This window comes from Enterobacter sp. 6722112, assembly GCF_058661685.1.
Genome location: NZ_JBZWGR010000004.1, coordinates 1 through 55,081 on the forward strand (window position 1 = coordinate 1; position 55,081 = coordinate 55,081).

Consider the following 55,081-nt stretch of genomic DNA (forward strand, 5'->3'; position numbering starts at 1 on the left):
AGAGATTATTGCAGGATAAGCACAAAAAAGAGTGAATTGTTGTGATGAGTGGATTATTGCTGTAAATATCGCAATTCAAATTAATTATTAACAACAAAGCAATTTAACAGCGACCCCATCCGGGGTCACCTTAATTTTGCTCAGCGATGTTCAAACCGCACCACTGGTGTATCGGTAATTTCCATCTCCATTTCCCAGAGCGTTTTCATCACACCTTCAAGTGGATCACCGTTGCTGCGGTAGAAAGTGTTAAAAAGGGTTCCATCCGGATACCTGAACAACCTGAGTTCACCAAAGGATTCAGCACTGACCATAAGTGAAAATTTCTGTTCGGAATTGAGGACAAGGTAAATAAGACAGTTATTGATCCTGAAGGGCAGAGAGCGGCTACCTCTGGCCGATACATCAACATGTATGCTAAACGCGTCATGCCTTGCCGGCTGGTAGACCAGCTCCCTCAGTTCTTCGCTGAAGCGGGAACCATAGATCATCAGAATGTAGTTATTCTGATCAGCGGACCGTTGCGCGACTTCCATTAAGAGCGTTTCGAGATTATTGACCTCAATTGTTAATTTAGCCTGTGATTTCCACAGTTCATAATGCAGTCTGTGGAGAATATTTCTCTTCACTTCTGATACCGAAGGAAAATCTCCGTAGACATTCTGATTAAGATCTCTGGCAACATAATCTTTGGAAACACCAACAGGAATGTATCTCACCAGCCAGTTGCGATCACATTCTGAATTTTGAGTAAACGTGAAGTATTTAAGCAGAACATCTTCAGACAATGCCCCAGGAAGTTCGTTTGTAAGACGAGTATCAGTATTTCTGAGTCGCTCCTGGTCTACTTCAGCAGCAACGATATCTGCCGTTTTACTACGGTTGAAGACATCTATGTATTTATCCAGAACATCATTAAAGAACACCACATTCGTTGCATAATCCGCTTCTGAAATAATATAACCTTCATAAGGAACTGAAGGGTCTCGTTTCAGTCGTTCAAGAATAGAAATTATTCTGTCTTTACTGAAATAGGAAAACAACCTTCCCGCCAGGGCTTCATTAACGCGCTGCGTAACCTGTTCAGCTGGTCGCGCGAGCTTTATGGCCAGTAAGGAGAACGCTCCGTAGAGGCTGCCAATATCCTCATTTACTCCTGTATACACCCGCCCGGGAATGTAAGGCCTTTCATTATATGAGTTCATAACCTCAATGGTTTCGGATAACCCGCTGTACCAGCTTGTATTCGTATGCAGATTACAGTGCTCAATTCTCAGTATCATGTCAATGATATCGACAGAACATCTGAATGCAGGTGTCAGCGTGTCATGTGTATCTCTATCTTCATATAATTCAGACATAATGAGATGATTTACAAGATCGGCTAAGTCTATATTTTTTTGCGGTTCAAAATGAGCAATAAGATACCCTGCCATTAACAACCGCAAATCAGATAAGGCATTTGCAAACATAATGGACAAAGCCGCATCTTTTTTATACATGCTGCCCCTGAGTAACATATCCCACTGCGGTTCTGTCTCCTTCAGGGACAGATAATCCGGAGTCAGGAAGAAACTGTGCCAGCGGTACTCTTCCTCCCAGTACCGTGTAAACCGGTTCTGATTAAACCAGAGGCAGAGAACGTCGTGAGCATATCGCACGGAAGAGGCATTATCGGCAACCACTGACGGAATAAGAAGCCTGACGGTATTATGCAGATGATACATCAGGCGGCCAGTAGAATCTTCACTCCCGGGTTTGCCAGTGATCGTGGTCATACTCCAGCCTTCCCACAGTCCGATGAACTCGCGGATAAGGGCCTGGTGAGTCAGCTCCTGGCTGGCCGAGAGGGGGCCCCCCAGTCCCGCTTTCCAGTCGTTTAACACATGCCACACCCTGAAAAGCGAAAGTAAAAACTGTCTGAAATCGGTAAAACACGTGCTCTGTGTTTTTCTGTACACATGCAATGGAATGGCCATCGATTCACGGAAATATTCGCCTGAATATTCCGTTGATTTTACGGATTCACGAAAAAACTTTCTCAATTCATAATGGAATGAATCACTGAAAGTATGGCTAAAACCTGATTCTTTTACTTCATCCAGATAATTTTTATCAACCCCGTAATTGTAACTTCTTTTGATAGAGGTATAGGTATCTGTTAATCTTTCAATTCCTGCTCTGAAGACGCTAATATTTTTATCATTAAGTGCATCGTAAGCCTCACCAAAGAAATCAAAAGTAATATCATCCAGATCCCTTTTCTTCTCAGGGCGTCCTGTTATAATACAACGGATAAATAACCACCGCCACAATCCTGAAACAGGCTTGATATTTTTCAATGACATTAAAGTCAGTTCACCGGAACGAACACCAAAGGAGGGCAGAATGATAATTTCCGCATCCTGCCCATCTACCGCCTCTAGCCTTCTCAGCAGAAATAAAAATGGCCTTATATAAATGTCTGTAACAACATCACCTTTACTGACATTAGATTTAACATGAAGCATCTCGTTTTTCTCAGAGATTGAGTAAGGCAGTATTTTAATATTACCGAGGTAATTTTCACCTACGTTAGCCCCCGGGTAGCGCAGCCACGCCAGAATATATGCTTTTTGTATGTAGTCATCCACTATCTGAGACAAAAAAAACTTATTCAATAGTCGATCGCGCTTGCTCTCATCCAGGACATTCAGACTGGAGACGAAGAACCAGATAGACAGAATAATATTGAAAAGCATCCACACAAAAGCAGTAACGGCGAAAGCTGTATTAAGATATCTGTCACCAACAGATAACATCATACCGCCCACCACAATAAATGCGGCAAGTGACAGTCCACTCAGACCAGAAAACAAATATCCGGAATGAAGTTGATATGCTGACTGAATATGCATCCTTGCTGATTTTTTTTGAAACAGAACACTTATAAGGCCCACGACAAGTGGAAAAACGATACCGATAATAGTCAACTGGCTACCCAGTAAATTAGACATCCAACCTGAAAGCGTGGTAATGCCCTTAAAATGCTGCAGAGCGAAAGGTTGTAATACAGGGCGAAAATATTCGACCACGCAAACAGCCCCGAAGGCTGCGGACCAGAGGACCAGCATAGCCCGGCTGTAATGGGTGGTGCAGGCAATAAGTATTCTCTCCACCCGGTTCCAGCGAAGTTTTTTGTAATCCTGGTTCGACTTCAGGCTCCGTCGGAGTTCAGCTCTCACCTGCCATGAGACACTTTTAAGAAGTTTTCCAAACATAGATATCCTGCGTGTTCCATAAGAAATTTTATGAATAATAAGCGGTAGGGACCTTTTTTTCTCTGGAAAATGTCACCCGATGCCCTTCGTGCAAAGTTCGTCACCCTGTTATCCGATTTAGACAATTTTCGGATCTGCGCGGCGGGAATCCCTCAAGAGATATGATAATCAAACCAGACGCATAAAATCATACTGAGTGTGATATTTATCATTAACCAAATAATCATATCTGATATGATGTTTGTCACATAGGAACTAAATCATATAGAGTATGATTTTTAACATAACGGGACATCTTCAGACGGAGCGTGCAGGATGGATGAGAAAGAAGTGAATTTTTCACTCAGCTATGAACAGCTGGCCGCGACAACAACAGAGGTCATTGAAGCTATCAAAAAGCGCCAGGATCAGACGACGGCAGCGAAAATTTCCAGTGTGGAAGCTGTCATATTTCTGTGGTCTGAGCTTGCTAAAGCAGGGGCATCCGACTTCAGCCCGGTACAGGCTGACCTCCGTCGTTTTCAGGAACGTGTAGCCGGAATGAAAGAATGAATGGAACGGTAAAAAGCCGACGTCCGTCACCGCTGCAGCGGCGGGTGCTGATTGTGCTGGCCGCCCTCGATGCGAAACGTCCGGGGCCGGTGGCGACGCGGGATATCGAGCGGGTGCTGGAGCAGGGCGGGGACGCCCCGGTGTACGGGCCGAACCTGCGCGCCTCCTGCCGGCGCATGGAAGCTGCGGGCTGGCTGCGCACCCTGCGCGCCCCGAACCTGCAGCTGGCCGTCGAGCTGACGGAGGCCGGTCGCGGCATTGCAGAACCGCTCTTCCAGGCAGAACGCGAGGCTGAAACGGCACGACAACGGCTGACAGACGTCCGGCGTCTGCCGTTACGCCAGACGGCTGCCGGTGATGCGGTGGCGCTGCAGCTGGATGACGACCATTACACCATCAGGGAAGCGGCCTACGTGATCCGTCCGGACGGGTCCACCTGCCTGCAGCTGACGGATGCCGGCGGCATACGCCGGATAAAAGAGGGCGATCCCCTGCAGGTGGCCAGCTGGTATCAGACCTGTTTTGATGCAGGACTGCCGGTCACCATCCAGGTGAATGAGAGCCGGGACTGACCGACACCACATGCAAGGAATGAGAACAGAAGAATGAAATTAACAGAACCCAAACTGAATACGCTGATCGATAATCTGAATGCCCTGATTTGTGAGGACAGCCTGCTGACGCGCCAGGAGCGCGAGGATTTGGTCCGGGCCGTCGCCGCCATCGGTGCCATGAAAGCGCGCGTCAGTATGAAGAAGTCCAGCGTTCCGGCAGCGTCGAAACTAAAGGAAGAGAAACAGGAACGTGTGCCCGACCCACGTTTTCCGCATGCCGGCGAACCCTGGCGGGAAGAAGAGGGGACGATGCTGCTTGATGCCCTCGAATCCGTACCGGACGAAGAGGTGGGCGTTCATCTGTTCTGGCTGGCCGAAAAGCTGGGGCGTACCCCCTACAGTGTGGCCTGTAAAATAGCGGTTCTCCGGGACATGCCAGAAGAGTGGAAAGATCAGTACCGCAAGGTTTCGGATGATATCCGCAAGTCAGGCCTGAGCATCAGCGATTATGTTCAGCATAACGGGCTGAATTAACCGCTTTCCGTCCTGTTCTGTCGGTACACGGGGTTGTCTCATAGACAGATCTGAAGCGTACCACTTAAGATAAGCGACTTCTTCCCGGTGCTATTGCATAAATTACATGACCAGACAGGAATGGCTGTTATGCCTCAGACGCTGTACTTCCAGAGACACGCTTGAAAAAGTGATAGAAAAAAACAAATACGATCTGACCGACGACGAACTGGAACCCTTTAAGGAAGGTGCGAATAAGCAGATCATGTCTTCCCAAGCTGACTCGCTGATTAAAATTTCGCGGATCTGGGCCGATTTTTTTCCCGCAAACACATCGAATCAGCCTATTTAGGCTATTTTTTCCACCATTTCTGGCGTTATTTCCGGTTTTTACTGAGATCTCTCCCACTGACGTATCATTTGGTCCACCCGAAACAGGTTGGCCAGGGTGAATAACATCGCCAGTTGGTTATCGTTTTTCAGCAGCCCCTTGTATCTGGCTTTCACGAAGCCGAACTGCCGCTTGATGATGCGAAACGGGTGCTCCACCCTGGCATGGATGCTGGCTTTCATGTATTCGATGTTGATGGCCGTTTTGTTCTTGCGCGGATGCTGCTTCAAGGTTTTTACCTTGCCGGGACGCTCGGCGATCAGCCAGTCCACATCCACCTCGGCCAGCTCCTCGCGCTGTGGCGCTCCTTGGTAGCCGGCATCGGCTGAGACAAATTGCTCCTCTCCATGAAGCAGATTACCCAGCTGATTGAGGTCATGCTCGTTGGCCGCGGTGGTGACCAGGCTGTGGGTCAGGCCACTCTTGGCATCGACACCAATGTGGGCCTTCATGCCAAAGTGCCACTGATTGCCTTTCTTGGTCTGATGCATCTCCGGATCGCGTTGCTGCTCTTTGTTCTTGGTAGAGCTGGGTGCCTCAATGATGGTGGCATCCACCAAAGTGCCTTGGGTCATCATGACGCCTGCTTCGGCCAGCCAGCGATTGATGGTCTTGAACAATTGACGGGCCAGTTGATGCTGCTCGAGCAGGTGGCGGAAATTCATGATGGTGGTGCGATCCGGCAGGGCGCTATCCAGGGATAATCGGGCAAACAGGCGCATGGAGGCGATTTCGTACAGGGCATCTTCCATGGCACCGTCGCTCAGGTTGTACCAATGCTGCATGCAGTGAATACGCAGCATGGTCTCCAGCGGATAGGGCCGTCGGCCATTGCCCGCCTTGGGATAAAACGGCTCGATGACAGCGGTCATATTCTGCCATGGCAGAATATGCTCCATGCGGGAGAGGAAAATCTCTTTTCGGGTCTGACGGCGCTTAGTGCTGAATTCACTATCGGCGAAGGTGAGTTGATGGCTCATGATGTCCCTCTGGGATGCGCTCCGGATGAATATGATGATCTCATATCAGGAACTTGTTCGCACCTTCCCTAGCAGAGTAGTACTAGTGAGGCGATGAATACCGACAGTTAACGTGCATGTGACTTAAACGTCCGAAACCGGTCGGTTTCGTACACCACTTACAGCACATGTCCGAAACTTAGTGAAATTAATTTCGGACACACGTTATAATTCGGACATCCATTTCGTACGGAAAGTTTCCCATGTCACGTGTTTTTGCCTACTGCAGGGTCTCAACTCTGGAACAGACCACAGAAAACCAGCGTCGTGAAATTGAAGCGGCGGGTTTTGCCATCAGATCCCAACGACTTATTGAGGAGCATATCAGTGGCTCGGTTGCTGCCAGCGAACGCCCCGGATTTATCCGGTTGCTAGATCGCATGGAAAATGGGGATGTACTGATTGTCACCAAACTTGACCGTCTGGGTCGTAATGCGATGGATATCCGAAAAACAGTAGAGCAACTGGCGGCTTTAGATATTCGCGTTCATTGTCTCGCACTCGGAGGCGTTGACTTGACCAGTCCGGCCGGAAAAATGACTATGCAGGTAATTTCTGCTGTAGCGGAGTTTGAGCGGGATTTGCTGCTTGAGCGAACGTATTCAGGTATTGCGAGGGCAAAAGCGGCTGGAAAACGCTTCGGTCGCCCCCCCATCCTGAGCGAGGAACAAAAGCAAACAGTGACAGAGCGCCTAAATGCTGGCATCAGTATCAGTGCTATTGCCCGGGAATTTAATACCACCCGCCAGACTATCCTTCGGGTAAAGGCTGGATTGCTGCAAGAGTGAGCGGCTGGGAAGATTATAAAAAAAATCAAATGGTTATTATGAAATAAAACAGCCTGCTGGGTTCTTTTCCCCCTATTTTTTATAAAAGAGTAGACAAAAGAGGTTCGCGATATTAATCTACCAACTAGATGGTTGGTGCTGATTACACCAGCTATACCTTTTATCAAGAAATTACAGGAGCCATTATGTCTACTACCGTTAAACCTTCTGCAGACGCAGCTGCGATCCACAATACCCGTGAAGCAGTTCGCAGCCAGCCTGGCCTGGGTAACCTGACTTTCCAGATGAAAGCCCGTTCCAGCGGCGGATTAACCGTTCGCACAGAGACCGGCGCCACAATCCAGAACGGCGTTATCGATACCAGCCGTGTGGGGAAATTTTCTAATATCGGTGATGAACCCGCAGGTTTACTCGGCACCGATACCGGCATGAGCCCGACTGAATACATCATGCAGGCGCTGGCTGGCTGTTATACCGCCACCCTTACCATGATGGCTGCTGAAAAAGGGATCGACCTGGACGGTATCGAGCTGGATCTTAATTTCGATATCAACCTCAACGGCTTCCTTGGGCTGGACAGCAACGTGCGTAAAGGTGCGAAATCTATTCGCGTCGATGTTCACCTTACGAGCAAGACCGCCAGTCGCGAGGAGTTAGAAGCGCTGGTCAGCGAAATGCAAAAGAATTCGCCAATCCACGATACTCTGGCTAATCCGGTTGAAATGATTACACGCCTGGCGTGATGTCAGAGATGTAATGCTGCCATTCAGAATGCAGGATGGCAGTGACGTTCAGCTCTGCACGATACTGAGTCAGTGATACAACTTGCTACGGAAAAATAGCAACAATATAATCTATCAACTAGTAGATTATATGGAGTAATTATGACAACCATGACACGGGAACGGCTGCTCAGCGAAGCAGAACACCTGATGCGCGAAAAAGGGTATTCAGCATTCAGCTATGCTGATTTATCAAAAATAGTGGGTATCACCAAGGCCAGTATTCATCACCATTTCCCGACCAAAGATATTCTGGGTGAGCAGGTGGTAATACAGGCGTTCTCTGATACACAACGCGTATTTGAGCAGATAGAGGCGACTGAGAAAAGCGCGGAGAGAAGAATTGCGGCTTACATCGATATCTTCGCGCAAAGCCATAAAGCTTCGCTACTGCCACTGTGTTGTGCGTTGTCAGCAGAGACCGCCAATCTGCCTCAGGCAATTACTGTACAGACATCACTTTATTTCGATATGCAAATCGAGTGGCTCACAAAAGTCGTCAGGGCGGGCATGGAGTCAGGTGAGTTTTCATCCCATGCCGAACCATCAGATATTGCTTTGATGATCATTAATGTCTGTGAAGGCTCAAGCGTAGTGGCGCATGCAACGGCCAGACCCGAAGTCTTCGCCAACAGCCTTAAGTATATAAAACTGCTTCTTAATACCCCTCATTCAGGAGAATGACACTATGCTGGACTGGAACAACTATCGCTCAGAGTTAATGCAACGTTTAGGCGAGTTGGGCAAACTGACCCCCGAGACCATGAAAGGCGTGGTTGCCCTGGGCAACGCAGGTAACAAAACTGACCTTTTGGGCGCAAAAGTGCGTGAACTCATTGCCCTGGCGTGCGCAGTCACAACCCGCTGCGACGGCTGTATTGCTTTTCACGCCGACGCCGCTGTGAAAGCCGGTGCAACCGACGCTGAAATTGCTGAAGCGCTGGGCGTGGCGATTAACCTCAACGCTGGCGCGGCGGTCATTTATTCAGCCCGCACTCTGGATGCCGTCGGTCAGGCACGCGGTTAAGCATTAATAAATTCCACGTTAAAAGGGCATTACTGCCCTTTTTTTATGTCCGCAATAGCCTGAGCATATACCGATGCAGGTTTCACACCCGGTATGCGTTTAACTAATTGCCCTTCATGAAATATCAGCACAGACGGCAGCCCCCAGATCTCGTATTTGGTTGTCAGCACCGGCGCCTGATCTACATTGACTTTCCCCACCTGAATATCTCTATCGAGCCGGTCTGCAAACTGACTGAACATTTCTTCGCTGGCCTGACAGGGCGGACACCAGGGTGCAGAGAAACGTACCACCGATATTCCGTTGTACTGCTCTATCTGGCGGAAATTATCTTCGTTATAAGCTGTTAATGTACGCATGGTGATGACCTCGCAAAATGAGTGACAATTCAGAAATGGCTGCGTTATGACAAAAAAATACAACACAGCCATTGACCTACCTACTAGATGGTTGGTATATTGCCACCCATCAGATGTTTATGCAACTCCAGTGCGCGACGTCCAGTCGATGATACTGCCGGGCTGTGCAAATCCCTGCCGGGATACTCCTTTTTGTTTTTTGTGAGGTATACGATGAGTAAGCTTTTCACCCCCTACAATCTGTCTGGCCTGGCGTTAAAAAACCGTGTAGTCATGGCACCGATGACCCGCACCCGCACCATGAATGACGTGCCGGATGAGGTCGTGGCTTTGTACTATGCACAGCGTGCTTCTGCTGGCCTGCTCATCACCGAAGGGATGCCGGTTTCAGAAGAAGGCCGGGGTTACCTTTATACCCCTGGTATCTACAACGACGAACACGTCCAGGGCTGGCGTAAGGTGACACAAGCGGTTCACGCCAAAGGTGGCCGTATTTTCGCGCAGCTCTGGCACGTCGGCCGTATGTCTCACGTCTCTCTTCAGCCAGGCCACATAGCGCCGGTTTCAGCGGGCACCGTTCAGGCGGTCAATACCACCGTTTTTGCGCTGACCGAATCCGGAGAACCGGGCCCGGTTGTACCAAGCCAGCCACGCGCGCTGGAAACGCATGAAGTTAAACGCATCACTGCAGACTTCGTGCACTCCGCACGCCTGGCGATGGAAGCCGGCTTTGACGGCGTGGAAATCATGGCGGCAAACGGATTCATCTTTGACCAGTTCCTCAGTAGCGAACTGAACACCCGCACCGACGAATACGGCGGCTCGGTGGAAAATCGTCAGCGTTTCCTGCTGGAGACCATTGACGCCGTGGCGGAAGCCGTGGGTAACAGCCACGTTGCCGTGCGCCTGTCACCGTTCGGCCGCATTTATGACCTCGCGCCGTATGAAGGTGAAGAGCAAACCTGGTCAGCCATCACCGACGCGCTCGGTCAGCGGGAACTGGCCTACGTACACCTTTACTATCAGCCGGTGTACACCAAAGCGCCACTTCCGGAAGGCTTCCGCCGCCGTTTTCGCAACACGTTTAAAGGCACCATCATCGCTGCCGGCGGTTTTACCCGTGATATCGCAGAGCAGGCTCTGGAAGATGATGAGCTGGATCTGGTGGCATTTGGTGTGCCCTACATCGCTAACCCGGATCTGGTTGAAAGAATGCAAAACGGCTGGCCACTGGCAGAAAGTGACCGCGCCACCTACTACGGCGTCAGTGGTTCCCCGGAAAAAGGCTATACCGATTACCCGGTCTGGCAGGCGCAATAAATCCCATACGGTCGCGGTTCTCTGATAAGTGAGATCCGACCGCCCAACGTCTTTGAGGAATCATTATGCAAACGCTGAAACCCACCCTTACCATCGATATCTGGTCAGATTTGGTCTGCCCGTGGTGCTGGATTGCTAAAAAAAGATTTGAACAGGGTCTGAATCGCTTTGAATTTCGCGACCAGGTGGTGATCCGCCATCACAGCTACCGTCTGGCCGGTGGTACTCCCGCGATGCCTTTTAAGGATGCCATCGTTAAAAAGCTGGGCAGTCAGCATTCAGCGGAGCTGATGATGAATCAGGTGGGCACCGCCGGTAAATCTGAAGGTCTGATCTACAACTTCGACGGCATGATGTTTGGTGATACAGAAGATGCACACACCCTGCTGGTTGCCGCGCGTAAGGCCGGAATTGCGGACGCGGTGGAAGAACGTTTTTATCATGGCAGTATCACCGAAGGTCGCTCTCTCTTTGACCGTCAGCAGCTCGTTGCCATGGCCGTAGAAGCCGGTATGCCGAAAGCTGACGCTGAAGCCGCCCTGGAAAATGACGATTTTCGCGCCACCGTTTCCGACGATGAAGCCCACGCACAGTCTATTGGCCTCAGCGGCGTTCCGGTTTTTGTGATGAACGAAAAATATGCCATCAGCGGGGCTCAGGCAGCAGATAACTTTTTGAATGCCCTGCGTCAGGTCTGGGATGAACAGCAAACCGAATTTTCAGCCACTGCGGGTCAGACCTGCGGAACGGATGGCTGCAGTATTTAATCCGTCAACCGCCGGCAGTTTCACGCTGCCGGCAACGTCTTACCCACCAGTAATGGAGTCAGAAAATGAACACTTTTTTCAAAGGTAAAAAACTGCTCGTCGTCGGCGGTACCAGCGGCATGGGCCTGGCCGTGGCACGCATGGTACTGGAAGCGGGCGGCAGTGTCGTGCTGACCGGGAATAAAAAAGACAAAGCCGAAGCGGTGCAAAAAGAACTGAGCCCTCTGGGACCGGTTGCGGTCATCGCGGCGAACCTGATGACCGAAGAAGGTATGGAAACTATCCGTCAGGAAATTAATGCTCACCATCGCGATATCAGCCTGATGGTGAATGCCGCCGGTATCTTCATGCCCAAAGGATTTACCGAGCACAGCTTTGCCGATTATGACATGTATCTTTCGCTGAACCGAGCCACGTTCTTTATTACACAGGATGTCGTGAAGAACATGCTCGCCGCGAAGCTCGAAGGGTCTATCGTCAACGTCGGTTCGATTGGTGCTCAGGCTGCACTGGGTGACTCGCCGGCCTCGGCCTATTCAATGGCAAAGGCGGGTCTGCATGCCCTGACGCGTAATCTGGCGATTGAGCTGGCCAGCGCGGGTATTCGTGTCAACGCGGTGTCTCCCGGGATTGTTCATACGCCGATATACGAAGGCTTCATGGACAAAGCGGATATCGCAGATGCTATGAAGTCGCTGAACGATTTCCACCCGCTGGGACGCGTCGGAACTGCCGAAGATGTGGCAAACACTATTCTCTTCCTGTTGTCTGACAAAACCTCATGGGTGACGGGCGCTATCTGGGATGTCGATGCGGGCATCATGGCGGTCAGACGATAACCCCGTGACGCTGGCATAAGCCGCCCCTTAAGGGCGGCATTTTTTTGTCGCCAGACATGTCATCAGCAGGCTTCACTAAGAATATTCACGACCTGTTCATCCGTGCCTTTTGTGTTCCCGGCACAGGGTGTTATGCCGGGTTCTGACGACATCCTGACAGGACAAAACGGCCAGAGAGAAAGGAGTTATACACGATGAGGAGCCGGTAACGGAGAGTGATTCCCCTTTAAATAATCCGTGGATCACCATCGCAAACTGTACGGCACCAAAAAGTAACAGCGCACCTGCCCCGGTATCGAGATGGATATAGGCGACAGAGAAGAGCACTGCGTACACCATGAGGTAAAATTCGCTCAGCGGACGCCACAGCGATAATGTAGTTTTTGCGTGATAAAACAAGAAAGGTGACAGGACGAGTGCACCACTGGCCAGCCTGAGGCTGCTGAATGAAAGGGGATCAATGTGGCCTCCCTGCAGGGCCAGACGGCACAGAATAGAGTTTGCAGCAAACGCCAGCATTGCCAGGGATATTTTAAGAATGAGCGCGCAATTGGCCATTCAGTGAGACCTCATAAAATTCTTGTAAACTACCATCTAGTTGGTAGCATAGCGTAAGTGATCACCGAACAGGAAGCAATAATCAGCTTTCAAACTGGAAGGTGAGGACAGGCATTCGGAATGAATTCTGTTTCACATCCCCAGTAGAGGAAGGAAAACGCGTAATGCCAGATGCAGAGCAGAAGATTATTTTTCCCTGCGATCAAACATATGAAATCAGTTTAAGACCTGGAATATCCTATGAAAAAACTAAAATTTACGTTCAAAAATGCGGCTGGTGAAGAACTGGCCGGATTGCTTGAACTTCCTGAAAATCCTAAAGCGTTTGCGCTGTTAGCTCATTGTTTTACGTGTGGCAAAGACCTCAAAGGCGCGGCGCGTATTGCGCGGAAACTGAGGTAATGGTGCCAACTTACTGATTTAGTGTATGATGGTGTTTTTGAGGTGCTCCAGTGGCTTCTGTTTCTATCAGCTGTCCCTCCTGTTCAGCTACTGAAGGCGTGGTGCGTAACGGTAAAAGTACTGCCGGACATCAGCGCTATCTCTGCTCTCACTGCCGTAAAACATGGCAGCTACAGTTCACTTACACCGCTTCTCAACCCGGTACGCATCAGAAAATCATTGATATGGCCATGAATGGCGTCGGATGTCGCGCCAGTGCACGCATTATGGGCGTTGGCCTCAACACGATTTTACGTCACTTAAAAAACTCAGACCGCAGTCGGTAACCTCACGCATACAACCGGGCAGTGACGTCATTGTTTGCGCGGAAATGGACGAACAGTGGGGTTATGTCGGCGCTAAATCACGCCAGCGCTGGTTGTTTTACGCGTATGACAGGATACGGAGGACGGTTGTGGCGCACGTATTCGGTGAACGCACGTTGTCCACGCTGGAGCGTCTTCTGGGCCTGCTGTCGGCCTTTGAGGTCGTGGTATGGATGACGGATGGCTGGCCGCTTTATGAATCACGCCTGAAGGGAGAACTGCACGTTATCAGCAAGCGATATACGCAGCGCATTGAGCGGCATAACCTGAATCTGAGGCAACATCTGGCAAGGCTGGGCAGGAAGTCACTGTCGTTCTCAAAATCGGTGGAGCTGCATGACAAAGTCATCGGGCATTATCTGAACATAAAACACTATCAGTAAGTTGGAGTCATTACCGGCTTACCGAATGGAAGGGACTTCCCCTGATTATGCGCCTGATTAACTCTTGTGCAATCATGGGGTAAACACAACCCCGGAGGGATTCGTTATGACCATTACTACTGTCGGTATCGATCTTGCTAAAAATGTGTTCGCTGTTCATTGCGTTGACCAGAATGGCAAAACCGTTCTGGTTAAATCCAGAGTAACCCGCGCAGCTCTTCCCGGGCTGATTGCTGGTTTGCCGCCCTGTGTTATCGGGATGGAGGCGTGCTCCGGGGCTCATTACTGGGCAAGACTGTTTCGGCAGTATGGTCATGAGCCGCGTCTGATGGCCGCCAAATTTGTATCGCCTTACCGCATGGCTGGTAAATCAGGGAAAAATGATGCAGCTGATGCTCAGGCTATCTGCGAGGCGGTTCGTCGCCCACATATGCGGTTTGTGCCGGTTAAGGATGAGAGCCAGCAGGCAATGCAGTGTCTGCATCGTACCCGACAGGGTTTTATCGAAGAGAAAACAGCAACATATAATCGTCTCCGGGGGTTGATATCTGAATTCGGCGTTATCGCCCCACAAAGTACAGATGCCCTGCGCCACATAGTTTTTGAGCAGAAGAATTCTTTACCACTTCAGGTTCAGCAATGTGTTGATGATTTGCTGGAGCACGTTGCTCGCATTGAAGATAACATCGCTGAATATGACCGAATTTTGTCCCGCATGGCCAAAACAGATCATCGCAGTCAGCGGCTGATGGAATTGAAGGGCGTTGGCCCCACAACGGCCTGTGCGCTGGTCGCCAGTATCGGTAATGCACATGATTTTAAGAATGGGCGCCAGCTGGCAGCCTGGCTGGGACTGACACCATCGCAGTACAGCAGCGGCGGAAAGTCGAAGCTTGGCAGGATAACGAAAGCTGGCGATTCGTATCTGAGAACACTTCTGGTTCAGGGTGCCCGCTCGGTACTGATCGGGGCGGAGAAAAGGACTGATTTATTCAGTCGTTGGGTCTGCTCACTGGTCGAACGCAGAGGATACTGGCGCGCTGTTGTTGCCATCGCTGCCAAAAATGCAAGACTGTGCTGGGCATCATTGCATTACGGTGATGATTTCAGGTTGTACTCAGCCAGCTAAAGTACAAAGCTGTATGACCATCTGTTCTGCAACTCGTTGATGATAAAGGGTTAGACCCCGTGAGGTATATCTGCTTATTGTACAGGGCAAGTGTACCCGACTAACGAACTAGAGCCTCACGAGCGTCTTTCATCAGGGTCCGAATCGATGACGATTCATCATGACCGTTTATAGTACCGCAGTCTCTCCCCTTTATTTTTTTACTATAGTGCAGACAGAAACCGTAAACACCGGCGTTGACATGCCGGGGAAGCCCTTATAGTACAATAATTCTCTATATCCAAACTGACCCCTACTCGACCGGCACCGTACTTTACGGGCGGATTTGCCAGAATCAGTCAGGCAGCGCTTCGTGGCAGGTTTACAGCCGTCGCTAAACACCAGGGCGGTTTAACCGCCCTTTTCTTTACCCACAGAAAGCACACTATCACCATGTTCCCCTTCCCCACTACAGAAAACCTTATTCTATGGGCTTGCAGCGCCATCGCACTGTTTGCCGTTGTATTCTTCCGGCGTTCAGTACGCAACCGACGACACAAAAGGAAGCAGCAAAGTGCGCGGCGGGTGCTGGAGCGCATAAAGACGTTGCCGGGCTTCCCACAAAAAATTAACTACCTGAGGAAAATTGATCCTTTTGTGTTTGAAGAACTGTTGCTGGAAGGATTTGAAGCGCATGGCTTCAGAACCATCAGAAACAAACGCTATACCGGCGATGGAGGCATTGACGGCCAGGTAATAATAGGAAAATATCGCTATCTTATTCAGGCTAAACGCTATCGCGGCCATATTGCTTTACAGCACGTACAGGAGTTCGAGAAGTTGCTTAAACGTCATAACTGTCGCGGTCTGTTTTGCCATACCGGGAAAACCGGCGCAGGTTCAAAATCTGTCAGTATTGCCAGTGAACGGATGGAGATTATCAGCGGCCAGCGCCTGATAGATTTGCTCACGCCCGGCAGCTCCTTCACTATCGCAACCGCCCCGCAGACGATGATGAAGCGTACCGCAGCAACACTAGAAACGAGCACCATTGTTAAAGATGCCGGTAAAGAAAATCGATACCATGAGAGTTAATTAAATGAAGTCAGTAACTATAGAAGCAAAAACATTTGCTGAAATGTTAGGAATAACAGAAGGTGAATTAATCTTTGCCATTAAGAAAACTGGCACATTCAAAAACAAGACCATCCCACAACCTCATGAGCCACATAAATCAAATAATAGATTTTTATATTCAGACGTAATGAGGTTTATAGAATCACTAAAAGACAAAGAGAACCGGTAATGACTCCAACTTACTGATAGTGTTTTATGTTCAGATAATGCCCGATGACCTTGTCATGCAGCTCCACCGATTTTGAGAACGACAGTGACTTCCGTCCCAGCCTTGCCAGATGTTGTCTCAGATTCAGGTTATGTCGCTCAATGCGCTGAGTGTAACGCTTGCTGATAACGTGCAGCTTTCCCTTCAGGCGGGATTCATACAGCGGCCAGCCATCCGTCATCCATACCACGACCTCAAAGGCCGACAGCAGGCCCAGAAGACGCTCCAGCGTGGCCAACGTGCGTTACCTAACAATAAACCTGTTTAAATATCCAGATAAAAACATTCAATCTGGGTCAAATGAGTGATACAGTTTCACCCATAAGACCCAATGGAGGCAATATGTCTGAATTTGAATTACTGGCGCAGGATCTGCTTGAGAAAGCAGAAGCGGAAGAACAACTGCGACAGGAAAATGATAAAAAGCTGCTCGGGCAGGTGCTGGAAATCTATGACCAGAAGTACGTGGCTGAACTGCTTAGAAAAGTTGGTAAAAATGAGTGGAGTCGCGAGACTCTTAATCGCTGGATTAATGGTAAGTGCTCACCTAAGACGCTGACGTTAGCCGAAGAGGAACTTCTACGAAAAATGCTTCCGGAAGCGCCTGCACATCACCCTGACTATGCCTTCCGGTTTATTGACCTGTTTGCTGGGATTGGAGGTATACGGAAGGGCTTCGAAACCATCGGTGGCCAGTGCGTTTTTACCAGTGAATGGAATAAAGAGGCTGTGCGCACATATAAAGCTAACTGGTTTAACGATGCTCAGGAACACACTTTCAATCTCGATATTCGGGAAGTCACGCTCAGTGATAAACCTGAAGTACCTGAAAACGATGCCTATGCTTACATTAATGAGCATGTGCCGGATCATGATGTACTTCTAGCAGGTTTCCCCTGTCAACCGTTCAGCCTTGCGGGCGTAAGCAAGAAAAACTCGCTCGGGCGCGCGCATGGTTTCGAATGTGAGGCTCAGGGAACGCTTTTCTTCGATGTGGCGCGTATTATACGCGCAAAAAAACCTGCCATCTTTGTTCTTGAAAACGTTAAAAACCTGAAGAGCCATGACAAGGGTAAAACCTTTAAAGTCATCATGGATACCCTCGACGAACTGGGCTATGAAGTTGCGGATGCAGCTGAGATGGGCAAAAACGATCCTAAAGTTATCGACGGAAAGCACTTTTTACCTCAGCACCGAGAACGTATCGTTTTGGTCGGTTTCCGTCGTGATCTGAACATTCACCAGGGCTTTACCCTGCGCGATATTAGTCGTTTTTATCCGGAACAGCGTCCGTCATTTGGCGAACTGCTGGAACCCGTGGTTGACAGCAAATATATACTGACGCCGAAACTCTGGGAGTATCTCTATAACTACGCCAAAAAGCACGCAGCTAAGGGTAACGGATTCGGTTTTGGCCTCGTTAATCCTGAAAATAAAGAAAGCATTGCCCGTACGCTTTCTGCTCGCTATCACAAAGACGGGTCTGAAATTCTGATAGACCGTGGCTGGGATATGGCCACAGGTGAAACAGACTTCGCGAACGAAGAAAATCAGGCGCATCGGCCCCGCAGGCTGACTCCACGAGAGTGCGCGCGCCTTATGGGTTTTGAAAAAGTAGATGGCAGGCCTTTTCGCATTCCTGTGTCAGACACTCAGTCGTACAGGCAGTTCGGTAACTCCGTAGTGGTGCCCGTGTTTGAAGCCGTAGCCAAACTGCTTGAACCTTATATCCTGAAAGCGGTTAATGCCGATTCGTGCAAGGTTGAACGAATCTGATCGCTCCTCCCGGTATTTATGCCGGGAGATAATCTATGGAATATCTGCGTAAAGCCCTGTCAGCTCAGCAATAAACGCACCTAGCGTCATTAGCTCAGCTCTCACCGCCTCCGGGTATTTTTTGTGCAGCGATGATGGCACGACCAATCTGACACCCGACTCCCGCATCTCCCGATATTGAGCCAGAGAAACTCCCTCTTGGAGTGTAAACAGATGCACCTGATGAATTTTATCGGCCTCATTCAGTATCTGACGCCAGCGATCCTTACAGGTAGTCTTGACTGCCAGCATGCGCAGATTTTCTACGGGAAACTCAGTATCGTGGTAAGCCCCTGCGGAAGGGAAAAGGAAATCGGGTTTTTTATTACCTTCTGTGATGGCCTGCGTCGCAAAGTGTCGCAGGCCGTGCTCAATGAATAGATGCTCCAGGTGCAGTTCCAGCGACTTCCCGGCTCTGGATTTACGGCGATTGCTGACAGAATTGGCCAGCGCAATAAATTCATCCACAGAGCCAAATCCTTTCCGGATGATATCCAGAACATGCAGTTCCTCAACCAATAGAAATATGTCGTACTCCACGCGCCGGCGGTCAAGAAGTTGCTCATCCGGATCAAGGGAATTTTTCACATAATGGCTGGCTGCATACTGAATAATTTCACTTCCCGACGGAAAGCGCAGGTGCCAGTCTTCAGGTAGAATATATTTATGATTTACTGGCGCTTGCTGTAGAGATAGTCCGCCTAGAATCTGTCCTGCGGGGCCGGATATAAGCGCTCCGGGTATAACTTCACCAATAGCGGTCTCAATGACGTCCTCTTCATCAGTGCTGGCGCATACCCAAATATTTACTTCCTTACAGTCCCCCCCTTGCTCATCAAGCTTGAAAGCCAGGAGCGTCAGAGCCCCTGTATTTTCAGGATTCTGAAGTGGGCTGCCTCTACCCCAGCGGGTAATCCTTTTTTCATTCCGGGTTTTACCAAAATGACGGCTGTTATAATAAATTGCCCGGGCTTCGCTGTCAGGGCAATCATGCGATGACACATGTGCGGTGAGAAAAACCGAAGGGTTCAGTTCACGGGTATGGTTGATAGACGGAAAGAGTTTTTCAACGATACCTGAAGGGATATAAAGCCCTACCTGGTGACCACCTGTTGCGCCGGTATCGTTGGCGGAAAGGCGTTTGATGTAGACGAAGTAATTCTCACATGCGATCTCAAGTAGCCAGTTGTGGAAAACCGACATAAGCATCCCCTGTTACCCTGAAACTCTACTCACCATTTTTTCATGATTATATACAAACAGCCAGAAAGGCTGTTACAGACGATTTGATCTGCAACCTATTGGTTAAATTAATGTATCAAAAACGATGGTTTTTGTGACAGTCTTGAAAAGTCCTGACTTCTCCCGAAAAATGACTCCCCTCATGTAACAAAACTCGTTACTGTATCAACATAACAATAACCCCATAACTAATTAGCGAGAAAAGAATGAAAATCGGCTATGCACGTAAATCTACGCATCTTCAGGATGTGGCGCACCAGGTTGACGAACTAACAAAAGCTGGATGTGAGCAAATCTATCAGGATCAGACCTCACGTAGCGGCCCCAAGCGCGACAAAAAAGGTGCGCCGGAACTGGAGAACTGCCTGAAAGCATTGCGCGAGGGAGATACCCTAGTAGTTTGGGCACTAGATCGGCTCGGCGGTTCATTGGGTCAAGTCATTACTTTACTCGACGACCTGAAGAAACGCGGAATAACTTTCATAGCCATCAAGGACAGAATAGACACAAATGCGCCAGTTATAGGGGAAATCTATACTCATCTGATGGCGATATTCTCTAGCTTTGAACGCAACCGCAATATTGAAAGAACGCGCTCAGGCCTTGCAGCTGCACGCGCAAGGGGCCGTGTGGGAGGGAGAAAACCGTCACTTTCTGAAGAAGATGTTAAACAAATTAGAATCTTACTTGCTGATCCTGAAATGACAGTTGGTGCAGTTGCTAAGCGCTTCAACGTTTCTCGCATGACTATTTATCGCTACACCACAAAATCATGAATGACCGCAGCATGGCGGTTTTATTTTCTTATGCCCGTCAGGGCATGGAAGGCGACCACGCCGGACTTAAACGGGCACCGGCCGCAAATCGCCGGAAACCGCAACGCTGACCGTATCGCCCGGCCCAGCCCCTCCCTGCAAAGCCATAACCCAGCCCGCCGCCACGCAGCTGCCGCACGTCCCCCACGGTGGTGCGCAGTGGGCGCCGCGCGCCTGCGCGCGGGAACGGCGGCCCGCCTTCGGGTCGCGGCGCCGTACTGCGCGTTAGCGGCCGCACGCGGCCGGTTACGGGGGACACTACGCCATACGACCAGCGACCCGCTGAGCTGCACAATCCACGGATAACACAAGCTACATACATGTCGATATGGGAATCGGCCCACCTTGCCGGGCTGCGTAATTGCATCGGACTTGACTACCCATTTGCATTTTACTTGGTGACCGTTTGCAGATTACTTGACCATCACCAACTAAATCTGTCCCATTAGATTTAGTTGGCGTAAGGCCTTACATCTTAACGGCTGCTGTGTGCCAAGAGCAGACGCTGGTAATTCGGGTAATGGTGCCAACTTACTGATTTAGTGTATGATGGTGTTTTTGAGGTGCTCCAGTGGCTTCTGTTTCTATCAGCTGTCCCTCCTGTTCAGCTACTGAAGGCGTGGTGCGTAACGGTAAAAGTACTGCCGGACATCAGCGCTATCTCTGCTCTCACTGCCGTAAAACATGGCAGCTACAGTTCACTTACACCGTCTCTCAGCCCGGTACACACCAGAAAATTATTGATATGGCCATGAATGGCGTCGGATGTCGCGCCAGTGCACGCATTATGGGCGTTGGCCTCAACACGATTTTACGACACTTAAAAAACTCAGGCCGCAGTCGGTAAACTCACGCATACAACCGGGCAGTGACGTCATTGTTTGCGCGGAAATGGACGAACAGTGGGGTTACGTCGGCGCTAAATCACGCCAGCGCTGGTTGTTTTACGCGTATGACAGGATACGGAGGACGGTTGTGGCGCACGTATTCGGTGAACGCACGTTGGTCACGCTGGAGCGTCTTCTGGGCCTGCTGTCGGCCTTTGAGGTCGTGGTATGGATGACGGATGGCTGGCCGCTTTATGAATCACGCCTGAAGGGAGAACTGCACGTTATCAGCAAGCGATATACGCAGCGCATTGAGCGGCATAACCTGAATCTGAGGCAGCATCTGGCAAGGCTGGGCAGGAAGTCACTGTCGTTCTCAAAATCGGTGGAGCTGCATGACAAAGTCATCGGGCATTATCTGAACATAAAACACTATCAGTAAGTTGGAGTCATTACCGGTGCTCTGATATATTTATTATACTATAGTGGGGTATGTGTTGATCTTAATGTAATACTCCCCTATAGTATAAGAAATACAGAGCAGTGAGGTAAGCAATGCCCAGTACTCCTGAAGAGAAAAAAAAGGTCCTAACCCGGGTTCGCCGTATCCGGGGTCAGATTGATGCTCTGGAAAGAGCACTTGAAAGTGGCGCTGAATGCCGTTCCGTTCTCCAGCAAATCGCCGCCGTCCGGGGCGCCGCTAACGGACTGATGGCAGAGGTGCTGGAGAGCCACATACGGGAAACCTTTGACCAGAATGACAGCTACAGTCATGAAGTCAGTAAATCAGTTGACGATACGATTGAGCTGGTTCGTGCCTATCTTAAATAGGTGAGGCCATTATTACATTGAGGATATATTACGTATGAAATCACGTGCCGCTGTTGCATTTGCACCAGGGAAGCCCCTGGAGATTGTTGAAATTGATGTTGCTCCGCCTAAAAAAGGCGAGGTGCTGATTAAAAACACCCACACAGGTGTCTGCCATACCGATGCCTTTACCCTCTCAGGGAATGACCCTGAGGGCGTTTTCCCGGTGGTTCTCGGCCACGAGGGAGCCGGTATCGTCGTTGAAGTTGGTGAAGGCGTCACCAGTGTGAAGCCGGGTGACCATGTTATTCCGCTCTACACCGCTGAATGCGGGGAGTGTGAATTCTGCCAGTCCGGTAAAACGAACCTCTGTGTATCGGTTCGCGAGACTCAGGGCAAAGGACTGATGCCTGACGGGACCACTCGCTTTTCATACAACGGTCAGCCTCTTTACCACTACATGGGATGTTCCACATTCAGTGAATACACCGTTGTGGCCGAGGTTTCTCTGGCAAAAATTAACCCGGAGGCGAACCATGAACACGTCTGCCTGTTGGGTTGTGGCGTGACTACCGGTATTGGCGCCGTCCATAACACGGCTAAAGTGCAGCCGGGCGATTCAGTTGCCATTTTTGGTCTGGGGGCAATTGGTCTGGCTGCGGTACAGGGGGCCCGTCAGGCAAAAGCGGGACGTATTATCGCTATCGATACTAATCCGACAAAATTTGACCTGGCCCGTCAGTTCGGGGCCACTGACTGCATTAACCCGAATGATTATGACAAACCGATTAAAGATGTTCTGCTGGATATCAACAAGTGGGGTATTGACCATACCTTTGAATGTATCGGTAACGTTAACGTCATGCGTGCAGCGCTGGAAAGTGCTCACCGTGGGTGGGGGCAGTCCGTTGTCATTGGTGTCGCAGGGGCCGGACAGGAGATTTCCACCCGTCCTTTCCAGCTGGTCACCGGGCGCGTATGGAAAGGTTCCGCGTTTGGCGGAGTAAAAGGCCGCACTCAGCTCCCCGGTATGGTCGAGGATGCCATGAAGGGGGATATTGACCTTGAGCCATTTGTAACCCATACGATGACACTGGATGAAATCAATGACGCCTTCGAGCTTATGCATGAAGGCAAATCTATCCGGACAGTGATTCATTACTGATCCCATCAGAATTTTAATCAACTCAAACTGAAGGAAGTGGAAAATGAGGCACTGTTGCAAATAGTCGGTGGTGATAAACTTATCATCCCCTTTTGCTGATGGAGCTGCACATGAACCCATTCAAAGGCCGGCATTTTCAGCGTGACATCATTCTGTGGGCCGTACGCTGGTACTGCAAATACGGCATCAGTTACCGTGAGCTGCAGGAGATGCTGGCTGAACGCGGAGTGAATGTCGATCACTCCACGATTTACCGCTGGGTTCAGCGTTATGCGCCTGAAATGGAAAAACGGCTGCGCTGGTACTGGCGTAACCCTTCCGATCTTTGCCCGTGGCACATGGATGAAACCTACGTGAAGGTCAATGGCCGCTGGGCGTATCTGTACCGGGCCGTCGACAGCCGGGGCCGCACTGTCGATTTTTATCTCTCCTCCCGTCGTAACAGCAAAGCTGCATACCGGTTTCTGGGTAAAATCCTCAACAACGTGAAGAAGTGGCAGATCCCGCGATTCATCAACACGGATAAAGCGCCCGCCTATGGTCGCGCGCTTGCTCTGCTCAAACGCGAAGGCCGGTGCCCGTCTGACGTTGAACACCGACAGATTAAGTACCGGAACAACGTGATTGAATGCGATCATGGCAAACTGAAACGGATAATCGGCGCCACGCTGGGATTTAAATCCATGAAGACGGCTTACGCCACCATCAAAGGTATTGAGGTGATGCGTGCACTACGCAAAGGCCAGGCCTCAGCATTTTATTATGGTGATCCCCTGGGCGAAATGCGCCTGGTAAGCAGAGTTTTTGAAATGTAAGGCCTTTGAATAAGACAAAAGGCTGCCTCATCGCTAACTTTGCAACAGTGCCATCGTTTTTCAGCAGCCCCTTGTATCTGGCTTTCACGAAGCCGAACTGCCGCTTGATGATGCGAAACGGGTGCTCCACCCTGGCACGGATGCTGGCTTTCATGTATTCGATGTTGATGGCCGTTTTGTTCTTGCGCGGATTCTGCTTCAAGGTTTTTACCTTGCCGGGACGCTCGGCGATCAGCCAGTCCACATCCACCTCGGCCAGCTCCTCGCGCTGTGGCGCTCCTTGGTAGCCGGCATCGGCTGAGACAAATTGCTCCTCTCCATGAAGCAGATTACCCAGCTGATTGAGGTCATGCTCGTTGGCCGCGGTGGTGACCAGGCTGTGGGTCAGGCCACTCTTGGCATCGACACCAATGTGGGCCTTCATGCCAAAGTGCCACTGATTGCCTTTCTTGGTCTGATGCATCTCCGGATCGCGTTGCTGCTCTTTGTTCCTGGTAGAGCTGGGTGCCTCAATGATGGTGGCATCCACCAAAGTGCCTTGGGTCATCATGACGCCTGCTTCGGCCAGCCAGCGATTGATGGTCTTGAACAATTGACGGGCCAGTTGATGCTGCTCGAGCAGGTGGCGGAAATTCATGATGGTGGTGCGATCCGGCAGGGCGCTATCCAGGGATAATCGGGCAAACAGGCGCATGGAGGCGATTTCGTACAGGGCATCTTCCATGGCACCGTCGCTCAGGTTGTACCAATGCTGCATGCAGTGAATACGCAGCATGGTCTCCAGCGGATAGGGCCGTCGGCCATTGCCCGCCTTGGGATAAAACGGCTCGATGACAGCGGTCATATTCTGCCATGGCAGAATCTGCTCCATGCGGGAGAGGAAAATCTCTTTTCGGGTCTGACGGCGCTTAGTGCTGAATTCACTATCGGCGAAGGTGAGTTGATGGCTCATGATGTCCCTCTGGGATGCGCTCCGGATGAATATGATGATCTCATATCAGGAACTTGTTCGCACCTTCCCTAAAAATTAGCTTACAGGTTAATTTTCACCTTGCCTGATATTAGCCTATAGGTTAACATTAAAGGAAATGGGAGGTCACATGTTTAGCGTTGTTTATCACCCGGACGCCAGGGAAGAAGCCACAGCATTACCCGTAAAAATCAGGGTGAAGTTTGACCGTCTCATCGGCAAACTGGAGTATGATGCCCGATTACTGCGGGAGCCGGACACGAAACCCCTGGGCGATGGACTTTTTGAGATCCGCACGATGGGGACGGACATAGCCAGGGGCATCTGGGTATACCACAAAGGCAATACCATCATCATGCTCCGGGTTTTCATCAAGAAGTCACAGAAAACGCCAGCGAAAGAAATCGATCTCGCCAAAAAGCGGTTAGCGGAGGTACTTAATGAAACTGGTAAGCCATAAAGAACTGCATAACGAGTGGATGCAGGACGACGAATATCGCGCTGCATGGCAGGAAGAAGAACGCAAGGAGAAGCTCAGAGAGCTGCTTGCGGAATGGCGTAAACATGACAACCTGACAAAAGCGCAGGTTGCTGAACGCATGGGGGTTACACCTCCGGTTATTTCCCGCCTGGAAAACAACATCACCAAAGCCAGCATCGACACTCTGACCCGCTACGCTCACGCCTGCGGCATCAAAAAACCTGTCATTGCCCTGTACTGATGACATCCTACCCGGTTTTAGTTTTCGCCGGGTAGGGGTTGTCTCAACAGGAAAACGCGGTACAGGAGGTCTGAAGCCCAATGGAGAGGAACCATACGTTAATAATGTAACCATATGATTTTATATCTATAAAATCCAGATTTCGCTTATCTCATGAAAGCACGCGGTAAGGCGTTCCAGTCTGTCGTGTATTCCGGACTCAGCATTTCCCTGCGCATCGCGAACTCCACATCGATACCCTGGCCGGCAAAAAAAATGCGGCCCTTACCGGCGCGGTTAATCCGATCGACGGCATTCATCAGGGCTTCGCTGTCCGGGCGGGGGGCACATTCATCAAACAGATTAAGTTGCGCCTCGCGGCCAGAAAAATCGGCCAGCATGATACCAGCCTTTGCGTACCGGTAGCCGTCACGCCAGATGCGCGTAAGCGCACGCTGGGCGGCGGCAATGATGTCCCGGCTGTCCTGAGTGGCTACCAGTAGCGCCTCCGTCGCTTGGCTGGCATAGGGCGCATCCCGGGGTGAAAACGGACTGGTTCGGATAAAGACATTGATCGCCCTGCAGTGTTGCTTTTCCTGACGCAGCTTTTCTCCTGCCCGCGCGGCAAAGCCGGTGATGGCCATCTGCATTTCCTGCAGGCTGGTTACACGCGTCCCAAATGACCTAGAGACGACAATTTGCTGTTTGGTTGCCGGGTTTTCATCGAGGCCAAAGCAGATTTCGCCACGCAGCTCCCGCACCGTTCTTTCCAGCGTCACACTGAAATGACTCCGGATAAACCGGGTATCAGCCCGCATCAGATCCAGCGCCGTTCTGATCCCCATCGTTTCAAGCCGCGCTGATATGCGTCTTCCCACTCCCCAGACTTCGGCCGCAGGCAGAATGGCCATCAGTTTATGCAGTCTGCGCTCGTCAGTCAGGGCAACCACGCCCCCGGTGGCTGGCCAGGTTTTGGCGGCGTGATTACACAGTTTTGCCAGCGTTTTTGTAAAACTGACGCCCACTCCACAGGTCAGTGTCGTATGGCGTTGCATTTCACGCCGCAGCTGATGCCCGAATGCCTCCAGGTTCATTGCCGTTTCCATCCCACGACAGTCCACAAAGAGTTCGTCAATGGAATACTGCTCCACACGGGAAGACAGCGATTCCACTACTGCCGCAAAACGCGCTGACATGGAGGCATACAGGGTGTAGTTTGAACTGAATACGGCCACGTTATGCGCTTCAATAAGCGGCCTCGCTTTGAAATAGGGTTCCCCCATTTTCAGTCCTGCCAGTTTTGCCAGCCGGTTCCGGGCCACAATCGCCCCGTCGTTGTTGCTGAGGCAACATACCGCTCGGCTGGCCAGGTCAGGCCGGAAGGCACTCTCACAGGCGGCATACATGCCGTTTACATCAATGAGGGCAAACACTAAAGATGTCTCATCACAGAATGGCTGACAACGCCCCACAGCTGCACTGTGTCACTGTCAGGATCGAAATAGAGCGGGCTGTAGGCAGGATTCATTGGCATCAGGCAAGGGCGGGGATGCAGCAGCAGTCGCTTCACGGTAAATTCATTGTCCACGGCGGCAATCACAATACTGCCGTGCTCAGGCTCCAGGGCGCGATCGACAACCAGCACGTCGCCATCGTGAATCCGGGCGTCTTCCATGCTGTTGCCTTCCACACGCAGAAAATAGGTTGCTGATGGATGTCTGACGCAATATTCATGCAGGTTCAGATCCTGCTTTTCATATCCAGCTGCAGGAGATGGAAAACCTGCAGGAATGCGTTCTGTATAGATCGGCCGGCCCGGCAACAACGTGTCGGGTCGGGGCTCGATGATAGTAAGCATGTCATACGCCCTCCTTTTACTGTGCATATAAACAGTATATACAGTTTTATCGAAGGGGAAAGGTGGGGCTAAGGTACGTTGTCACACGGCTTACTTGACCGGGCCATCTACCCCTGACTGGCGAGCAGTGCGCAGGCAGTCTTCTGAATGCCGCTTTGCGGCATGGAGGCGCCAGCAGGAGTTAAATATAGCTCTGTTGGTGAGTGGCGCCGTAGCCCGGCGAAGCCGGTTGCTGTTTTGATAGGTTCTGCCTATCCCATCCCTTACCCTGATAAGCCAAACTTCTTTAAAGCGGCTCAGGCGTTCTTGTGCGCGGTCGGAGTGGTCACGGCGCGGCGAAGCCGCAGTCGTGGCGTATCTCCGCGTAAGCGGGCCGTTAGGGCCGCTTACGAGCGTGTACTCCAGAGCCTATCGCGACATCACTCACAGCAATGAAAATTTCTAGTTACAACATCCATCATTAAAAGCGACATCACTCCCGGCCTTCGGCCGGGGGCGGCGGCGCTTTTCAGTGGTGGGGAGGGGCACCTGGCCGGCAAACCGGCGCTGGTTTTATGATGATTTGCCTTTTGAATGCTGTAACTAATGTAGTTCTCCGGTCGGGGCCCGTCGCGAAGCGATGGGAGCTACTTTTATCTGAGCGACGCGGACGCGTGCGGCCGCTGTAAGCGAAGGCCTCATTGAGTTATTCACAGAGCCTGACCTGCCCCCAGAGTTAGATACAACCTTCAGTTAGTAATGTCGGTTGGTTTTTCTTCATATTTCCCTCAGTTCAATGCCAGGAACAGGGTGGATTGGCCCCTATATTTCCATACACTTTTTATCACTTAACCCATTACTGGTTCGCCGCCGCAGATATTCCCGTGGCGAACGATACCCCAGTGCACTATGCGGATGCCATTCGTTGTAATGTTCGAAGGCCTCCGCAAGGTTCTTTACCGCTGTTAACCCGTCGGGTTTCGGCATGATACTTATGTAATCGCGCTTCATCGTTTTCACGAAGCTCTCTGCCATCCCGTTGCTTTCCGGGCTACGTACCGCCGTATGTTCAGGCTCCAGTCCTACCATTCTGGCGAACTGACGCGTCTGATAAGAACGGTAGGCTGAACCGTTGTCTGTCAGCCACTCAACTGGGGATGTCGGCAGGCTGTTACCGAAGCGACGCTCCACGGCACCCAGCATGACGTCCTGCACGGTTTCACTGTCATATCCACCGTTACTGGCCGCCCAGTAAAGTGCCTCGCGATCGCAACAGTCCAGAGCGAACGTGACCCGCAGTTTTTCACCGTTATCACAGCTGAACTCGAAGCCGTCAGAGCACCACCGCTGGTTACTTTCTCCAACGGCCACTTTCCCTGTATGCGCCCGCTTCGATGGCGGTATTTCCGGTTTACGCTCAAGCAGCAGCGCATTCTGACGCATGATGCGGTATACACGTTTGGCATTGATCACCGCCATGTCGTCAGTTTCTGATTGTCTGCGCAGCAGTGCCCATACCCGACGATAACCATAGGTGGGCAGATCACCGATAACGGTATGGATACGGGCCAGCGCGTCAGTATCATCAGGCTTGCGCTTGCACCGACGATCCTGCCAGTCCTTCGACCGACGGGCCATGGCATGCAGTTGCGCACGTGAGACCCGGAGGCAACGACTGACAAGGCTTATTAGCCATCCTCCGGCAACAAGGGCACGTGCGCTATCCACTTTTTTTGTCGGCCATATTCAACGGCTTCTTTTAGCAGCTCGTTTTCCATGGTTTTCTTGCCCAACAGGCGTTGCAGCTCTTTAATTTGCTTCATCGCAGATGCCAGCTCCGACGCGGGCACAACCTGTTCTCCTGCGGCAACGGCTGTAAGGCTGCCTTCCTGATACTGCTTACGCCACAGGAACAGCTGACTGGCAGCAACGCCATGCTGACGAGCGACCAGCGACACGGTCATTCCGGGCTCAAAACTCTGCTGAACAATGGTGATTTTTTCCTGAACACTTCGCCGTCTGCGCTTCTCTGGACCTAAAACATCAATCATTCGGACTCCAGTGACTAGTCTAAAAACTAGTATTAAGACTATCACTAACTTAAGTGATACCAACTGTCTGGAGATTCATGGGGCCAGTCTACAGGGTTTTTGCGATGGTATTTAACGTGTTTAGCCTTGAACTTAGCGACGGGCATATCACCAGGCAACGCCAGATAGCCGGTGAGGTTTGGCAACATAGATATTTCGGTAGGCGTTACGGCACGAACAACTTTAACGTCGCGGCGTTTACGGACAATCCAGGGCTTCTGAGGATCGGATTCTTTACGCTCAACTTCGCCTTCTATCTCACCGAGTGAGCGCGACATTTGATCCAACGTTTCATCACCGAGACGGCTGCCGCCCAGCACGATGTTAGAACGCATGTTAGCCAGAATGGTCTGAGCCATATCCCGACCATAAACCTTAACCAGCTGAGAATAGGTTTGATAGCCAGCATAAACACACAGACCGCTTTTACGCCCTTTAGTCAGTGCATCGGGTAATGACTCCAACTTACTGATAGTGTTTTATGTTCAGATAATGCCCGATGACCTTGTCATGCAGCTCCACCGATTTTGAGAACGACAGTGACTTCCGTCCCAGCCGTGCCAGATGTTGTCTCAGATTCAGGTTATGCCGCTCAATGCGCTGAGTGTAACGCTTGCTGATTACGTGCAGCTTTCCCTTCAGGCGGGATTCATACAGCGGCCAGCCATCCGTCATCCATACCACGACCTCAAAGGCCGACAGCAGGCTCAGAAGACGCTCCAGTGTGGCCAGAGTGCGTTCACCGAATACGTGCGCCACAACCGTCTTCCGGAGCCTGTCATACGCGTAAAACAGCCAGCGCTGACGTGATTTAGCACCGACGTAGCCCCACTGTTCGTCCATTTCAGCGCAGACAATCACATCACTGCCCGGCTGTATGCGTGAGGTTACCGACTGCGGCCTGAGTTTTTTAAATGGCGGAAAATCGTGTTGAGGCCAACGCCCATAATGCGGGCGGTTGCCCGGCATCCAACGCCATTCATGGCCATATCAATGATTTTCTGGTGCGTACCGGGTTGAGAAGCGGTGTAAGTGAACTGCAGTTGCCATGTTTTACGGCAGTGAGAGCAGAGATAGCGCTGATGTCCGGCAGTGCTTTTGCCGTTACGCACCACCCCGTCAGTAGCTGAACAGGAGGGACAGCTGATAGAAACAGAAGCCACTGGAGCACCTCAAAAACACCATCATACACTAAATCAGTAAGTTGGCAGCATCACCCGAGAGTACGTGTTTTTTCGGATAAACAATCATTTAACTCGTACGATATAATAATATGGCTAACAAGCATAAACCATCAGATGATTTTTTCAGAAGATGATTTACTCATTCTACTTCTGATAAAGCTTGTGATACGCCAAATATAGCTTAATAGTAGTGAGTAAATAAAAAAGCTGCCGATAAAGCTATAAAACATGACAGCTTCACTTAAATTAACCGCTTCACCGTAAATACCAAAACTGGCGAACAGAATGGCAACAGAGCAAATGGCTACTAGTGTTTGTCGAGAGCTAAGGCCTAAACGCTGACAAATATGATGCAAATGTTCTCTGTCTGGTTTAAATGGTGAGTCTCCGCGTCGTATGCGACGGATCATAATTGCAGTCATGTCCATGAGCGGTACCGCGATAAGCCATAAAGCCGTAACTGGTCGCATGAGTGGTTTTGCATCAACTTGGCTGACGCCTAATAGCATCCAAATCACAGTAAAGCCTATCATCATGCTTCCCGCATCACCCATAAAGACTTTACGTTTACGTCCTAATATGCCGAGGTTCATACAAATATAAGGTAGCATCGCCACAATAATCACCACGCATAGATAAGCCAACCCATGTTGGCTGTCTACTTTCAATAAGAAGGCTAATGCACCAAAAGTCACAATCGAAAGCCCGCCTAACAGGCCGTCAATCCCATCCACCATATTGAAGGCATTAATTGCTCCAATCACTGCCATAATGGTAATGACGCTTCCTATCCAGCCTAGATAAATATCACCAAAGCCTAAAATATTACCAATGTGGTGAAGCTTTAGCCCGCCAATATGCATCATGACTAAAGAGAGAACCGTTTGCACCCCAATACGCACGCGAACGCTTAGGTCAAATTTATCATCAAGAGCGCCAATTAAAGTCAGCACCATAATTGAAATAATAAATAACCCGCTGTGCTTGATTAGATCAGGTTTATAAATAAGAAATTGAGCTAACACCAATGTGATAGAAATTCCGCCGACAAGAGGAATCGCTCCCTCGTGTAGTTTTCTTGCATTGGGTTTGTCAACCAAACCAATGCGTTTTGCGACTTTTCTCATTAAAAACAAGGTAGTGAATGAAGAGAAAAACAGAAAAGCAAGCTCAAAAATCATGTTAGCCACTAACGTCCATATCTAAAATTATTATAAGGAGAGATTTTAGTTCAGTCTTTACTCTAGTGAAAGTAGATGATTTCGTTTTGCTCATTTCGATTTCTTTGCTGATCATGATTTGCTGTTGCGGTTTTTTCTCGGGGGGCTTTTAGCGTTATTCTATCTTGTTGATTTTGTAGTTTTTGTTTGGTAATGACTCTAACTTATTGATAGTGTTTTATGTTCAGATAATGCCCGATGACTTTGTCATGCAGCTCCACCGATTTTGAGAACGACAGCGACTTCCGTCCCAGCCGTGCCAGATGTTGTCTCAGATTCAGGTTATGTCGCTCAATGCGCTGAGTGTAACGCTTGCTGATAACGTGCAGCTTTCCCTTCAGGCGGGATTCATACAGCGGCCAGCCATCCGTCATCCATACCACGACCTCAAAGGCCGACAGCAGGCTCAGAAGACGCTCCAGTGTGGCCAGAGTGCGTTCACCGAATACGTGCGCCACAACCGTCCTCCGTATCCTGTCATACGCGTAAAACAGCCAGCGCTGACGTGATTTAGCACCGACGTAGCCCCACTGTTCGTCCATTTCAGCGCAGACAATCACATCACTGCCCGGCTGTATGCGTGAGGTTACCGACTGCGGCCTGAGTTTTTTAAATGGCGGAAAATCGTGTTGAGGCCAACGCCCATAATGCGGGCGGTTGCCCGGCATCCAACACCATTCATGGCCATATCAATGATTTTCTGGTGCGTACCGGGTTGAGAAGCGGTGTAAGTGAACTGCAGTTGCCATGTTTTACGGCAGTGAGAGCAGAGATAGCGCTGATGTCCGGCAGTGCTTTTGCCGTTACGCACCACCCCGTCAGTAGCTGAACAGGAGGGACAGCTGATAGAAACAGAAGCCACTGGAGCACCTCAAAAACACCATCATACACTAAATCAGTAAGTTGGCAGCATCACCCGTTTTCCAAGCGGACCCCAGTTGACTAAAGCCAGAAAATTCTCTGATAACCAGAAGAAGCGTGCCGCCAAGAAAGAGGCAGCGTTACAGAAAGAGGAAGAGAAAAACAAGGGACTGGAGCAGTTGGCTGATCAGTTCGCGTTGGAAAAGCAGCCGTTTATTGACGCTCTGGCGATTGCAGGAAAATCACCAGAGCAGCAGAGAAAATGTTTATGGACTACGTGACAGTCAAAGGAACCACTCTGGTTTGACACCAAAACGAGCAGACAGCGCCTTAATGTGCATGATTGTCAGTGACCGCTGACCAGAGAGAATCTGGCTAACCAGCGATTTAGAGCCGATCTCCTCCTTAAGGTCAGAATAAGACAGCCTGTACTGGTCAATCAGGGTGCGCAGAAGGGCAACGCCGACTGGCATTTCAGCGATAGCCTTGTTGAATTCAGCGAAACGAGGGCTGTTATCCTCATAGTCAGCAATTTTACTCGCCAGGAAGTCAATAAGCGGGTTCTCGTCGTCGTTTTCGATCAGATAGTCCACCAACTCTATCGCTTCGAGGTAATCGCTCTCGGACGAACTGCCCCCCAGGAAGGGAACAGCAGCTACGAGTTGTTTGGTTGCTTCAATGGCTTTTGCAGTGTCGGTAATCATTCTTTGTTCTCCCTGTAATAGCGGGTCAACTTGTCGTAATCAGCGTGGGTGGCGATGTGCTTCACATAGAAGCGTTTATTCACGAAATTGATATAGGCGATAACCCTCAAGTTGTTGCCCCCTACATCCAACACCCACCACTTATTACGATACTTAAAATTGTCCAGGCTCGGTATCAGCGTTCGCATCTCAGCTGGAGAAGAAAAGTCCGTCTCGCGGACTAAGCGGTACAGCGCCCGAACGGCTAACGAATCGTTGGGATATTGCTTTGCCGCTTCCTCAAAAGGCTCTTTTGAAATTACGTGCATCTTGCGGTCGTTCCATCCGTTTACATTATGTGAACATGATAGCACCGCCCATACCCGTTTACAATATGTGAACAATGGCGCTTTCCCCTACATAGCGGCTATGTCTTTTCCTGAGCGCAGAGAGCTGATTTACAGCGCCGGAAGTCTCGTCTTCATGCGGACCTCGACCGTTAGGGAAGGTGCGAATAAGCGGGGAAATTCTTCTCGGCTGACTCAGTCATTTCATTTCTTCATGTTTGAGCCGATTTTTTCTCCCGTAAATGCCTTGAATCAGCCTATTTAGACCGTTTCTTCGCCATTTAAGGCGTTATCCCCAGTTTTTAGTGAGATCTCTCCCACTGACGTATCATTTGGTCCGCCCGAAACAGGTTGGCCAGCGTGAATAACATCGCCAGTTGGTTATCGTTTTTCAGCAACCCCTTGTATCTGGCTTTCACGAAGCCGAACTGTCGCTTGATGATGCGAAATGGGTGCTCCACCCTGGCACGGATGCTGGCTTTCATGTATTCGATGTTGATGGCCGTTTTGTTCTTGCGTGGATGCTGTTTCAAGGTTCTTACCTTGCCGGGGCGCTCGGCGATCAGCCAGTCCACATCCACCTCGGCCAGCTCCTCGCGCTGTGGCGCCCCTTGGTAGCCGGCATCGGCTGAGACAAATTGCTCCTCTCCATGCAGCAGATTACCCAGCTGATTGAGGTCATGCTCGTTGGCCGCGGTGGTGACCAGGCTGTGGGTCAGGCCACTCTTGGCATCGACACCAATGTGGGCCTTCATGCCAAAGTGCCACTGATTGCCTTTCTTGGTCTGATGCATCTCCGGATCGCGTTGCTGCTCTTTGTTCTTGGTCGAGCTGGGTGCCTCAATGATGGTGGCATCGACCAAGGTGCCTTGAGTCATCATGACGCCTGCTTCGGCCAGCCAGCGATTGATGGTCTTGAACAATTGGCGGGCCAGTTGATGCTGCTCCAGCAGGTGGCGGAAATTCATGATGGTGGTGCGGTCAGGCAAGGCGCTATCCAGGGATAACCGGGCAAACAGACGCATGGAGGCGATTTCGTACAGAGCATCTTCCATCGCGCCATCGCTCAGGTTGTACCAATGCTGCATGCAGTGAATGCGTAGCATGGTTTCCAGCGGATAAGGTCGCCGGCCATTACCAGCCTTGGGGTAAAACGGCTCGATGACTTCCACCATGTTTTGCCATGGCAGAATCTGCTCCATGCGGGACAAGAAAATCTCTTTTCTGGTCTGACGGCGCTTACTGCTGAATTCACTGTCGGCGAAGGTAAGTTGATGACTCATAATGAACCCTGTTCCATGGTTCCAGATGACAAACATGATCTCATATCAGGGACTTGTTCGCACCTTCCCTAGGCCTTCACTTTCTTTATCTATTTTATAAGAAAACCTTAGCTTTGATGCTCTTCTTGCGACTCTCTCAACGATTTTAACTTCGAGATGATTAATCTCTGTATATTGATTTATTTTTTCAATGTTTTTTTGCAGAAAAACTTTATTAAAGTCCTTAAAATTTTGATAAAGATAAACTTTTTCGCCATTATCTATTCTGAATAATTCAAGTTCATCCTTTAATACATCTACTTCAATGTCGAAAAATGTCTTTTTACCACTGCTGTATTGTTTCCTGATAAACTGATAAAGCATATTTGAATTTTGATCAGCGAGTCTTACAGACGATATCAAAACCTGAGTAGTGTAAGAATCCTTTAACATCGTGATATATGGCTCAATGACATGTGAAAAAGCAATATCAATATATCCTTCACTTTCAACATAATCACAAAACGCAGTCAAGTTCATAAGCCTGACTGCATCAGAAGGTAATTTACCTCTCTTCTTCGTATGTCCAGAGCTTTGATTGCCCTGAGCTGTGAGAAGTTGATTTCGCGGAATGCGAATAACACTGGCCTGAAGTTCTTCTGCCCCCTCTTTTAACTGCCGGTAAGCACCTGTTACATCAATATCAGCGATAAATGCATATTCCCGAGCCGTAATACGAAAGGTTGCTCCCTCAGATAACTCTTCACATGAATCAATCTGCGCCATAGCCATAAACAAAATTCTTCTGGCAGACAAAGGCAACGATGAGAATGTGCTGTTAATTTCATTTCTGTGGCGAATTTTTGTTTTCTTTGTAACGCTCAGTAAGTTCATACATTACCTGTGTTTTTTAAGTTCTGATGGTGAAATCATAACCACAAAAGCGGAAATGTGTAAAGTGGTTTATCCACCTTATAGATTTCCACCAAAACTCGGATCACATGAAAGAATTTTTATCATTTATATTCAATATGATAGAAATGCGCAGGCATCCACCTTTTAACGTCATACGTTAAATTAGAGCACTATAAAGAACTAAAGAAATGAAGATACAAAGATACGAATATCTGAATAAAAACAGAAAAATGCGTACCCATCCACCTTTCAGTGCGTACCCATCCACCTTTCATTTTGAGGCGACAAAAAACAACACCTATCTTAATGAAATTATTGATAAAAAACTTGGCGCAATGTTTGCATAATAAGTTAAAGATCTTAAAGTAGATCTACCGATCTACATTTAAGATCTTAAAAACAAGAAGTTTAATAAGCAAAAAAACACAAAAAATCTGTGGATAACTCTGCTCAAAACAAAAAATTCACAGTGCCTGTGGATAACTTTGCGTAAACCCGGAGGACAGATCACGCTGAACCAGGACAACCACACATAAAAACAACATGCTCGCTTTTTAACCACTGTGCGTAAGTGCCTGATGTAATCCCTGTGCTATTCCGCTTCCTCGCTCACTAACTCGCTACGCTCGGTCGTTCGGCTGCGGCGAGCGGTGTCTCCTTTCTCAAAACCAGAAGAGTTCAGATCATACAATCCGTTGATTGATCCTTTTTGGATCTTTCACTGAGAAGCCCTGAATCGCTTTCTGCCGCTTCGTTCGATACAACCATGGTTAAAAACCATGCGAAATCGAAAAAATCACTCAGAATGCGATATAGCGCGTTTTAGAGGGTATTTACAAAACAGTCGTTGCCTTGAGGAAATTTTGATCAAAATTGAACTCCTGTCCGGATCATGGCAACAGATCACAGCAACAAGGCCGCTAAAAAGCGTTGAGCAGCGTTAAAAACCGTTAAACCGTAGCCGACTACAACGAAACGGGAAAAAACGCTCAGAACGCGTTACAGAGCGTTTTAAGACGATGTCGGAAAGAGCCATATCTCACCTGTTCTGATGTTTTTCTCAACATAAGCACTTTTAAGAGTGCTTTTAAAGATGCTATTATGCCAATGAGACAAGCGGAGGGCTTATGAGCTATCAAATTCTGACAACCACAGCGGCCAGTATTACTGACCTGAAAAAAAATCCTATGGGAACCGTAGCTGAAGGTGAAGGGGACGCTGTTGCGATCCTGAACCGAAACGAACCGGCGTTCTATTGCGTTCCACCAAAACTTTACGCCTACTATCGGGAACTCGCTGAAGATGCTGAGTTAAACGCTGTTGCTGATGAGCGCATGAAAAACCCGGAAATTGTGAAGGTTAACCTGGATGACCTATGAACTGGCTTTTGACCGCAGAGCACTGAAGGAATGGCAGAAACTCGGCCACACCATCCGTGAACAATTCAAAAAGAAACTGGCAGAACGGCTGGAAAATCCACGCGTACCCGCAGCCCGGTTACATGGTCATGCTGATCGCTATAAAATCAAACTTCGTGCATCTGGCTACAGACTTGTATATCAAGTCATTGATGAGAAAGTCGTTTTACTCGTTATTGCCGTTGGAAGAAGGGAAAGCAGCGAAGTCTATCAGATCGCAGATTTGCGCTAAGATTAATCATCAAATGATTGACTGTTTACAGTCTGAACGAGAGCATTAAAAATTTGCAATACCTGCAAATGCAGGCATAGTAAAACACAAGAAAGGGAAACAGGTTCTCTTTCATCCAGAGCCCAAAGTGGGCGGGAGGTTAAAAATGCAAAACTACGCTAAATCTGTAGCCACAGAGATTTTACGTCAACTTGGTGGTAATCGTTTTATTGTTATGACTGGTGCTAAGGAAGGTGCGAATAAGCGGGGAAATTCTTCTCGGCTGACTCAGTCATTTCATTTCTTCATGTTTGAGCCGATTTTTTCTCCCGTAAATGCCTTGAATCAGCCTATTTAGACCGTTTCTTCGCCATTTAAGGCGTTATCCCCAGTTTTTAGTGAGATCTCTCCCACTGACGTATCATTTGGTCCGCCCGAAACAGGTTGGCCAGCGTGAATAACATCGCCAGTTGGTTATCGTTTTTCAGCAACCCCTTGTATCTGGCTTTCACGAAGCCGAACTGTCGCTTGATGATGCGAAATGGGTGCTCCACCCTGGCCCGGATGCTGGCTTTCATGTATTCGATGTTGATGGCCGTTTTGTTCTTGCGTGGATGCTGTTTCAAGGTTCTTACCTTGCCGGGGCGCTCGGCGATCAGCCAGTCCACATCCACCTCGGCCAGCTCCTCGCGCTGTGGCGCCCCTTGGTAGCCGGCATCGGCTGAGACAAATTGCTCCTCTCCATGCAGCAGATTACCCAGCTGATTGAGGTCATGCTCGTTGGCCGCGGTGGTGACCAGGCTGTGGGTCAGGCCACTCTTGGCATCGACACCAATGTGGGCCTTCATGCCAAAGTGCCACTGATTGCCTTTCTTGGTCTGATGCATCTCCGGATCGCGTTGCTGCTCTTTGTTCTTGGTAGAGCTGGGTGCCTCAATGATGGTGGCATCCACCAAAGTGCCTTGGGTCATCATGACGCCTGCTTCGGCCAGCCAGCGATTGATGGTCTTGAACAATTGACGGGCCAGTTGATGCTGCTCGAGCAGGTGGCGGAAATTCATGATGGTGGTGCGGTCCGGCAGGGCGCTATCCAGGGATAACCGGGCAAACAGACGCATGGAGGTGATTTCGTACAGAGCATCTTCCATCGCGCCATCGCTCAGGTTGTACCAATGCTGCATGCAGTGAATGCGTAGCATGGTTTCCAGCGGATAAGGTCGCCGGCCATTACCAGCCTTGGGGTAAAACGGCTCGATGACTTCCACCATGTTTTGCCATGGCAGAATCTGCTCCATGCGGGACAAGAAAATCTCTTTTCTGGTCTGACGGCGCTTACTGCTGAATTCACTGTCGGCGAAGGTAAGTTGATGACTCATGATGAACCCTGTTCCATGGCTCCAGATGACAAACATGATCTCATATCAGGGACTTGTTCGCACCTTCCTTAGCGTCAGTAAAAATCAGACACCAGTCAGAATTTTCACGCCCTGACCAGGAATGGTGAGGGGATGGGCATTCCGGTCACAGTCACCGCTGGTGAGCCACATCGCTTTACCTTTGCAACCTGATGTCTGCTCAAAACTTGTTTTTGAGCAGACGACGGGTTGGGCAAGCCCGCCGGGCGCGTCAGGCCGTTATCAAAGGACTCACACTGACCCTTTCAGCATGGCCACCGCATCCGTCTCCGGCATCTGAAACTGCACCCGGTGCCGCGCCGCCACGTCCAGTGCAAACACCTTCGTGTACACCTCTGTCGAACTGACTGACTTGTGGCCCATCAGGCTCTGCAGCACCTTCAGCGGGATACCGGCGTACAGCATATGCATGGCGTAGCTGTGACGGAACGTATGCGGTGTCACCGGCACGGAGAACATCACGCCGTCGACCGCAGCGATTTCAACCGCTTCATTCAGCCAGGTCCGGACCGTCCGGTCGGTGATCTCCCAGATGCGGGCCTTCTCCGTTCTGCCGGTGCGTTTATTCTTCCGCTCAAGCGGGATCTTCAGCGTGGCAACCATCATATCCAGCTGGCTGACATACTGCTGATCAGAAAGCGGTACCAGGCGATGCGCCTGACTGCCTGCAGGGGCACGGCCTGCCGTTCTGGCTGCTTTCTCCGTGCGCTGTTTCAGGGTGGCCAGTTGCACAAACGGATAAGGCGGCGCGAGCGAAAAATCCCCCCTTGTCAGGGCCAGGGCTTCGTTGATGCGTGCCCCGGTGTTCCACAACGTCGCCAGCAGCATTTTACGGTGCAGGTCCGGCACATAGTGGAGCAGGGCACTCACTTCCGGGGCCAGCAGGTATTTCGGCAGTTCATCCTGCACCAGCGCCATCTGACGCAGGACCAGCGCGGCCGGATAATCAATGGCCACCGGCAGATGAACGGGCTGGGTAATGACTCAAAATTATTGATAGTGTTTTATGTTCAGATAATGCCCGATGACCTTGTCATGCAGCTCCACCGATTTTGAGAACGACAGTGACTTCCGTCCAAGCCTTGCCAGATGTTGTCTCAGATTCAGGTTATGTCGCTCAATGCGCTGAGTGTAACGCTTGCTGATAACGTGCAGCTTTCCCTTCAGGCGTGATTCATACAGCGGCCAGTCATCCGTCATCCATACCACGACCTCAAAGGCCGACAGCAGGCCCGGAAGACGCTCCAGTGATGTAGCCCCCTGAAACACCGGACAGTAGCTGTATCTCCAGATAAGAGATAGGCTTGAATATATGTCTAACACTAACGCCAATTTTGAGATGACCGGGATCCTGTTAGGGCAAGAAGTCCGTAAACGTAAAACTCCTCAGGAGAAGATCGCCATTATCCAGCAGACGATGGAGCCGGGTATGAATGTCTCCCATGTCGCCCGCCTGCATGGTATCCAGCCCAGCCTGCTGTTTAAGTGGAAGAAGCAATATCAGGAAGGCAGCCTCACCGCCGTTGCGGCTGGAGAGGAAGTCGTTCCTGCTTCTGAGCTTACTGCTGCTCTGAAGCAGGTCCGGGAGCTTCAGCGCCTTCTGGGCAAGAAAACGATGGAAGTTGAGATCCTGAAAGAAGCCGTGGAGTACGGTCAGTCGCGAAAATGGATAGCGCACGCGCCCTTGTTGCCAAAGGACGGGGAATAGCCATGGTCAGCCGGACCATGGGCGTGTCGCGTGCGCAACTGTCACTGCGGATTAACCGTTCTGCCGACTGGCAGGACAGGCGCTGTAACCGGCGTAATGAAGAAGCAGACGCAGAAATACTGTCGGCTATCCTCAACATTATCAGCGATATGCCGAGTTATGGTTATCGACGCGTGTGGGGCATCCTGCGCAAGCAACGTCGCACAGAGGGACAGCCACCTGTGAATGCCAAACGGCTTTACAGGATAATGAGCGAGCATAACCTGTTGTTGTTGCATCACAAACCAGAGCGACCGAAGCGTGAACATAAGGGCAAGATAGCGGTGGCAGAAAGCGATATGCGCTGGTGTTCAGATGGCTTCGAGTTCGGCTGCGACAACGGCGAAAAACTGCGGGTAACGTTCGCGCTGGACTGCTGCGACCGTGAGGCCATAGACTGGGCAGCAAGCACGGGAGGCTATGACAGTTCGACCGTGCAGGATGTGATGCTGAGGTCGGTGGAAAAGCGCTTCGGCGACAGGTTGCCCGACACAGCGGTGCAGTGGCTGACGGATAACGGTTCAGCGTATACCGCGTATGAAACGCGGAGGTTCGCGAGAGAGCTGAATCTGGAGCCCTGCACAACAGCGGTGAGCAGCCCGCAGAGTAATGGCATGGCCGAACGGTTCGTGAAAACGATGAAAGAAGACTATATCGCGTTCATGCCAAAACCGGATGTGAGAACAGCACTGCGAAACCTTGCAGTAGCGTTCACGCATTACAATGAAAACCACCCGCACAGCGCGCTGGGATATCACTCCCCGAGGGAATACCGGCGGCAGCGGACATCGTTAACTTAAGATACAAAAGCTGTTCGGAGATGGAGGGTCAAGATCACAGGACATAAAGGACTTCATGCAGGGAAAAAATATCCCAAAAGAAACTGGTCATGTCAGCACACCAAAGGATCCTCGCCGGATCCTTTGGTTTTTCTCAGCCACAATCGCTTAACGTGAGTTTTCGTTCCACTGAGCGTCAGACCCCTCATAATATCGGTACTCCCCGTCCTGAACTGGGGGAATACATATTCGCACTACCCGTTGAGCGGCATATGATTTTTTTTCTGCAGACAGATACTGAAATTATTATTATCCGTATATTAAGTCAGCATCAGAATGCCGGCCGTCATATCAACTGGCAATAGTCAGTTACCACATTGCGCTACGTGAAAACTGACAGGGTTACAGGGGTGTACCAGGTCAGAATTCACGTAGCGCAACTCTCCTCTCTGTGTATTCTTCTCCTTTCCTTGCGATCATCTTTGCCCTGGCATTACCCCATTTCTCCCAAAAACCGTAAAACGGCCCTCAGCCCGCGTCATGACTGTCTTCAGCGTGGATTGACGCTGAAAAAGGATCCTTTACGTATTTGGTTTTACCCACAATAATGCGGGATAAGACAACAAAAGGATCCGCGCGCTGCGATTTATTGTGATGGCAGGATCGGGCCTTTCAGGCCAGAATAACTGTATCCAAACCTGCCGTGCGCTACGTGAAAAATAGCCGATGAACAACATCATTCCCCTGCAGAATTCACCAGAACGCGTTTCGTTGTTGCCGATAGCCCCGGGCGTTGATTTTGCAACCGCCGTGGCATTACGACGCATGGCCACCTCCACCGGTGCCACCCCGGCCTATCTGCTGGCGCCGGAAGTGAGTGCCCTCCTCTGGTATATGCCTGACCAGCGGCATCACATGCTGTTCGCCACCATGTGGAACACCGGCATCCGTATCGGAGAAGCCCGGACGCTCACCCCGGAGTCATTCGATCTCGACGGGCTGCGACCCTTTGTACGGGTACTGTCTGAAAAAGTACGGGCCCGGCGCGGGCGCCCGCCGAAAGATGAGGTCCGTCTGGTTCCGCTGACCGATATAAGCTATGTCAGGCAGATGGCGAGCTGGATGGTCACCACCCGTCCCCGCCGGCGTGAACCACTGTGGGCCGTCACCGATGAAACCATGCGTAACTGGCTGAAGCAGGCCGTGAAGCGGGCCGAAGCTGACGGAGTCCATTTTTCAATTCCGGTGACACCGCATACTTTCCGGCACAGCTATATCATGCACATGCTCTATCACCGCCAGCCCCGGAAAGTTATTCAGGCACTGGCCGGTCACAAGGATCCGCGCTCCATGGAGGTGTATACCCGGGTATTCGCGCTGGATATGGCCGCCACACTGGCCGTGCCGTTCACTGGTGACGGGCATGATGCCGCGCAGATCCTCCGGACACTCCCCCCTCTGACGTGACAACGTCACTCACCACAGTTTATATAAGCTGTGGTGAGTGAATCTTCCCGGAGATAAGCTGTAGTGAGTGAAATAAACTGTAGCATGCAACATAAGATATAGTGAGCAGATACTGGTTTATGGTGGGCACGACAGGTCCGCAGGACTCCGGCAGTAACAGGCATGCCATTCTGAATGAGTTTGTGGATCAAGGAAGGATATGCTTCCGGTATGGGCTTCTCTCATCACCGCTTATATAAGCTGTAGTGAGCAGAACACTCACCAGAGGCAGTAATATAAGCTGTAGTAAGTAAACAGAGATGGATTACTCACTACAGCTTATGTTCAGCGGGATTTGAAGAGTTTTTCCAGGTCATCAAGCGTGATGCCCAGCTTCTCAAGAAGCGCCAGTTTTTCGGCCATCTCCGCACTGACATCGCCCTGTGCGGCAGGCAGCTGTGGGTTCTCCGCGCTCTCATCATGAGGTGGCTTTAACTTGGGCCGGCGGTAGTGAATACAGAAAAGTTTGGTGCGGCCACGCTGGATCTCAGTGTAATCCAGATAGCCAATCTCCCGGAGCTGCTCCATGGCACGTCTCACTGTCTGGTTCTGCGAGAACACAGGGGATTTCAGGTTCAGGCGGGCCCGCAGACGCGCCAGAGATATCGGTGCCGGATCCCGGGGCAGACTCTCTATAAAGGTATAAAGGGCCTGGGCGGACTCCCGGCGTTTCAGGGCATTGATGGCCTTGAGCTGCAGCAGGACTTTACGGTCAAACTGGTAGAGTTCAAAGAGGCGCGGATCGGCCTGCAACTGGACGATATCCTTCTCCGTATCATAGTAGGCCGACTGCACCAGGTGTGTGATGTACTCTTTGGTGTGACTTTCGGTCGTGCGGGAAAACGAGATCACGGTACCCGCGATACGTTTTAGCGAGGGGCTGATACGCTCCCGGAGCTTGCGTGATGACTGACTGGAGGGGATCCCACAGAGTTTGGCGAACTCAACAAACGGCAGTTCAACCTTATCGCCGATAACCTTATGGCGTGCAAAGGAATGGATCACCCCTACCCAGGTCTTGAAGTCATTATCCATATCCAGGCGGGGACCGGTGATCTCCACCTTATCAAACCCTTCGGCTCTGGCGAGAGATAGACGCGTCAGTTCTTCCGTCGCATTAGTACGCGAAAGCGTGTTCTTTTTACTGTTTTTCAGTGATTTGAGAGTAGGGACAAACACTCCGAGCCGCATCACACTGATCTATTCATTTCTCAATACAGACTATGTCAAAACTGCACTTCTCTCAGAGCCATGATACGGAGGTTACATAGTACAGTTTGATTCTGGTTTCTTCCGATCAGACACAGCAACGGTAATTTGAGCCTGACCGATCAACATCGAGAAGTTTTTCTCTACACCTTTACGTGCTGTACCCGGATCCACAGCCAACTAGTGGTTGAAACATGCATACCATAACTCTATTATAATTGTACGGTATACATCCGTACATACTATCGCCTTAAGTCCCGAACTCAACAAAACTGTCCGCTCTTTCAGATTAAAGAGTGGCTTGGGAGAGAAACCATGTCAGCACTGAAAAAGCAGCGCATTGACCTGAGATTAAATGAAGACGACAAACACATGATCGAAGAAGCTGCAGCAATGACTAACCAGTCAATTTCGCAGTTCATGGTCAGTACCGCCTCAGAACGCGCTGCAGAAGTTATTGACCAGCACCGTCGTCTGCTCCTCAATGAGGAGTCTTGGAACCTGGTTATGGATGCAATCATTAATCCGCCAGCACCGAATGACCGGCTGAAACGCGCCGCTAACCGTCTCCGGGAACTGGAGTAATAAATGGAGGGTTTAAGGATTGAGATTTTTTCAGAGGAAGTTGAATATGAATTAAGCAACTTCGATTGTGGAGAAGAGTATCTGAATACTTTTCTTACTGACCATCTGAAACGGCAGCATAACAGTAAGATCTTACGTGGTTATGTTCTCGTGACGAGAGAGGATAAACCGCGTGTGATGGGGTACTACACGCTATCAGGAAGTTGCTTTGAGAAAATACTTCTACCCAGCAAAACACAACAAAAGCGTGTACCCTACAAGAATGTGCCGAGCGTGACTTTGGGCCGTCTGGCAATTGATAAAAGCATTCACCACCAGGGATATGGAGAAACACTTGTTACCCATGCGATGAAAGTCGTGTATCAGGCCTCGCAGGCTGTGGGTATACACGGAATGTTCGTGGAAGCGCTGAACGACAACGCCAAAAAATTCTACCTTCGACTGGGTTTCATTCAGTTAAAGGAAGAAAACTGTAACTCGCTCTTTTACCCGACAAAATCTATTGAAGAATTGTTCGAAGTAAATGATGAATAAAACAGGTTTAGACTGATCCAGTAAAGCCGTACCGCTTATGTAAAGCGGCCTAGTCCTATTACAGTATTTTTACCGAAACAGCTCTTCTGCGGTATCTAGCCCCGATTAGCCAGCCAGATAATTCAGCGCTGGGGTGGCTTCTTCACAAGAGAGCGGACTGTAGAATCCGAATCCATCCGTCATAAGGAGCCAATGCAGACATTCAGTCCAGCTCGCGCCGGTCAGTTTCTTCCTGACTCATCAATGGCCAACGGATAATACGGATGAACCGGCAAGCCTGGTCCAACGTAAACCCGAATCCGTCCAGCATCGCGGTCAGCAGAGGGCCGTCATCCTCTTCATAGCGTTCCGAGCGAAGGGCGCCAGGGGTACCCTCCACCGCTTCAGCCAGCGCCAGAAAACGTTCCTGTATCGGTTGTTCCTTATTACGCCAGCCTGGCTTCACTGCTTTAAGGTGCTCCGGGTTTGTGGCGGATAGCCCTTGCACATCGTGTTGTCGCAGTGCCCTGAGCAGGTGCCGGTACCAGATTTCCGTCGTGTCTGAAGCCTGTCCGCCGGGAAACTCTGCATTCTTCAGGACTGGCGTACCCTGTTCAGGCGCGGTGCTTTCGTTGATCTGCAGGCGGATATCAATGCCGGCATCGTGACAGGCCTGCAACCACTCAGCCACCTGCAGGGGGTCGCCTTCCTGTCGCATCACTTGCCCGGCCGCGTTCCACAGCTGCAGGCAGGTGGTGCCGACGAGACGGATAACGTAGTCGCCCCGGCACGCCAGGTACCAGCGACCGTCCAGCTCCACCGGCCGGTCGTCACCGAACCTGTCAGACTCGTATACCGGCTTTATCCTGACCAGGGGCAGAACCCGGACCTCCGTCGTGCGTTGCTCCGCCAGGACACGCGCCTGTTCGTCAGCCAGAAGCGGAGCGGCCAGCGCACGGCCGGCGCCTGTCAGCTCGACGGCCAGCTGCAGGTTCGGGGCGCGCAGGGTGCGCAGCCAGCCTGCGGCCTCCATACGCCGGCAGGAGGCGCGCAGGTTCGGCCCGTACACCGGGGCGTCCCCGCCCTGCGCCAGCATCCGCTCAATATCCCGCGTGGCCACCGGACCTGGACGTTTCGCATCGAGAGCGGCCAGCACAATCAGCACCCGGCGCTGCAGCGGTGACGGACGGCGTGCGTTGACCTCGGTCATGTTGCGCTGCTCCCGTTCCGGATAAGAGCGTCCAGACGCTCCCAGTCGGCGTCGATGCGCTCATAGGAACGGGCATCTGGTGTTCCTGTCTGCCCTTTCAGCGCCAGCCTGTGCCAGAAAGCCAGGAAGTCCCGGGCTTTGTTCAGCTCCTGGAAGTAGTAAGGCCCAGCCTCGCGGAGATCGCATTTTTTAATCTGATCTTCCGTTTCCTGCAAAAGCAGCTCATAGCTGAGTGAAAACGTCATTTCGTGATCCATCTTGTACACTCCGTCTGAAAATGTCCGATGAAGTGAAAAATCATATCTAAAATGATTTTATGATTAATGATAAACATCATACTCAGTATGATTTTATGTGTATTGCTTGATAATCATTTCCTTTGCCAGTTTCCCGGCACGTAGATCCGGAAAAAGTAATAATCGGAAATGTCGTACCAGAGCCGTCAGGCTGACCGGATGGTATAGTGGATTTTCGAACCGGAACGGGAGGGTTAGATGGGAAATTATTCAGATTTTGAGACCGATTTTGTTCAGCGAACACTGGCGCTTATCGATCAATATAACGAAATGATTGAGGTGCAGGGCAAGCCATTCAGGGAGCAGTACAACTACACGTTGACCCTGAATTGCCTTCTGGGTCTTATCGTCTTACCGAAAGAGAGGGCGCTCTCTTTCCTGCCTGCCGACCGTTTAACGCTGCAGCTTAAAGCTGAAATGGGATTACATGAGTCACAACTGCCCGGACCGGAAATGAACCTGCGGGAGTTGATCCATAAGATGCGGAATTCAGTGGCTCATTTCTGTGTCCAGGTAGAGTCAGCCAGCGATGCATACCTTGTAGACTGGATTGTTTTCAGAGAATCCCAGGGAGATGGGGACGTCTACGCCAGCTTCAGCGCTCGGGAGCTTTTACCCTTTCTGAAATATTATGCGACCCAGCTGCTCGACAATATGGCCCGCCGTCGAGCCCCAGCTGTTAACGTATTGGATTTGTGAGGGATTTACACAATGTTGATTCTCGATTGCTCCTCACGATCTCAGGCGCTGTTTTCACTTTCTTCCGGTTTTGGTTGCAGTGTAATGCAGCTAAAAAAGGTTTTGTTATCTCTCGATCTTGAACAGATTTACGAGACGGATCATTCCATTATGATCGACTCGCAACAATATCTGCGAGAGTACGTATGTAGGGAACTGGGGTCTCCGGGCAAGTTCTCCACCGCATACTGGTTTCACGGTACCCGGACATCAGCTGACAATACTTTTGAAAGTGGTTTACTTCCGCTGAACCAGACTGAGTCACTGGTGATGGATATGCTGGTAAATCTCGCACCAGACGCTGTGGTCAAAGAGAAATTGCAGGCTTGGAATTTTCATGCTGGCGTACCTGATAATCTCTTCCGGATGCGCACCAGAAACAAAATGCACTGGGGGCCATACGGTCACCTTGTTCGGGAGGTTCATCTTCATGCCCGCAAACTCTGGCAGCACAATTATCTGTGGCTACCGGAGCTGGTAGAGGATGTCTGCAATGCTTTCCAGAAAAAGTATGGGCAGGATCTTACAGAACATTATCTTAAGGTACTGAAACCCTGCATCGTCTGTTTCAGGGCAGATATTGAGTATGAAAAAGGTGCGCTTGAAGCCGCGCTGAGTTACGGATACACGTCCGTTAGAGAATTGCCGCCGGATAGCGGTGCACTATTCGGTATTGATCGACATGGTATATCTGTTTCTCTCGGTGAAATTGTGAACATTGAATTCACGAATTTGCATGAGCTTGATGGCTGAATCTTTTGGGTTGTACCTGTCATCGATACTACGTTTGTAAGTAACAGTGTTTCATTCAGGAAAAACTAGTTTGTGACAGATAATCTAAACAGCCTTATATATGTCTTTTAAGTTACTGTAATTTCTCAACTAAAACATAGGCTTTGTTGTTTAGCAGCTCGAGTGTATTGTTATTATTAAATACGCAGTGTGACGGTGATGCTTCCAACTTACTGATTTAGTGTATGATGGTGTTTTTGAGGTGCTCCCGTGGCTTCTGTTTCTATCAGCTGTCCCTCCTGTTCAGCTACTGACGGGGTGGTGCGTAACGGCAAAAGCACTGCCGGACATCAGCGCTATCTCTGCTCTCACTGCCGTAAAACATGGCAACTGCAGTTCACTTACACCGCTTCTCAACCCGGTACGCACCAGAAAATCATTGATATGGCCATGAATGGCGTTGGATGCCGGGCAACCGCCCGCATTATGGGCGTTGGCCTCAACACGATTTTCCGCCATTTAAAAAACTCAGGCCGCAGTCGGTAACCTCGCGCATACAGCCGGGCAGTGACGTCATCGTCTGCGCGGAAATGGACGAACAGTGGGGCTACGTCGGTGCTAAATCACGTCAGCGCTGGCTGTTTTACGCGTATGACAGGATACGGAGGACGGTTGTGGCGCACGTCTTCGGTGAACGCACTCTGGCCACACTGGAGCGTCTTCTGAGCCTGCTGTCGGCCTTTGAGGTCGTGGTATGGATGACGGATGGCTGGCCGCTGTATGAATCCCGCCTGAAGGGAAAGCTGCACGTAATCAGCAAGCGATATACGCAGCGAATTGAGCGGCATAACCTGAATCTGAGGCAGCACCTGGCACGGCTGGGACGGAAGTCGCTGTCGTTCTCAAAATCGGTGGAGCTGCATGACAAAGTCATCGGGCATTATCTGAACATAAAACAATATCAATAAGTTGGAGTCATTACCGCCATATTCAATTAGCGGTTTGTTGACCACGGGCATCATTTCTTTTGGCATGGATTTCGTTGCAGGAAGAAAACGTGTTCCATATCCAGCAGCTGGGAATAGACATTTTTTAATCATTATGATTTACCAAGAAAACTATTATTTCTTTTAATTATTAATCGTTACCAAACAGGTCGCGTGTATAAACTTTGTCCGCAACATCACGGATTTCATCGACCATTCTGACCTGCCCCCACGATTAGGGAAGGTGCGAATAAGCGGGGAAATTCTTCTCGGCTGACTCAGTCATTTCATTTCTTCATGTTTGAGCCGTTTTTTCTCCCGTAAATGCCTTGAATCAGCCTATTTAGACCGTTTCTTCGCCATTTAAGGCGTTATTCCCAGTTTTTAGTGAGATCTCTCCCACTGACGTATCATTTGGTCCGCCCGAAACAGGTTGGCCAGCGTGAATAACATCGCCAGTTGGTTATCGTTTTTCAGCAACCCCTTGTATCTGGCTTTCACGAAGCCGAACTGTCGCTTGATGATGCGAAATGGGTGCTCCACCCTGGCCCGGATGCTGGCTTTCATGTATTCGATGTTGATGGCCGTTTTGTTCTTGCGTGGATGCTGTTTCAAGGTTCTTACCTTGCCGGGGCGCTCGGCGATCAGCCAGTCCACATCCACGGAAAAATCATGAACATTCCCGTAAATAAAGGCTTCCCAGAACCTTCAAAAGGTACTCCGGATCCATCGCGCACATCGCTCTTTTGTGTTTAATACTCGCTTTTAGTGTCGTTTCACTTTTTAGCATGTTTAAACACATCTGTCTGATCCTTGCGAAATTCTCTGCTCGTTCTTCCGCTCGTTTACGGCAAGCATCTTCACCAAATGCAGTATCCAACATCCAATGCATCGACTCGACTAACCAGTGCGAGCGTGAAGCATTTAACAATTCTTTAGCACTGAGCGCTTTCGAACTAATATAATATCGCACCGTTACTTCTGACTCTTGGGCCACTGCTGATTCTTGTCTAATCGATACCACAATTCCCATCGTTTTTAGCCCTGGCCAATCAAACTCAAGATCGCCCAAAACACTTAAATCTTCATTCACTAAAGCCAGTCGTGTTTCCTGTCTGCCTCGCGATTTTTCTTGGGTACTGTAAGAATCACCATCATGTTTTTGCAGCATGCTCATATCAAAATAGTTATCAAAAGCTTGCTCAAGTCGGCCTTGATTTCCTTTCACGGCCAGCAAGTAATCAGCGTTTTTTTCAAGGATCTTTTGCGCGATTTTCTTTTGGCATCCCATCGCATCAATTGTGACTAAACAACCCGATATATCAAGCAGTTGAAGCAACTCAGGGATAGCGGTTATCTCATTGGACTTCTCGTAAACTTTATGTTGTCCAAGGCACACGCCATTCTCTGTCGCAAACGCATTAACCATATGGATAGCACCAAGCCCACGGGAATCATCATAAGAGCCACGCACGGTTTTACCGTCTATGGCGATCACTTCACCGTCCGTCAGTTCACAGCAGGATTTCATCCATTCGATAAAACACTTTTGTAAGCGTGTCGCGCTAATCATTCCCATCACTCTTGCAATGGTAATGGCAGAGGGAACACCATGACTAAAATCACCAAAGCGTTTGAGAAAATCTAACCATCTAGTGCCGTAAAGATGGATAGCTTTCCAGTCATCTTGACCGGAAAGCACCGCGCAAATTGTTAACAAAATGATATCAGTTAACTTGTGCTCGACTTTACCTTGTTGGCGATAATCTGGGATGGCATCGAAATGCATAAATGGGTGCTGGTTACTCATCGTTGGACCTCCAATTTGTCTATGGAGGTATTAGAAAACACTGAAAATGATCTACAAATCGATCATCGGATAATTGATTGTTGTGTGATAGCGCTAACTCATAAAGTTCAAAATTTGAGAACCTGCTACACTACGAAGCCTGTAAATACGGGCATGTTCATGAATTTTCCCTGAGTCCACATCCACCTCGGCCAGCTCCTCGCGCTGTGGCGCCCCTTGGTAGCCGGCATCGGCTGAGACAAATTGCTCCTCTCCATGCAGCAGATTACCCAGCTGATTGAGGTCATGCTCGTTGGCCGCGGTGGTGACCAGGCTGTGGGTCAGGCCACTCTTGGCATCGACACCAATGTGGGCCTTCATGCCAAAGTGCCACTGATTGCCTTTCTTGGTCTGATGCATCTCCGGATCGCGTTGCTGCTCTTTGTTCTTGGTCGAGCTGGGTGCCTCAATGATGGTGGCATCGACCAAGGTGCCTTGAGTCATCATGACGCCTGCTTCGGCCAGCCAGCGATTGATGGTCTTGAACAATTGGCGGGCCAGTTGATGCTGCTCCAGCAGGTGGCGGAAATTCATGATGGTGGTGCGGTCCGGCAAGGCGCTATCCAGGGATAACCGGGCAAACAGACGCATGGAGGCGATTTCGTACAGAGCATCTTCCATCGCGCCATCGCTCAGGTTGTACCAATGCTGCATGCAGTGAATGCGTAGCATGGTTTCCAGCGGATAAGGTCGCCGGCCATTACCAGCCTTGGGGTAAAACGGCTCGATGACTTCCACCATGTTTTGCCATGGCAGAATCTGCTCCATGCGGGACAAGAAAATCTCTTTTCTGGTCTGACGGCGCTTACTGCTGAATTCACTGTCGGCGAAGGTAAGTTGATGACTCATGATGAACCCTGTTCCATGGCTCCAGATGACAAACATGATCTCATATCAGGGACTTGTTCGCACCTTCCCTAGAGTGGCGACAAAGTTCAGCGGTTTGTTCGCCAAAAAGTCTTCGATTTCTACATCAACAATCGGAGATTTTCTGTCATTCAATAGCCGTACTTTTTCTTCAATAACGTCGAGCGCAACTACTTCGTGCTTCTGCGCTAATAACATTGCATTTGATAATGCCTACGTAGCCTGTCCCGGCTATAGCAATTTTCATTTTCTAGTCCATACCTGATTAAATTTTATTTGATGTTTAAATAATTATTGATAGCCATACTGACTCTCCAACAATCCTTGTCGGCGTATTGATGGAGCCACACCTTTAAGATCGATTAACGATAAATGTTTGCGTAATCCAGAACAAGATAACCACCGCTGCCGAGTTTACCTATTGGGGAAATTAAAAAGTCTCACAGCAAAGTGTCTCAAAATCGTCTTATGCTGAGACACAGCTCCTAGTAACACTCTGTTTATTTTAAATAAAGAAGGATCACGAGGATCATCCCCAATAGTGATGACGATTGGGGTTCAAGTTGGGCATGGCTGGTACCCCTCAAAAAACAGAGGTAACAGTGCGATAGAAAGCGCAGCGAGATCCGATGGCCCACAAAAAGAGAGGAAGGAGGAAGGAGATAAAGAAGAGAGAGCACCAACCGTTAAGTCGGCGCTCTGAATAGAATTAGGCGACTTCAGCCTCAAGCACCTTTTGCTCCGTTTTCTGAGGCGTCGTTGCCGAAGGCTGCTTATAAATGTTTTCATAGCAATAATTGGTGGCTTCAATATAGCCTTCCACACTACCGCAATCGAAACGTTGACCTTTAAATTTATACGCCAACACACAGCCAGATTTCGCCTGTTTCAGCAGCGCATCCGTAATTTGGATTTCACCACCCTTGCCAGGTTCGGTTTGTTCGATCAGCTCAAAAATATCTGGCGTTAAAATATAACGACCGATGATCGCCAAATTACTCGGCGCCGTTCCGGCTTCCGGTTTTTCGACCATGTCATCCACACGGAATAAATCGTCTTTGATCATTTCACCAGAAATCACACCATACTTATGGGTTTCAGATTCTGGTACTTCTTGTACAGCAACGATTGAGCATCGGAACTGATTGTACAACGCCTTCATTTGAGCCAAAACACCTTGGTCTGGATTGACACAGAGATCATCCGCCAAGACTACGGCAAATGGATTATCACCGACTAATGGACGCCCCGTTAAAATCGCGTGCCCTAACCCTTTCATTTCACTTTGACGAATGTAAGTAAAGCTTGCCGTATCAATCAGTGAACGAATATCCGTTAGCAGGGATTCTTTGCTGGTACCGCTAATTTGATGCTCGAGTTCATAGTTCTTATCGAAGTGATCCATCAACGCATGCTTACCGCGGCCGGTAACCACGCACATATCAGTCATACCCGCTTGAATCGCTTCTTCCACACCGTATTCAATCAGCGGCTTGTTCACCACTGGCATCATTTCCTTTGGCATGGATTTCGTCGCAGGAAGAAAGCGAGTCCCATATCCTGCGGCCGGGAATAGACATTTTTTAATCATAATTTTTCTAGCCAACTGTTTGTTTTTGTATTAGTCGTTGCCAAATAAGTCGCGAGTATAAACCTTCTCTGCGACATCACTGATTTCATCCACCATACGGTTAGATACAATCACATCACAAGCCGACTTGAATTGCTCCAGATCGGTAAGAACCAGCGAGTTGAAAAACGTTGTTTCTTTCAGTACTGGCTCATAAACCACCACTTCAATACCTTTCGCTTTCAGACGCTTCATCACCCCTTGAATCGAAGATGCACGGAAATTATCAGACCCCGCTTTCATTACAAGGCGATAAATACCGACACGTTTCGGGTTACGTTTTATAATAGAATCCGCGATGAAATCCTTACGGGTGGTATTCGCATCGACAATCGCGCCAATAATATTGTTTGGTACTTCCGCGTAATTAGCGCGCAGTTGCTTAGTATCTTTGGGTAAACAATAGCCGCCGTAACCAAACGATGGATTGTTATAGTGATTACCAATACGCGGGTCTAAGCTCACACCTTCAATAATTTGGCGGGCATTCAGGCCATGAGTTTCAGCATAGGAATCTAACTCATTGAAATACGCCACACGTAACGCAAGGTAGGTATTAGAAAATAGCTTAACCGCTTCAGCTTCAGTGGAATCCGTGAATAGAACTTCAATATTCTCTTTCACCGCACCTTCAACTAATAAACCTGCGAATACCTTAGCACGTTCACTTCTTTCACCCACGATAATACGAGAAGGGTGAAGGTTGTCATATAACGCGCGGCCTTCACGCAAAAACTCCGGAGAGAACATCAGGTTTTCACAACCGAGTTCCTCTTTAATACGAGCCGTGTAACCAACCGGAACCGTCGATTTAATCACCATAACCGCTTCTGGATTAATTTCCATCACATCTTTAATCACTGATTCGACTGACGAGGTATTAAAGTAGTTGGTTTTAACGTCATAATCGGTCGGCGTTGCAATCACGACAAAATCCGCATTTTTATACGCGAGCTCTTTATCCAAAGTAGCGTAAAGATCGAGTGGCTTATTCGCCAAAAAGTCTTCTATCTCAACATCCACAATCGGAGATATCTTGTCGTTTAATCGTTGTACTTTTTCTTGGATAACATCTAAAGCAACCACTTCATGATGCTGCGCGAGTAACATCGCGTTTGATAAGCCTACGTAGCCTGTGCCGGCAATAGCAATTTTCATTTTTTCCTAGTCCAAACCTGTTTAACTTTTTATATGTTTTTTCTTACGAGATATATTGAGATCCCGTGAAAGCAGCGGGATAACATTTGACCATCGTGATTACAACGAACCACTTAGATTACCAATAAATGGGGACGGGCTTCCTGTAGCGCCAGTAATCAATCGCTGCAGAAATGACATATTGGGGAGCAACGACAACCTCATAAAGTGTCTCAAATCGTCTTACTCTAAGGCACAATGACTAGACGAGTAACCGACTCTTCGTTTATAACAAGAAACGATCACAAGGAGCACTCCCAATGGGGTTATGACGCTATTTGTGTTCTTCTACAAATTCGTAC

Annotated in this window: 59 protein-coding genes and 11 pseudogenes (1 of these 70 cut by a window edge); 36 read left to right on the plus strand and 34 right to left on the minus strand. The window is 49.7% G+C overall.

Annotated elements, in window-relative coordinates:
• Positions 1 to 140: 140 nt before the first annotated feature.
• On the minus strand, positions 141 to 3,260 hold the full coding sequence (locus tag AC4OVU_RS00360) for a hypothetical protein (protein ID WP_491928572.1): 3,120 nt from the start codon (positions 3,258 to 3,260) through the stop codon (positions 141 to 143).
• Positions 3,261 to 3,575: 315 nt separating this feature from the next.
• Between AC4OVU_RS00360 and AC4OVU_RS00365 the strand changes: the two genes are divergently transcribed.
• The 4 genes from AC4OVU_RS00365 to AC4OVU_RS00380 all read left to right on the plus strand — a co-directional run bounded on the left by AC4OVU_RS00365 (position 3,576) and on the right by AC4OVU_RS00380 (position 5,231).
• Entirely contained in the window at positions 3,576 to 3,812 is a 237-nt protein-coding gene (locus AC4OVU_RS00365) for a hypothetical protein (protein ID WP_060415434.1), read from the plus strand.
• Positions 3,809 to 4,384: a hypothetical protein gene (locus AC4OVU_RS00370; protein WP_060415435.1), complete on the plus strand. Its 576-nt coding sequence runs from the start codon at positions 3,809 to 3,811 to the stop codon at positions 4,382 to 4,384. The genes AC4OVU_RS00365 and AC4OVU_RS00370 overlap by 4 nt, the downstream gene beginning before the upstream one ends.
• Positions 4,385 to 4,417: 33 nt before the next feature.
• Complete coding sequence (locus AC4OVU_RS00375; protein WP_045899846.1) at positions 4,418 to 4,900, plus strand: hypothetical protein; 483 nt, start codon at positions 4,418 to 4,420, stop codon at positions 4,898 to 4,900.
• A gap of 106 nt (positions 4,901 to 5,006) precedes the next feature.
• The gene (locus AC4OVU_RS00380; RefSeq protein WP_077271630.1) at positions 5,007 to 5,231 is read left to right on the plus strand and encodes an Hha/YmoA family nucleoid-associated regulatory protein; all 225 of its coding nucleotides are present in this window, start codon (positions 5,007 to 5,009) and stop codon (positions 5,229 to 5,231) included.
• Between the two features lie 38 nt (positions 5,232 to 5,269).
• Here the strand turns inward: AC4OVU_RS00380 and AC4OVU_RS00385 are convergent, their stop codons facing one another.
• Positions 5,270 to 6,250 carry an IS5-like element ISKpn26 family transposase gene (locus AC4OVU_RS00385; protein ID WP_060415436.1) on the minus strand — a complete coding sequence of 327 codons (981 nt, stop codon included), beginning with the start codon at positions 6,248 to 6,250 and terminating at the stop codon, positions 5,270 to 5,272.
• 242 nt (positions 6,251 to 6,492) lie between these two features.
• Between AC4OVU_RS00385 and AC4OVU_RS00390 the strand changes: the two genes are divergently transcribed.
• The 4 genes from AC4OVU_RS00390 (at position 6,493) to AC4OVU_RS00405 (ending at position 8,886) form a co-directional block, all read left to right on the plus strand.
• The gene (locus AC4OVU_RS00390) at positions 6,493 to 7,077 is read left to right on the plus strand and encodes a recombinase family protein (RefSeq protein WP_012695450.1); all 585 of its coding nucleotides are present in this window, start codon (positions 6,493 to 6,495) and stop codon (positions 7,075 to 7,077) included.
• Positions 7,078 to 7,262: 185 nt separating this feature from the next.
• Positions 7,263 to 7,820, plus strand: coding sequence for an OsmC family protein (locus tag AC4OVU_RS00395; protein WP_000108589.1), 558 nt, complete (start codon positions 7,263 to 7,265; stop codon positions 7,818 to 7,820).
• Between the two features lie 141 nt (positions 7,821 to 7,961).
• Positions 7,962 to 8,543 (plus strand): TetR/AcrR family transcriptional regulator, encoded by a 582-nt coding sequence (locus AC4OVU_RS00400; RefSeq protein ID WP_000210409.1) that lies wholly within the window; start codon positions 7,962 to 7,964, stop codon positions 8,541 to 8,543.
• Positions 8,544 to 8,547: 4 nt separating this feature from the next.
• Complete coding sequence (locus AC4OVU_RS00405; RefSeq protein ID WP_000888080.1) at positions 8,548 to 8,886, plus strand: carboxymuconolactone decarboxylase family protein; 339 nt, start codon at positions 8,548 to 8,550, stop codon at positions 8,884 to 8,886.
• A 29-nt stretch (positions 8,887 to 8,915) separates the two neighbouring features.
• Here the strand turns inward: AC4OVU_RS00405 and AC4OVU_RS00410 are convergent, their stop codons facing one another.
• Positions 8,916 to 9,245 (minus strand): thioredoxin family protein, encoded by a 330-nt coding sequence (locus tag AC4OVU_RS00410; protein WP_021242987.1) that lies wholly within the window; start codon positions 9,243 to 9,245, stop codon positions 8,916 to 8,918.
• A gap of 213 nt (positions 9,246 to 9,458) precedes the next feature.
• Between AC4OVU_RS00410 and AC4OVU_RS00415 the strand changes: the two genes are divergently transcribed.
• The 3 genes from AC4OVU_RS00415 to AC4OVU_RS00425 all read left to right on the plus strand — a co-directional run bounded on the left by AC4OVU_RS00415 (position 9,459) and on the right by AC4OVU_RS00425 (position 12,171).
• Positions 9,459 to 10,565 carry an alkene reductase gene (locus AC4OVU_RS00415; protein WP_006687059.1) on the plus strand — a complete coding sequence of 369 codons (1,107 nt, stop codon included), beginning with the start codon at positions 9,459 to 9,461 and terminating at the stop codon, positions 10,563 to 10,565.
• 65 nt (positions 10,566 to 10,630) lie between these two features.
• Positions 10,631 to 11,332 (plus strand): DsbA family oxidoreductase, encoded by a 702-nt coding sequence (locus AC4OVU_RS00420; RefSeq protein WP_001194072.1) that lies wholly within the window; start codon positions 10,631 to 10,633, stop codon positions 11,330 to 11,332.
• 65 nt (positions 11,333 to 11,397) lie between these two features.
• A complete protein-coding gene (locus tag AC4OVU_RS00425; RefSeq protein WP_004729618.1) occupies positions 11,398 to 12,171 on the plus strand; it encodes an SDR family NAD(P)-dependent oxidoreductase in 774 nt (257 codons plus the stop codon).
• A gap of 210 nt (positions 12,172 to 12,381) precedes the next feature.
• On the opposite strand, the pseudogene AC4OVU_RS00430 reads toward AC4OVU_RS00425, so the two are convergent.
• A pseudogene (locus AC4OVU_RS00430) lies at positions 12,382 to 12,729 on the minus strand (EamA family transporter); the annotation flags it as partial.
• Positions 12,730 to 12,969: 240 nt separating this feature from the next.
• Here AC4OVU_RS00430 and AC4OVU_RS00435 point away from each other — a divergent pair.
• The 5 genes and pseudogenes from AC4OVU_RS00435 to AC4OVU_RS00455 form a co-directional block, all read left to right on the plus strand.
• Positions 12,970 to 13,125, plus strand: a pseudogene (locus AC4OVU_RS00435) (alpha/beta hydrolase); the annotation flags it as partial.
• Positions 13,126 to 13,181: 56 nt separating this feature from the next.
• A protein-coding gene (locus tag AC4OVU_RS00440) for an IS1 family transposase (protein ID WP_223433957.1) occupies positions 13,182 to 13,879 on the plus strand; the annotation gives its coding sequence in 2 pieces (ribosomal slippage) (positions 13,182 to 13,431 and positions 13,431 to 13,879; 699 coding nt in all).
• A 106-nt stretch (positions 13,880 to 13,985) separates the two neighbouring features.
• Positions 13,986 to 15,008 carry an IS110 family RNA-guided transposase gene (locus AC4OVU_RS00445; RefSeq protein WP_001567660.1) on the plus strand — a complete coding sequence of 341 codons (1,023 nt, stop codon included), beginning with the start codon at positions 13,986 to 13,988 and terminating at the stop codon, positions 15,006 to 15,008.
• A gap of 432 nt (positions 15,009 to 15,440) precedes the next feature.
• Positions 15,441 to 16,082 (plus strand): restriction endonuclease, encoded by a 642-nt coding sequence (locus tag AC4OVU_RS00450; protein WP_012561158.1) that lies wholly within the window; start codon positions 15,441 to 15,443, stop codon positions 16,080 to 16,082.
• A gap of 4 nt (positions 16,083 to 16,086) precedes the next feature.
• A complete protein-coding gene (locus AC4OVU_RS00455) occupies positions 16,087 to 16,293 on the plus strand; it encodes a hypothetical protein (RefSeq protein ID WP_001749967.1) in 207 nt (68 codons plus the stop codon).
• A gap of 10 nt (positions 16,294 to 16,303) precedes the next feature.
• On the opposite strand, the pseudogene AC4OVU_RS00460 reads toward AC4OVU_RS00455, so the two are convergent.
• Positions 16,304 to 16,576 (minus strand): annotated as a pseudogene (locus AC4OVU_RS00460) (IS1 family transposase); the annotation flags it as partial.
• A gap of 98 nt (positions 16,577 to 16,674) precedes the next feature.
• Between AC4OVU_RS00460 and AC4OVU_RS00465 the strand changes: the two are divergent.
• Positions 16,675 to 18,108, plus strand: a complete 1,434-nt coding sequence (locus tag AC4OVU_RS00465) for a DNA cytosine methyltransferase (protein ID WP_001288432.1) — start codon at positions 16,675 to 16,677, stop codon at positions 18,106 to 18,108.
• Between the two features lie 33 nt (positions 18,109 to 18,141).
• On the opposite strand, the gene AC4OVU_RS00470 is transcribed toward AC4OVU_RS00465, so the two are convergent.
• Entirely contained in the window at positions 18,142 to 19,350 is a 1,209-nt protein-coding gene (locus tag AC4OVU_RS00470; RefSeq protein ID WP_000110241.1) for a type II restriction endonuclease, read from the minus strand.
• A 245-nt stretch (positions 19,351 to 19,595) separates the two neighbouring features.
• On the opposite strand from AC4OVU_RS00470, the gene AC4OVU_RS00475 reads away from it, so the two are divergent.
• The 5 genes from AC4OVU_RS00475 (at position 19,596) to AC4OVU_RS00495 (ending at position 23,821) form a co-directional block, all read left to right on the plus strand.
• Positions 19,596 to 20,165, plus strand: a complete 570-nt coding sequence (locus AC4OVU_RS00475) for a recombinase family protein (protein WP_001749988.1) — start codon at positions 19,596 to 19,598, stop codon at positions 20,163 to 20,165.
• Positions 20,166 to 20,775: 610 nt separating this feature from the next.
• Positions 20,776 to 21,473 (plus strand): IS1 family transposase gene (locus AC4OVU_RS00480; protein ID WP_223195083.1). Its coding sequence is split into 2 segments (ribosomal slippage): positions 20,776 to 21,025 and positions 21,025 to 21,473, totalling 699 coding nucleotides; the frame shifts between segments, so codons are not numbered across the junction.
• A 113-nt stretch (positions 21,474 to 21,586) separates the two neighbouring features.
• Positions 21,587 to 21,862: a formaldehyde-responsive transcriptional repressor FrmR gene (frmR, locus tag AC4OVU_RS00485; RefSeq protein ID WP_017384071.1), complete on the plus strand. Its 276-nt coding sequence runs from the start codon at positions 21,587 to 21,589 to the stop codon at positions 21,860 to 21,862.
• A 34-nt stretch (positions 21,863 to 21,896) separates the two neighbouring features.
• A complete protein-coding gene (gene frmA, locus AC4OVU_RS00490) occupies positions 21,897 to 23,006 on the plus strand; it encodes an S-(hydroxymethyl)glutathione dehydrogenase (protein WP_017384070.1) in 1,110 nt (369 codons plus the stop codon).
• Between the two features lie 110 nt (positions 23,007 to 23,116).
• A complete protein-coding gene (locus AC4OVU_RS00495) occupies positions 23,117 to 23,821 on the plus strand; it encodes an IS6-like element IS26 family transposase (RefSeq protein ID WP_001067855.1) in 705 nt (234 codons plus the stop codon).
• Positions 23,822 to 23,855: 34 nt separating this feature from the next.
• Here AC4OVU_RS00495 and AC4OVU_RS00500 read toward each other — a convergent pair.
• A pseudogene (locus AC4OVU_RS00500) lies at positions 23,856 to 24,773 on the minus strand (IS5-like element ISKpn26 family transposase); the annotation flags it as partial.
• 148 nt (positions 24,774 to 24,921) lie between these two features.
• Between AC4OVU_RS00500 and AC4OVU_RS00505 the strand changes: the two are divergent.
• A complete protein-coding gene (locus AC4OVU_RS00505) occupies positions 24,922 to 25,251 on the plus strand; it encodes a type II toxin-antitoxin system RelE/ParE family toxin (protein ID WP_024250311.1) in 330 nt (109 codons plus the stop codon).
• The gene (locus AC4OVU_RS00510) at positions 25,232 to 25,513 is read left to right on the plus strand and encodes a helix-turn-helix domain-containing protein (RefSeq protein ID WP_000780222.1); all 282 of its coding nucleotides are present in this window, start codon (positions 25,232 to 25,234) and stop codon (positions 25,511 to 25,513) included. The genes AC4OVU_RS00505 and AC4OVU_RS00510 overlap by 20 nt, the downstream gene beginning before the upstream one ends.
• A gap of 146 nt (positions 25,514 to 25,659) precedes the next feature.
• Here AC4OVU_RS00510 and umuC read toward each other — a convergent pair whose 3' ends face one another.
• From umuC to AC4OVU_RS00550, 8 genes are all read right to left on the minus strand, one after another.
• Entirely contained in the window at positions 25,660 to 26,925 is a 1,266-nt protein-coding gene (gene umuC / locus AC4OVU_RS00515) for a translesion error-prone DNA polymerase V subunit UmuC (RefSeq protein ID WP_491928573.1), read from the minus strand.
• A complete protein-coding gene (gene umuD / locus AC4OVU_RS00520) occupies positions 26,925 to 27,350 on the minus strand; it encodes a translesion error-prone DNA polymerase V autoproteolytic subunit (protein WP_045325066.1) in 426 nt (141 codons plus the stop codon). The genes umuC and umuD overlap by 1 nt, the downstream gene beginning before the upstream one ends.
• 90 nt (positions 27,351 to 27,440) lie before the next feature.
• On the minus strand, positions 27,441 to 27,755 hold the full coding sequence (locus AC4OVU_RS00525; protein WP_490792895.1) for a replication-associated protein RepA4: 315 nt from the start codon (positions 27,753 to 27,755) through the stop codon (positions 27,441 to 27,443).
• 396 nt (positions 27,756 to 28,151) lie between these two features.
• A protein-coding gene (locus AC4OVU_RS00530) for an IS3-like element ISEc36 family transposase (protein WP_174218646.1) occupies positions 28,152 to 29,380 on the minus strand; the annotation gives its coding sequence in 2 pieces (ribosomal slippage) (positions 28,152 to 29,065 and positions 29,065 to 29,380; 1,230 coding nt in all).
• Positions 29,381 to 29,424: 44 nt separating this feature from the next.
• A complete protein-coding gene (locus AC4OVU_RS00535) occupies positions 29,425 to 29,883 on the minus strand; it encodes a type IV secretion system DNA-binding domain-containing protein (RefSeq protein ID WP_244730093.1) in 459 nt (152 codons plus the stop codon).
• Position 29,884: 1 nt separating this feature from the next.
• Positions 29,885 to 30,582 (minus strand): IS1 family transposase gene (locus tag AC4OVU_RS00540; protein WP_151884388.1). Its coding sequence is split into 2 segments (ribosomal slippage): positions 29,885 to 30,333 and positions 30,333 to 30,582, totalling 699 coding nucleotides; the frame shifts between segments, so codons are not numbered across the junction.
• Between the two features lie 131 nt (positions 30,583 to 30,713).
• Entirely contained in the window at positions 30,714 to 31,784 is a 1,071-nt protein-coding gene (gene wecA, locus AC4OVU_RS00545; RefSeq protein ID WP_258754313.1) for a UDP-N-acetylglucosamine--undecaprenyl-phosphate N-acetylglucosaminephosphotransferase, read from the minus strand.
• A gap of 203 nt (positions 31,785 to 31,987) precedes the next feature.
• Positions 31,988 to 32,685, minus strand: a protein-coding gene (locus AC4OVU_RS00550; RefSeq protein ID WP_223367350.1) for an IS1 family transposase whose coding sequence is annotated in 2 segments (ribosomal slippage) — positions 31,988 to 32,436 and positions 32,436 to 32,685 — 699 coding nt in all. Because the reading frame shifts where the segments join, the coding sequence is not laid out codon by codon here.
• A gap of 76 nt (positions 32,686 to 32,761) precedes the next feature.
• Between AC4OVU_RS00550 and AC4OVU_RS00555 the strand changes: the two genes are divergently transcribed.
• Positions 32,762 to 32,965: a hypothetical protein gene (locus AC4OVU_RS00555; RefSeq protein ID WP_045898927.1), complete on the plus strand. Its 204-nt coding sequence runs from the start codon at positions 32,762 to 32,764 to the stop codon at positions 32,963 to 32,965.
• A 3-nt stretch (positions 32,966 to 32,968) separates the two neighbouring features.
• Here AC4OVU_RS00555 and AC4OVU_RS00560 read toward each other — a convergent pair whose 3' ends face one another.
• The 4 genes from AC4OVU_RS00560 to AC4OVU_RS00575 all read right to left on the minus strand — a co-directional run bounded on the left by AC4OVU_RS00560 (position 32,969) and on the right by AC4OVU_RS00575 (position 35,870).
• Positions 32,969 to 33,388, minus strand: coding sequence for a helix-turn-helix domain-containing protein (locus AC4OVU_RS00560; RefSeq protein ID WP_045898925.1), 420 nt, complete (start codon positions 33,386 to 33,388; stop codon positions 32,969 to 32,971).
• On the minus strand, positions 33,385 to 33,696 hold the full coding sequence (locus tag AC4OVU_RS00565; protein ID WP_045898923.1) for a type II toxin-antitoxin system HigB family toxin: 312 nt from the start codon (positions 33,694 to 33,696) through the stop codon (positions 33,385 to 33,387). Before AC4OVU_RS00565 ends, AC4OVU_RS00560 begins: the two co-directional genes overlap by 4 nt.
• Positions 33,697 to 34,016: 320 nt before the next feature.
• Positions 34,017 to 34,997, minus strand: a complete 981-nt coding sequence (locus tag AC4OVU_RS00570; RefSeq protein WP_000019403.1) for an IS5-like element IS5 family transposase — start codon at positions 34,995 to 34,997, stop codon at positions 34,017 to 34,019.
• A 45-nt stretch (positions 34,998 to 35,042) separates the two neighbouring features.
• Positions 35,043 to 35,870, minus strand: a complete 828-nt coding sequence (locus AC4OVU_RS00575) for a replication initiation protein (protein WP_097502836.1) — start codon at positions 35,868 to 35,870, stop codon at positions 35,043 to 35,045.
• Between the two features lie 1,148 nt (positions 35,871 to 37,018).
• Here AC4OVU_RS00575 and AC4OVU_RS00580 point away from each other — a divergent pair.
• The 3 genes from AC4OVU_RS00580 (at position 37,019) to AC4OVU_RS00590 (ending at position 37,878) form a co-directional block, all read left to right on the plus strand.
• Complete coding sequence (locus AC4OVU_RS00580) at positions 37,019 to 37,270, plus strand: type II toxin-antitoxin system Phd/YefM family antitoxin (RefSeq protein ID WP_000121743.1); 252 nt, start codon at positions 37,019 to 37,021, stop codon at positions 37,268 to 37,270.
• Positions 37,260 to 37,541, plus strand: a complete 282-nt coding sequence (locus AC4OVU_RS00585) for a type II toxin-antitoxin system RelE family toxin (RefSeq protein WP_000220560.1) — start codon at positions 37,260 to 37,262, stop codon at positions 37,539 to 37,541. The genes AC4OVU_RS00580 and AC4OVU_RS00585 overlap by 11 nt, the downstream gene beginning before the upstream one ends.
• A gap of 145 nt (positions 37,542 to 37,686) precedes the next feature.
• Positions 37,687 to 37,878: a hypothetical protein gene (locus AC4OVU_RS00590; RefSeq protein ID WP_162543439.1), complete on the plus strand. Its 192-nt coding sequence runs from the start codon at positions 37,687 to 37,689 to the stop codon at positions 37,876 to 37,878.
• Positions 37,879 to 37,915: 37 nt separating this feature from the next.
• Here AC4OVU_RS00590 and AC4OVU_RS00595 read toward each other — a convergent pair whose 3' ends face one another.
• The 3 genes and pseudogenes from AC4OVU_RS00595 to AC4OVU_RS00605 all read right to left on the minus strand — a co-directional run.
• Complete coding sequence (locus AC4OVU_RS00595) at positions 37,916 to 38,896, minus strand: IS5-like element IS5 family transposase (protein ID WP_213060656.1); 981 nt, start codon at positions 38,894 to 38,896, stop codon at positions 37,916 to 37,918.
• Between the two features lie 270 nt (positions 38,897 to 39,166).
• Positions 39,167 to 39,853 carry a site-specific integrase gene (locus AC4OVU_RS00600; protein WP_491928588.1) on the minus strand — a complete coding sequence of 229 codons (687 nt, stop codon included), beginning with the start codon at positions 39,851 to 39,853 and terminating at the stop codon, positions 39,167 to 39,169.
• A 72-nt stretch (positions 39,854 to 39,925) separates the two neighbouring features.
• Positions 39,926 to 40,186, minus strand: a pseudogene (locus tag AC4OVU_RS00605) (IS1 family transposase); the annotation flags it as partial.
• Between the two features lie 88 nt (positions 40,187 to 40,274).
• Between AC4OVU_RS00605 and AC4OVU_RS00610 the strand changes: the two are divergent.
• Positions 40,275 to 41,482 (plus strand): IS3 family transposase gene (locus AC4OVU_RS00610; protein WP_089617520.1). Its coding sequence is split into 2 segments (ribosomal slippage): positions 40,275 to 40,596 and positions 40,596 to 41,482, totalling 1,209 coding nucleotides; the frame shifts between segments, so codons are not numbered across the junction.
• A gap of 185 nt (positions 41,483 to 41,667) precedes the next feature.
• Positions 41,668 to 41,826 (plus strand): annotated as a pseudogene (locus AC4OVU_RS00615) (type II toxin-antitoxin system RelE/ParE family toxin); the annotation flags it as partial.
• Between the two features lie 216 nt (positions 41,827 to 42,042).
• Here the strand turns inward: AC4OVU_RS00615 and AC4OVU_RS00620 are convergent.
• Positions 42,043 to 42,288: a hypothetical protein gene (locus tag AC4OVU_RS00620; RefSeq protein ID WP_491928589.1), complete on the minus strand. Its 246-nt coding sequence runs from the start codon at positions 42,286 to 42,288 to the stop codon at positions 42,043 to 42,045.
• Here AC4OVU_RS00620 and AC4OVU_RS00625 point away from each other — a divergent pair.
• Positions 42,188 to 42,928, plus strand: a complete 741-nt coding sequence (locus AC4OVU_RS00625; protein ID WP_097502822.1) for a tyrosine-type recombinase/integrase — start codon at positions 42,188 to 42,190, stop codon at positions 42,926 to 42,928. The genes AC4OVU_RS00620 and AC4OVU_RS00625 overlap by 101 nt on opposite strands.
• A gap of 324 nt (positions 42,929 to 43,252) precedes the next feature.
• On the opposite strand, the pseudogene AC4OVU_RS00630 reads toward AC4OVU_RS00625, so the two are convergent.
• Positions 43,253 to 44,167: pseudogene (locus AC4OVU_RS00630) on the minus strand (RepB family plasmid replication initiator protein); the annotation flags it as partial.
• Positions 44,168 to 44,491: 324 nt separating this feature from the next.
• Here AC4OVU_RS00630 and AC4OVU_RS00635 point away from each other — a divergent pair.
• Both AC4OVU_RS00635 and AC4OVU_RS00640 read left to right on the plus strand, forming a co-directional pair.
• Positions 44,492 to 44,761, plus strand: a complete 270-nt coding sequence (locus tag AC4OVU_RS00635; protein ID WP_022652312.1) for a type II toxin-antitoxin system TacA family antitoxin — start codon at positions 44,492 to 44,494, stop codon at positions 44,759 to 44,761.
• Between the two features lie 3 nt (positions 44,762 to 44,764).
• Complete coding sequence (locus AC4OVU_RS00640) at positions 44,765 to 45,295, plus strand: GNAT family N-acetyltransferase (protein WP_016479963.1); 531 nt, start codon at positions 44,765 to 44,767, stop codon at positions 45,293 to 45,295.
• A gap of 202 nt (positions 45,296 to 45,497) precedes the next feature.
• On the opposite strand, the gene AC4OVU_RS00645 is transcribed toward AC4OVU_RS00640, so the two are convergent.
• Positions 45,498 to 46,484, minus strand: coding sequence for a hypothetical protein (locus tag AC4OVU_RS00645; protein WP_491928574.1), 987 nt, complete (start codon positions 46,482 to 46,484; stop codon positions 45,498 to 45,500).
• Positions 46,481 to 46,729, minus strand: a complete 249-nt coding sequence (locus tag AC4OVU_RS00650; protein ID WP_392503318.1) for a hypothetical protein — start codon at positions 46,727 to 46,729, stop codon at positions 46,481 to 46,483. Before AC4OVU_RS00650 ends, AC4OVU_RS00645 begins: the two co-directional genes overlap by 4 nt.
• Before the next feature lie 249 nt (positions 46,730 to 46,978).
• Here AC4OVU_RS00650 and AC4OVU_RS00655 point away from each other — a divergent pair, with 249 nt between their 5' ends.
• The 3 genes from AC4OVU_RS00655 to AC4OVU_RS00665 all read left to right on the plus strand — a co-directional run bounded on the left by AC4OVU_RS00655 (position 46,979) and on the right by AC4OVU_RS00665 (position 49,218).
• Positions 46,979 to 47,479 carry a HEPN family nuclease gene (locus tag AC4OVU_RS00655; protein WP_063091377.1) on the plus strand — a complete coding sequence of 167 codons (501 nt, stop codon included), beginning with the start codon at positions 46,979 to 46,981 and terminating at the stop codon, positions 47,477 to 47,479.
• Between the two features lie 12 nt (positions 47,480 to 47,491).
• Positions 47,492 to 48,271 carry a hypothetical protein gene (locus tag AC4OVU_RS00660; protein WP_104772726.1) on the plus strand — a complete coding sequence of 260 codons (780 nt, stop codon included), beginning with the start codon at positions 47,492 to 47,494 and terminating at the stop codon, positions 48,269 to 48,271.
• A 249-nt stretch (positions 48,272 to 48,520) separates the two neighbouring features.
• Positions 48,521 to 49,218, plus strand: a protein-coding gene (locus AC4OVU_RS00665) for an IS1 family transposase (protein ID WP_491928575.1) whose coding sequence is annotated in 2 segments (ribosomal slippage) — positions 48,521 to 48,770 and positions 48,770 to 49,218 — 699 coding nt in all. Because the reading frame shifts where the segments join, the coding sequence is not laid out codon by codon here.
• Between the two features lie 6 nt (positions 49,219 to 49,224).
• On the opposite strand, the pseudogene AC4OVU_RS00670 reads toward AC4OVU_RS00665, so the two are convergent.
• The 8 genes and pseudogenes from AC4OVU_RS00670 to AC4OVU_RS00705 form a co-directional block, all read right to left on the minus strand.
• Positions 49,225 to 49,350: pseudogene (locus AC4OVU_RS00670) on the minus strand (sugar phosphate nucleotidyltransferase); the annotation flags it as partial.
• Positions 49,351 to 49,620: 270 nt separating this feature from the next.
• A pseudogene (locus AC4OVU_RS00675) lies at positions 49,621 to 49,899 on the minus strand (IS5/IS1182 family transposase); the annotation flags it as partial.
• 7 nt (positions 49,900 to 49,906) lie between these two features.
• On the minus strand, positions 49,907 to 51,046 hold the full coding sequence (locus AC4OVU_RS00680) for an ISAs1 family transposase (protein WP_024250307.1): 1,140 nt from the start codon (positions 51,044 to 51,046) through the stop codon (positions 49,907 to 49,909).
• 174 nt (positions 51,047 to 51,220) lie between these two features.
• Positions 51,221 to 51,934, minus strand: a pseudogene (locus AC4OVU_RS00685) (IS5-like element IS5 family transposase); the annotation flags it as partial.
• Positions 51,935 to 51,997: 63 nt separating this feature from the next.
• Positions 51,998 to 52,199: pseudogene (locus AC4OVU_RS00690) on the minus strand (UDP-glucose 6-dehydrogenase); the annotation flags it as partial.
• A gap of 462 nt (positions 52,200 to 52,661) precedes the next feature.
• Complete coding sequence (gene galU, locus AC4OVU_RS00695) at positions 52,662 to 53,543, minus strand: UTP--glucose-1-phosphate uridylyltransferase GalU (RefSeq protein WP_491928576.1); 882 nt, start codon at positions 53,541 to 53,543, stop codon at positions 52,662 to 52,664.
• Positions 53,544 to 53,573: 30 nt separating this feature from the next.
• Positions 53,574 to 54,740, minus strand: a complete 1,167-nt coding sequence (locus AC4OVU_RS00700; protein WP_491928577.1) for a nucleotide sugar dehydrogenase — start codon at positions 54,738 to 54,740, stop codon at positions 53,574 to 53,576.
• Positions 54,741 to 55,053: 313 nt separating this feature from the next.
• Positions 55,054 to 55,081, minus strand: the 3' portion of a protein-coding gene (locus AC4OVU_RS00705) for a glycosyltransferase family 4 protein (RefSeq protein WP_491928578.1). Its footprint extends 1,121 nt past the window's final position; the window shows 28 of its 1,149 coding nt (coding positions 1,122–1,149); the start codon falls outside the window, past its right edge; it ends in the stop codon at positions 55,054 to 55,056.

Coding starts and splice junctions, on each gene's coding strand:
- AC4OVU_RS00360 (WP_491928572.1), bottom strand. CDS start 3,260: ATGTTTGGAAAACTTCTTAAAAGTGTCTCATGGCAGGTGAGAGCTGAA.
- AC4OVU_RS00385 (WP_060415436.1), bottom strand. CDS start 6,250: ATGAGCCATCAACTCACCTTCGCCGATAGTGAATTCAGCACTAAGCGC.
- AC4OVU_RS00680 (WP_024250307.1), bottom strand. CDS start 51,046: ATGAGTAACCAGCACCCATTTATGCATTTCGATGCCATCCCAGATTAT.
- AC4OVU_RS00635 (WP_022652312.1), top strand. CDS start 44,492: ATGTCAGCACTGAAAAAGCAGCGCATTGACCTGAGATTAAATGAAGAC.
- AC4OVU_RS00645 (WP_491928574.1), bottom strand. CDS start 46,484: ATGACCGAGGTCAACGCACGCCGTCCGTCACCGCTGCAGCGCCGGGTG.
- AC4OVU_RS00640 (WP_016479963.1), top strand. CDS start 44,765: ATGGAGGGTTTAAGGATTGAGATTTTTTCAGAGGAAGTTGAATATGAA.
- AC4OVU_RS00380 (WP_077271630.1), top strand. CDS start 5,007: ATGACCAGACAGGAATGGCTGTTATGCCTCAGACGCTGTACTTCCAGA.
- AC4OVU_RS00425 (WP_004729618.1), top strand. CDS start 11,398: ATGAACACTTTTTTCAAAGGTAAAAAACTGCTCGTCGTCGGCGGTACC.
- AC4OVU_RS00590 (WP_162543439.1), top strand. CDS start 37,687: ATGCAAAACTACGCTAAATCTGTAGCCACAGAGATTTTACGTCAACTT.
- AC4OVU_RS00405 (WP_000888080.1), top strand. CDS start 8,548: ATGCTGGACTGGAACAACTATCGCTCAGAGTTAATGCAACGTTTAGGC.
- AC4OVU_RS00700 (WP_491928577.1), bottom strand. CDS start 54,740: ATGAAAATTGCTATTGCCGGCACAGGCTACGTAGGCTTATCAAACGCG.
- AC4OVU_RS00470 (WP_000110241.1), bottom strand. CDS start 19,350: ATGTCGGTTTTCCACAACTGGCTACTTGAGATCGCATGTGAGAATTAC.
- AC4OVU_RS00510 (WP_000780222.1), top strand. CDS start 25,232: ATGAAACTGGTAAGCCATAAAGAACTGCATAACGAGTGGATGCAGGAC.
- galU (WP_491928576.1), bottom strand. CDS start 53,543: ATGATTAAAAAATGTCTATTCCCGGCCGCAGGATATGGGACTCGCTTT.
- AC4OVU_RS00455 (WP_001749967.1), top strand. CDS start 16,087: ATGAAGTCAGTAACTATAGAAGCAAAAACATTTGCTGAAATGTTAGGA.
- AC4OVU_RS00410 (WP_021242987.1), bottom strand. CDS start 9,245: ATGCGTACATTAACAGCTTATAACGAAGATAATTTCCGCCAGATAGAG.
- AC4OVU_RS00575 (WP_097502836.1), bottom strand. CDS start 35,870: ATGAACTTACTGAGCGTTACAAAGAAAACAAAAATTCGCCACAGAAAT.
- AC4OVU_RS00565 (WP_045898923.1), bottom strand. CDS start 33,696: ATGCACGTAATTTCAAAAGAGCCTTTTGAGGAAGCGGCAAAGCAATAT.
- AC4OVU_RS00655 (WP_063091377.1), top strand. CDS start 46,979: ATGGGAAATTATTCAGATTTTGAGACCGATTTTGTTCAGCGAACACTG.
- AC4OVU_RS00390 (WP_012695450.1), top strand. CDS start 6,493: ATGTCACGTGTTTTTGCCTACTGCAGGGTCTCAACTCTGGAACAGACC.
- AC4OVU_RS00415 (WP_006687059.1), top strand. CDS start 9,459: ATGAGTAAGCTTTTCACCCCCTACAATCTGTCTGGCCTGGCGTTAAAA.
- AC4OVU_RS00505 (WP_024250311.1), top strand. CDS start 24,922: ATGTTTAGCGTTGTTTATCACCCGGACGCCAGGGAAGAAGCCACAGCA.
- wecA (WP_258754313.1), bottom strand. CDS start 31,784: ATGATTTTTGAGCTTGCTTTTCTGTTTTTCTCTTCATTCACTACCTTG.
- AC4OVU_RS00585 (WP_000220560.1), top strand. CDS start 37,260: ATGACCTATGAACTGGCTTTTGACCGCAGAGCACTGAAGGAATGGCAG.
- AC4OVU_RS00375 (WP_045899846.1), top strand. CDS start 4,418: ATGAAATTAACAGAACCCAAACTGAATACGCTGATCGATAATCTGAAT.
- AC4OVU_RS00475 (WP_001749988.1), top strand. CDS start 19,596: ATGAAAATCGGCTATGCACGTAAATCTACGCATCTTCAGGATGTGGCG.
- AC4OVU_RS00420 (WP_001194072.1), top strand. CDS start 10,631: ATGCAAACGCTGAAACCCACCCTTACCATCGATATCTGGTCAGATTTG.
- AC4OVU_RS00600 (WP_491928588.1), bottom strand. CDS start 39,853: ATGGCGCTGGTGCAGGATGAACTGCCGAAATACCTGCTGGCCCCGGAA.
- AC4OVU_RS00660 (WP_104772726.1), top strand. CDS start 47,492: ATGTTGATTCTCGATTGCTCCTCACGATCTCAGGCGCTGTTTTCACTT.
- AC4OVU_RS00445 (WP_001567660.1), top strand. CDS start 13,986: ATGACCATTACTACTGTCGGTATCGATCTTGCTAAAAATGTGTTCGCT.
- AC4OVU_RS00495 (WP_001067855.1), top strand. CDS start 23,117: ATGAACCCATTCAAAGGCCGGCATTTTCAGCGTGACATCATTCTGTGG.
- frmA (WP_017384070.1), top strand. CDS start 21,897: ATGAAATCACGTGCCGCTGTTGCATTTGCACCAGGGAAGCCCCTGGAG.
- AC4OVU_RS00620 (WP_491928589.1), bottom strand. CDS start 42,288: ATGCGTCGTAATGCCACGGCGGTTGCAAAATCAACGCCCGGGGCTATC.
- AC4OVU_RS00365 (WP_060415434.1), top strand. CDS start 3,576: ATGGATGAGAAAGAAGTGAATTTTTCACTCAGCTATGAACAGCTGGCC.
- AC4OVU_RS00560 (WP_045898925.1), bottom strand. CDS start 33,388: ATGATTACCGACACTGCAAAAGCCATTGAAGCAACCAAACAACTCGTA.
- frmR (WP_017384071.1), top strand. CDS start 21,587: ATGCCCAGTACTCCTGAAGAGAAAAAAAAGGTCCTAACCCGGGTTCGC.
- AC4OVU_RS00450 (WP_012561158.1), top strand. CDS start 15,441: ATGTTCCCCTTCCCCACTACAGAAAACCTTATTCTATGGGCTTGCAGC.
- AC4OVU_RS00465 (WP_001288432.1), top strand. CDS start 16,675: ATGTCTGAATTTGAATTACTGGCGCAGGATCTGCTTGAGAAAGCAGAA.
- AC4OVU_RS00650 (WP_392503318.1), bottom strand. CDS start 46,729: ATGACGTTTTCACTCAGCTATGAGCTGCTTTTGCAGGAAACGGAAGAT.
- AC4OVU_RS00580 (WP_000121743.1), top strand. CDS start 37,019: ATGAGCTATCAAATTCTGACAACCACAGCGGCCAGTATTACTGACCTG.
- AC4OVU_RS00625 (WP_097502822.1), top strand. CDS start 42,188: ATGAACAACATCATTCCCCTGCAGAATTCACCAGAACGCGTTTCGTTG.
- AC4OVU_RS00400 (WP_000210409.1), top strand. CDS start 7,962: ATGACAACCATGACACGGGAACGGCTGCTCAGCGAAGCAGAACACCTG.
- AC4OVU_RS00395 (WP_000108589.1), top strand. CDS start 7,263: ATGTCTACTACCGTTAAACCTTCTGCAGACGCAGCTGCGATCCACAAT.
- AC4OVU_RS00595 (WP_213060656.1), bottom strand. CDS start 38,896: ATGAGTCATCAACTTACCTTCGCCGACAGTGAATTCAGCAGTAAGCGC.
- umuD (WP_045325066.1), bottom strand. CDS start 27,350: ATGCTTACTATCATCGAGCCCCGACCCGACACGTTGTTGCCGGGCCGG.
- AC4OVU_RS00370 (WP_060415435.1), top strand. CDS start 3,809: ATGAATGGAACGGTAAAAAGCCGACGTCCGTCACCGCTGCAGCGGCGG.
- AC4OVU_RS00570 (WP_000019403.1), bottom strand. CDS start 34,997: ATGAGTCATCAACTTACCTTCGCCGACAGTGAATTCAGCAGTAAGCGC.